This window comes from Paenibacillus lacisoli (assembly GCF_030580655.1).
GTDB lineage: Bacteria > Bacillota > Bacilli > Paenibacillales > Paenibacillaceae > Paenibacillus > Paenibacillus lacisoli.
In genome coordinates this window covers 1-57,671 of sequence record NZ_JAUQTB010000010.1, presented here as the reverse complement: position 1 = coordinate 57,671, position 57,671 = coordinate 1, and the positions used below count along the sequence as shown (strand labels likewise).

General features: G+C 50.9%; 56 protein-coding genes, 1 rRNA gene and 1 riboswitch (1 of these 58 running past the window's edge). Of the genes, 46 read left to right on the top strand and 11 right to left on the bottom strand.

Annotated features, from left to right (window positions below; genetic code table 11):
• The 5 genes from xylA to Q5741_RS15765 all read left to right on the top strand — a co-directional run.
• A protein-coding gene (xylA, locus tag Q5741_RS15785; protein ID WP_305025080.1) for a xylose isomerase crosses the window boundary here: on the top strand, window positions 1-423 show its final stretch. Its footprint begins 894 nt before the window's first position; only the last 423 of its 1,317 coding nucleotides appear in the window; its start codon lies beyond the left edge, outside the window; its stop codon occupies window positions 421-423.
• 109 nt (window positions 424-532) lie between these two features.
• Entirely contained in the window at window positions 533-2,026 is a 1,494-nt protein-coding gene (xylB, locus tag Q5741_RS15780) for a xylulokinase (RefSeq protein ID WP_305025079.1), read from the top strand.
• A 158-nt stretch (window positions 2,027-2,184) separates the two neighbouring features.
• Window positions 2,185-4,524 (top strand): YcdB/YcdC domain-containing protein, encoded by a 2,340-nt coding sequence (locus Q5741_RS15775; protein WP_305025078.1) that lies wholly within the window; start codon window positions 2,185-2,187, stop codon window positions 4,522-4,524.
• A 466-nt stretch (window positions 4,525-4,990) separates the two neighbouring features.
• Entirely contained in the window at window positions 4,991-6,118 is a 1,128-nt protein-coding gene (locus Q5741_RS15770) for a transglutaminase domain-containing protein (RefSeq protein ID WP_305025077.1), read from the top strand.
• Window positions 6,119-6,208: 90 nt separating this feature from the next.
• Window positions 6,209-7,537, top strand: coding sequence for an MFS transporter (locus Q5741_RS15765; protein ID WP_305025076.1), 1,329 nt, complete (start codon window positions 6,209-6,211; stop codon window positions 7,535-7,537).
• Between the two features lie 67 nt (window positions 7,538-7,604).
• Here the strand turns inward: Q5741_RS15765 and Q5741_RS15760 are convergent, their stop codons facing one another.
• Both Q5741_RS15760 and Q5741_RS15755 read right to left on the bottom strand, forming a co-directional pair.
• Window positions 7,605-9,065 carry an amino acid permease gene (locus Q5741_RS15760; RefSeq protein WP_305025075.1) on the bottom strand — a complete coding sequence of 487 codons (1,461 nt, stop codon included), beginning with the start codon at window positions 9,063-9,065 and terminating at the stop codon, window positions 7,605-7,607.
• Window positions 9,066-9,192: 127 nt separating this feature from the next.
• Window positions 9,193-9,406, bottom strand: a riboswitch (Lysine riboswitch).
• A gap of 136 nt (window positions 9,407-9,542) precedes the next feature.
• On the bottom strand, window positions 9,543-10,676 hold the full coding sequence (locus tag Q5741_RS15755) for a virulence factor (RefSeq protein ID WP_305025074.1): 1,134 nt from the start codon (window positions 10,674-10,676) through the stop codon (window positions 9,543-9,545).
• A gap of 344 nt (window positions 10,677-11,020) precedes the next feature.
• Here Q5741_RS15755 and Q5741_RS15750 point away from each other — a divergent pair, with 344 nt between their 5' ends.
• From Q5741_RS15750 to cydS, 3 genes are read left to right on the top strand one after another with little or no spacing between them, the layout of a single operon-like run.
• Complete coding sequence (locus tag Q5741_RS15750) at window positions 11,021-12,367, top strand: cytochrome ubiquinol oxidase subunit I (RefSeq protein WP_305025073.1); 1,347 nt, start codon at window positions 11,021-11,023, stop codon at window positions 12,365-12,367.
• Entirely contained in the window at window positions 12,364-13,395 is a 1,032-nt protein-coding gene (locus tag Q5741_RS15745) for a cytochrome d ubiquinol oxidase subunit II (RefSeq protein WP_305025072.1), read from the top strand. The genes Q5741_RS15750 and Q5741_RS15745 overlap by 4 nt, the downstream gene beginning before the upstream one ends.
• Entirely contained in the window at window positions 13,395-13,508 is a 114-nt protein-coding gene (cydS, locus tag Q5741_RS21680; protein WP_407074369.1) for a cytochrome bd oxidase small subunit CydS, read from the top strand. The genes Q5741_RS15745 and cydS overlap by 1 nt, the downstream gene beginning before the upstream one ends.
• A gap of 54 nt (window positions 13,509-13,562) precedes the next feature.
• Here cydS and Q5741_RS15740 read toward each other — a convergent pair whose 3' ends face one another.
• Window positions 13,563-14,885: a M14 family zinc carboxypeptidase gene (locus tag Q5741_RS15740; RefSeq protein WP_305025071.1), complete on the bottom strand. Its 1,323-nt coding sequence runs from the start codon at window positions 14,883-14,885 to the stop codon at window positions 13,563-13,565.
• Window positions 14,886-15,083: 198 nt separating this feature from the next.
• Here Q5741_RS15740 and Q5741_RS15735 point away from each other — a divergent pair, with 198 nt between their 5' ends.
• Window positions 15,084-16,100, top strand: coding sequence for an MBL fold metallo-hydrolase (locus Q5741_RS15735; RefSeq protein ID WP_305025070.1), 1,017 nt, complete (start codon window positions 15,084-15,086; stop codon window positions 16,098-16,100).
• Between the two features lie 121 nt (window positions 16,101-16,221).
• Window positions 16,222-17,850 carry an ABC-F family ATP-binding cassette domain-containing protein gene (locus Q5741_RS15730; RefSeq protein WP_305025069.1) on the top strand — a complete coding sequence of 543 codons (1,629 nt, stop codon included), beginning with the start codon at window positions 16,222-16,224 and terminating at the stop codon, window positions 17,848-17,850.
• A gap of 95 nt (window positions 17,851-17,945) precedes the next feature.
• Here the strand turns inward: Q5741_RS15730 and Q5741_RS15725 are convergent, their stop codons facing one another.
• Window positions 17,946-18,134 (bottom strand): hypothetical protein, encoded by a 189-nt coding sequence (locus tag Q5741_RS15725; protein WP_305025068.1) that lies wholly within the window; start codon window positions 18,132-18,134, stop codon window positions 17,946-17,948.
• A gap of 317 nt (window positions 18,135-18,451) precedes the next feature.
• On the opposite strand from Q5741_RS15725, the gene Q5741_RS15720 reads away from it, so the two are divergent.
• From Q5741_RS15720 to Q5741_RS15710, 3 genes are all read left to right on the top strand, one after another.
• Window positions 18,452-19,360: a cation diffusion facilitator family transporter gene (locus Q5741_RS15720; RefSeq protein WP_305025067.1), complete on the top strand. Its 909-nt coding sequence runs from the start codon at window positions 18,452-18,454 to the stop codon at window positions 19,358-19,360.
• A 27-nt stretch (window positions 19,361-19,387) separates the two neighbouring features.
• Window positions 19,388-19,537 carry a hypothetical protein gene (locus Q5741_RS15715; RefSeq protein WP_305025066.1) on the top strand — a complete coding sequence of 50 codons (150 nt, stop codon included), beginning with the start codon at window positions 19,388-19,390 and terminating at the stop codon, window positions 19,535-19,537.
• A gap of 90 nt (window positions 19,538-19,627) precedes the next feature.
• Entirely contained in the window at window positions 19,628-20,815 is a 1,188-nt protein-coding gene (locus tag Q5741_RS15710) for a C40 family peptidase (protein WP_305025065.1), read from the top strand.
• A gap of 144 nt (window positions 20,816-20,959) precedes the next feature.
• On the opposite strand, the gene Q5741_RS15705 is transcribed toward Q5741_RS15710, so the two are convergent.
• Entirely contained in the window at window positions 20,960-21,355 is a 396-nt protein-coding gene (locus Q5741_RS15705) for a hypothetical protein (RefSeq protein WP_305025064.1), read from the bottom strand.
• Between the two features lie 241 nt (window positions 21,356-21,596).
• Complete coding sequence (locus Q5741_RS15700) at window positions 21,597-21,764, bottom strand: DUF1328 domain-containing protein (RefSeq protein ID WP_305025151.1); 168 nt, start codon at window positions 21,762-21,764, stop codon at window positions 21,597-21,599.
• Window positions 21,765-22,015: 251 nt separating this feature from the next.
• Between Q5741_RS15700 and Q5741_RS15695 the strand changes: the two genes are divergently transcribed.
• The 11 genes from Q5741_RS15695 to Q5741_RS15645 all read left to right on the top strand — a co-directional run bounded on the left by Q5741_RS15695 (window position 22,016) and on the right by Q5741_RS15645 (window position 34,312).
• A complete protein-coding gene (locus tag Q5741_RS15695) occupies window positions 22,016-22,540 on the top strand; it encodes a DUF948 domain-containing protein (RefSeq protein WP_305025063.1) in 525 nt (174 codons plus the stop codon).
• Between the two features lie 86 nt (window positions 22,541-22,626).
• Entirely contained in the window at window positions 22,627-23,139 is a 513-nt protein-coding gene (locus Q5741_RS15690; protein ID WP_305025061.1) for a hypothetical protein, read from the top strand.
• A 96-nt stretch (window positions 23,140-23,235) separates the two neighbouring features.
• Window positions 23,236-23,577, top strand: coding sequence for a general stress protein (locus Q5741_RS15685; protein WP_305025060.1), 342 nt, complete (start codon window positions 23,236-23,238; stop codon window positions 23,575-23,577).
• 280 nt (window positions 23,578-23,857) lie between these two features.
• Window positions 23,858-25,030, top strand: coding sequence for a SpoIIE family protein phosphatase (locus Q5741_RS15680; RefSeq protein WP_305025059.1), 1,173 nt, complete (start codon window positions 23,858-23,860; stop codon window positions 25,028-25,030).
• A complete protein-coding gene (locus tag Q5741_RS15675) occupies window positions 25,027-28,749 on the top strand; it encodes a response regulator (RefSeq protein WP_305025058.1) in 3,723 nt (1,240 codons plus the stop codon). Before Q5741_RS15680 ends, Q5741_RS15675 begins: the two co-directional genes overlap by 4 nt.
• Window positions 28,750-28,852: 103 nt before the next feature.
• Window positions 28,853-29,725 carry a CheR family methyltransferase gene (locus Q5741_RS15670; RefSeq protein ID WP_305025057.1) on the top strand — a complete coding sequence of 291 codons (873 nt, stop codon included), beginning with the start codon at window positions 28,853-28,855 and terminating at the stop codon, window positions 29,723-29,725.
• Window positions 29,726-29,742: 17 nt separating this feature from the next.
• Window positions 29,743-31,425, top strand: coding sequence for a response regulator (locus tag Q5741_RS15665; RefSeq protein ID WP_305025056.1), 1,683 nt, complete (start codon window positions 29,743-29,745; stop codon window positions 31,423-31,425).
• A 210-nt stretch (window positions 31,426-31,635) separates the two neighbouring features.
• The gene (locus Q5741_RS15660; protein WP_305025055.1) at window positions 31,636-31,974 is read left to right on the top strand and encodes an STAS domain-containing protein; all 339 of its coding nucleotides are present in this window, start codon (window positions 31,636-31,638) and stop codon (window positions 31,972-31,974) included.
• A gap of 18 nt (window positions 31,975-31,992) precedes the next feature.
• Window positions 31,993-32,445, top strand: a complete 453-nt coding sequence (rsbW, locus tag Q5741_RS15655; protein ID WP_305025054.1) for an anti-sigma B factor RsbW — start codon at window positions 31,993-31,995, stop codon at window positions 32,443-32,445.
• Window positions 32,442-33,212 (top strand): sigma-70 family RNA polymerase sigma factor, encoded by a 771-nt coding sequence (locus Q5741_RS15650; RefSeq protein ID WP_305025053.1) that lies wholly within the window; start codon window positions 32,442-32,444, stop codon window positions 33,210-33,212. The genes rsbW and Q5741_RS15650 overlap by 4 nt, the downstream gene beginning before the upstream one ends.
• Before the next feature lie 125 nt (window positions 33,213-33,337).
• Entirely contained in the window at window positions 33,338-34,312 is a 975-nt protein-coding gene (locus tag Q5741_RS15645; protein ID WP_305025052.1) for a magnesium transporter CorA family protein, read from the top strand.
• 84 nt (window positions 34,313-34,396) lie between these two features.
• On the opposite strand, the gene Q5741_RS15640 is transcribed toward Q5741_RS15645, so the two are convergent.
• The 3 genes from Q5741_RS15640 to Q5741_RS15630 all read right to left on the bottom strand — a co-directional run bounded on the left by Q5741_RS15640 (window position 34,397) and on the right by Q5741_RS15630 (window position 35,710).
• Window positions 34,397-34,837 (bottom strand): DUF5665 domain-containing protein, encoded by a 441-nt coding sequence (locus Q5741_RS15640; RefSeq protein WP_305025049.1) that lies wholly within the window; start codon window positions 34,835-34,837, stop codon window positions 34,397-34,399.
• A 121-nt stretch (window positions 34,838-34,958) separates the two neighbouring features.
• Window positions 34,959-35,399, bottom strand: coding sequence for a YtxH domain-containing protein (locus tag Q5741_RS15635; protein ID WP_305025048.1), 441 nt, complete (start codon window positions 35,397-35,399; stop codon window positions 34,959-34,961).
• A gap of 53 nt (window positions 35,400-35,452) precedes the next feature.
• Complete coding sequence (locus Q5741_RS15630; RefSeq protein WP_305025047.1) at window positions 35,453-35,710, bottom strand: GlsB/YeaQ/YmgE family stress response membrane protein; 258 nt, start codon at window positions 35,708-35,710, stop codon at window positions 35,453-35,455.
• A 374-nt stretch (window positions 35,711-36,084) separates the two neighbouring features.
• Here Q5741_RS15630 and Q5741_RS15625 point away from each other — a divergent pair, with 374 nt between their 5' ends.
• Entirely contained in the window at window positions 36,085-36,819 is a 735-nt protein-coding gene (locus Q5741_RS15625; RefSeq protein WP_305025046.1) for a pirin family protein, read from the top strand.
• A gap of 99 nt (window positions 36,820-36,918) precedes the next feature.
• On the opposite strand, the gene Q5741_RS15620 is transcribed toward Q5741_RS15625, so the two are convergent.
• A complete protein-coding gene (locus Q5741_RS15620; protein WP_305025045.1) occupies window positions 36,919-37,143 on the bottom strand; it encodes a DUF1128 domain-containing protein in 225 nt (74 codons plus the stop codon).
• A 259-nt stretch (window positions 37,144-37,402) separates the two neighbouring features.
• Here Q5741_RS15620 and yyaC point away from each other — a divergent pair, with 259 nt between their 5' ends.
• The 5 genes from yyaC to Q5741_RS15595 all read left to right on the top strand — a co-directional run bounded on the left by yyaC (window position 37,403) and on the right by Q5741_RS15595 (window position 43,464).
• A complete protein-coding gene (gene yyaC, locus Q5741_RS15615) occupies window positions 37,403-37,951 on the top strand; it encodes a spore protease YyaC (RefSeq protein ID WP_305025044.1) in 549 nt (182 codons plus the stop codon).
• Window positions 37,952-38,033: 82 nt separating this feature from the next.
• Window positions 38,034-38,834 carry an alpha/beta fold hydrolase gene (locus Q5741_RS15610; RefSeq protein WP_305025043.1) on the top strand — a complete coding sequence of 267 codons (801 nt, stop codon included), beginning with the start codon at window positions 38,034-38,036 and terminating at the stop codon, window positions 38,832-38,834.
• 145 nt (window positions 38,835-38,979) lie between these two features.
• Complete coding sequence (locus tag Q5741_RS15605) at window positions 38,980-39,636, top strand: DUF6483 family protein (RefSeq protein ID WP_305025042.1); 657 nt, start codon at window positions 38,980-38,982, stop codon at window positions 39,634-39,636.
• A gap of 26 nt (window positions 39,637-39,662) precedes the next feature.
• Window positions 39,663-40,874: a class I SAM-dependent methyltransferase gene (locus tag Q5741_RS15600; protein ID WP_305025041.1), complete on the top strand. Its 1,212-nt coding sequence runs from the start codon at window positions 39,663-39,665 to the stop codon at window positions 40,872-40,874.
• 331 nt (window positions 40,875-41,205) lie between these two features.
• Window positions 41,206-43,464, top strand: a complete 2,259-nt coding sequence (locus Q5741_RS15595; RefSeq protein WP_305025040.1) for an O-antigen ligase family protein — start codon at window positions 41,206-41,208, stop codon at window positions 43,462-43,464.
• A 65-nt stretch (window positions 43,465-43,529) separates the two neighbouring features.
• On the opposite strand, the gene Q5741_RS15590 is transcribed toward Q5741_RS15595, so the two are convergent.
• Window positions 43,530-43,853, bottom strand: coding sequence for a dehydrogenase (locus Q5741_RS15590; RefSeq protein ID WP_305025039.1), 324 nt, complete (start codon window positions 43,851-43,853; stop codon window positions 43,530-43,532).
• Window positions 43,854-44,203: 350 nt separating this feature from the next.
• On the opposite strand from Q5741_RS15590, the gene Q5741_RS15585 reads away from it, so the two are divergent.
• The 16 genes from Q5741_RS15585 to Q5741_RS15510 all read left to right on the top strand — a co-directional run.
• The gene (locus Q5741_RS15585; RefSeq protein ID WP_305025150.1) at window positions 44,204-44,818 is read left to right on the top strand and encodes a DedA family protein; all 615 of its coding nucleotides are present in this window, start codon (window positions 44,204-44,206) and stop codon (window positions 44,816-44,818) included.
• Between the two features lies 1 nt (window position 44,819).
• On the top strand, window positions 44,820-45,392 hold the full coding sequence (locus Q5741_RS15580) for a thioredoxin family protein (protein ID WP_305025038.1): 573 nt from the start codon (window positions 44,820-44,822) through the stop codon (window positions 45,390-45,392).
• Window positions 45,393-46,025, top strand: a complete 633-nt coding sequence (locus Q5741_RS15575) for an MBL fold metallo-hydrolase (protein ID WP_305025037.1) — start codon at window positions 45,393-45,395, stop codon at window positions 46,023-46,025. It begins immediately after the preceding gene.
• Window positions 46,026-46,187: 162 nt separating this feature from the next.
• Window positions 46,188-46,379, top strand: a complete 192-nt coding sequence (locus Q5741_RS15570; RefSeq protein WP_305025036.1) for a hypothetical protein — start codon at window positions 46,188-46,190, stop codon at window positions 46,377-46,379.
• Between the two features lie 132 nt (window positions 46,380-46,511).
• On the top strand, window positions 46,512-46,895 hold the full coding sequence (locus tag Q5741_RS15565; protein WP_305025035.1) for an ATPase: 384 nt from the start codon (window positions 46,512-46,514) through the stop codon (window positions 46,893-46,895).
• Between the two features lie 265 nt (window positions 46,896-47,160).
• A complete protein-coding gene (gene gatC / locus Q5741_RS15560; RefSeq protein WP_305025034.1) occupies window positions 47,161-47,448 on the top strand; it encodes an Asp-tRNA(Asn)/Glu-tRNA(Gln) amidotransferase subunit GatC in 288 nt (95 codons plus the stop codon).
• A 26-nt stretch (window positions 47,449-47,474) separates the two neighbouring features.
• Entirely contained in the window at window positions 47,475-48,932 is a 1,458-nt protein-coding gene (gatA, locus tag Q5741_RS15555; RefSeq protein WP_305025033.1) for an Asp-tRNA(Asn)/Glu-tRNA(Gln) amidotransferase subunit GatA, read from the top strand.
• Between the two features lie 27 nt (window positions 48,933-48,959).
• On the top strand, window positions 48,960-50,402 hold the full coding sequence (gatB, locus tag Q5741_RS15550; protein WP_305025032.1) for an Asp-tRNA(Asn)/Glu-tRNA(Gln) amidotransferase subunit GatB: 1,443 nt from the start codon (window positions 48,960-48,962) through the stop codon (window positions 50,400-50,402).
• Window positions 50,403-50,502: 100 nt separating this feature from the next.
• On the top strand, window positions 50,503-50,994 hold the full coding sequence (locus Q5741_RS15545) for a GNAT family N-acetyltransferase (RefSeq protein WP_305025031.1): 492 nt from the start codon (window positions 50,503-50,505) through the stop codon (window positions 50,992-50,994).
• 48 nt (window positions 50,995-51,042) lie between these two features.
• The gene (locus tag Q5741_RS15540; RefSeq protein WP_305025030.1) at window positions 51,043-51,756 is read left to right on the top strand and encodes an MgtC/SapB family protein; all 714 of its coding nucleotides are present in this window, start codon (window positions 51,043-51,045) and stop codon (window positions 51,754-51,756) included.
• Window positions 51,757-51,860: 104 nt separating this feature from the next.
• Window positions 51,861-52,430 (top strand): hypothetical protein, encoded by a 570-nt coding sequence (locus Q5741_RS15535; RefSeq protein ID WP_305025029.1) that lies wholly within the window; start codon window positions 51,861-51,863, stop codon window positions 52,428-52,430.
• 18 nt (window positions 52,431-52,448) lie between these two features.
• The gene (locus Q5741_RS15530; protein WP_305025028.1) at window positions 52,449-53,774 is read left to right on the top strand and encodes a DUF4097 family beta strand repeat-containing protein; all 1,326 of its coding nucleotides are present in this window, start codon (window positions 52,449-52,451) and stop codon (window positions 53,772-53,774) included.
• A gap of 78 nt (window positions 53,775-53,852) precedes the next feature.
• Complete coding sequence (gene perR, locus Q5741_RS15525) at window positions 53,853-54,281, top strand: peroxide-responsive transcriptional repressor PerR (protein ID WP_305025027.1); 429 nt, start codon at window positions 53,853-53,855, stop codon at window positions 54,279-54,281.
• 168 nt (window positions 54,282-54,449) lie between these two features.
• A complete protein-coding gene (locus Q5741_RS15520; protein ID WP_305025026.1) occupies window positions 54,450-56,138 on the top strand; it encodes a glycosyl hydrolase family 18 protein in 1,689 nt (562 codons plus the stop codon).
• A 247-nt stretch (window positions 56,139-56,385) separates the two neighbouring features.
• Complete coding sequence (locus tag Q5741_RS15515) at window positions 56,386-57,255, top strand: nucleotidyltransferase-like protein (RefSeq protein WP_305025025.1); 870 nt, start codon at window positions 56,386-56,388, stop codon at window positions 57,253-57,255.
• Between the two features lie 342 nt (window positions 57,256-57,597).
• A 16S ribosomal RNA gene (locus tag Q5741_RS15510) occupies window positions 57,598-57,671 on the top strand; the annotation flags it as partial.

The following is a 57,671-nucleotide window of genomic DNA, read 5'->3' as shown; positions in this document are numbered from 1 at the left end:
GATATGCTGATCGGCTGGGATACGGATGAGTTCCCGGTTGATATCTATGACGCTACGCTGACGATGTACGAAGTATTGAAAGCTGGCGGTCTGGGTAAAGGCGGCGTCAACTTCGATGCCAAAGTACGCCGTGCTTCCTTCGAGCCGGAAGATCTGTTCCTGGCGCACATCGCAGGTATGGACACCTATGCCAAAGGTCTGAAGGTAGCTGCGAAGCTGATCGAAGATCGCGTATTCGATGACTTCATCGAGAAACGCTACAGCAGCTTCAAGGAAGGCATCGGTGCTGATGTCGTTTCCGGTAAAGCAACGCTGGCTTCCCTTGCAGAATACGCTCTGAATAACGAGACACCACGCAAGAACGAGTCCGGCCGTCAGGAATGGCTGAAAGCTACGTTGAACCAATACATCCTGGCTGACTAAACCGCAGAAGGATTATAATAGCAGGCATTACAAGGACCGCCGGGCCCGACCTCCCATGCCTGGGAGCGCGGGCGGCGGTCTTTGTCATGATAAAGAGGAGATGAATAACATGAGTTATGTTATTGGCGTGGATTTGGGAACCAGTGCAGTCAAAACCGTATTGGTGGACCGCAGCGGACGGGTTGCTTACGAAGTATCGGAGGCGTATCCGCTGATTCAGCCGAAGGCTGGCTACAGCGAGCAGAAGCCGGAGGATTGGGTGGATGCAACCATCGTATCCCTGAAGAAGCTGCTGGAAATTTCAGCTGTACAGCCGTCGGAGATTGAAGGCGTAAGCTTCTCCGGTCAGATGCATGGACTGGTTCTGGTCAATCAGGAAGGCAAGGTACTGCGTAACGCGATCCTCTGGAACGACACGCGCACAACACCGCAGTGCCGCCGAATCGAAGAGACTCTCGGCGGACAGCTGCTGAGTATCGCACGCAACCGTGCACTGGAAGGCTTTACACTGCCCAAAATCCTGTGGGTGCAGGAGCATGAGCCTGAGCTTTTGGATCAGGCTTCCCTGTTCCTGCTGCCAAAGGATTATGTCCGCTACCGGCTGACCGGCGACTATGCGATGGACTATTCCGATGCGGCGGGCACACTGCTGCTGGATGTGGCGGGCAAGACATGGAGCGAAGATATTCTGAATGCGTTCCAGCTGAAGTCCTCTCTGTGTCCGAAGCTGGTGGAATCATTCGATGAAGTGGGCACGCTGCTGCCTGAGATTGCTGACCAGACCGGTCTCCTGGCTTCTACCAAGGTGTTCGCGGGCGGAGCTGATAATGCGTGCGGCGCCATCGGTGCAGGTATTCTGAGTGAAGGACAGACGATGTGCAGTATTGGTACTTCCGGTGTTGTTCTTTCCTACGAAGAACGCAAAAATTTGGACTTTGAAGGTAAAGTGCATTTCTTCAACCATGGCGAGAAGGATGCCTTCTATATTATGGGAGTTACCCTGGCTGCAGGCTACAGCTTGACATGGTTCAAGGATACATTTGCACCGCAGCAGTCCTTCGATCATCTGCTGGCCGGCGTGGACCAGATCCCGCCAGGCAGCGGCGGTCTGCTGTTCACACCCTACATTGTAGGTGAACGTACACCACATCCGGATGCGAACATCCGCGGAAGCTTTATCGGCATGGATGCAGGGCATAAGCTGCCGCATTTTGCGCGTGCGGTTATGGAGGGGATTACCTTCTCCCTGCGGGAATCTATTGATATCCTGCGCGATGCAGGCAAAAAGGTCGACGAGGTCATCTCCATCGGCGGCGGTACCAAAAATGAGACCTGGCTGCAGATGCAGGCCGATATTTTTAATGCAGCCATTGTGAAGCTGGAGAGCGAACAGGGACCGGCGATGGGCGCTGCCATGCTGGCCGCCTATGGCTGCGGCTGGTTTGCTTCCCTGCAGGACTGTTCAGCCGCATTTATCCGTCCGGCGAAGCGTTATGAACCGAACGCGGAAGCTGCAGCAGCCTACGAGAAGCTGTTCAGCTTGTATCAGCAGGTTTATCCTCAGACGTCCCGGCTCAGCGAAGGTCTTGCTGAATTCCGTTAATCCGTTGATCTACACAAGCAGCCGCCTATTTCAAAAGTAGGCAGGCTGCTTTTTTTGTTGGAAATCTGTTTTATTAGAAAAAATACCCAACTGTCAGTTCCCTTCTGTTGTTCTATATAACGTAAGGCCGACAATCGGTTTGAGGGGAGAGGGAAGAATTGAATACAAGACGGCATTCCATGTATACAAAGGTAACAGCGGCTGCGTTGGTTGCGATGCTGCTGTATGCACAGGCGCCGCTGAACGGCACAGTTCAAGCAGCGTCAGGAGCAGGAGGACAGACGGAGGCGGGAGGAAGCCAGAGCCAATCCGGGGAGAGCCAGTCTGCTGTCCGAATGAGCCTGGCTCAGGTTAACGATAGTATCCCTAAGGGAGCCAAGCTGTCTTCCAGGCAGGCACTGCAAAAGATTCTGGATCTGATGCCGGCTTTGAGCAATGTTAAGGTGAATCAGGCGGAGTACGGCAATTCACACAGTTATCCGTCAGGATATGAAAAATACTGGGACATTTCTTTTGCGTATGAGGAGGTTAACTCCAGCTACGGTTTCGGAGCCAAGGTGGATGGAGTGACTGGTGACATCATCAATGTTTATCTGCCGGACCCGATTGCGGACAAGATTGTTCCGGCAGGTAACCAGAGAATCATGACCCGGGCTGAAGCAGCCGAGAAGGCACAGCAGTTTGCCCTTAAGGCTAACCCGGGTATGACCGGGGATCAGCTGCAGGAGAGCGAGGGCCAGATCCAACCTAACACGGCTCTGCTTGGCAAGTCGCAATATTATTTTAATTATGATGTGAAGATTAACGGGCTGCCGTCTTCGAATGAGACCATCAATATCATGGTGAGCAAGACAGGCAGTGTGACCAGCTACAGCCGATCGATGAGCCATGCGGCTTATCCGTCAGCAGAACCTGCTATCTCAGCCGATAAGGCCAAGGAATTGCTGGTTCATCGTCTGGAGCTTGTTCCTGCTTATCTGCCCGATCAGCTGTATGGCAGCACGAAGAAAACCTACTCGCTTAGTTATGTACCACGGCCGGAGACACTGGGACCGCTGGATGCCGTTACAGGTAAATGGATTGATACCGGGAGCGGGACAGCGCTGGCAGGCCCTCTCCATCGTGAAGTAAAAGGCAGCGGGCAGGCATTTGCCGCGAAGCGTATTCAAAGCGAACAGGATGCCGTGCAGCGGGTGAAGGCAGCCTTCGGCATTCCGCAAGGATGGTCACTGGAGCGGGCTTCCAGAGATGAGGACCGGCTGCAAGGGAGGACCGTGTGGAGCGTTAATTTTACGCAAGAGGGACAAAGCCGCTTTATAGGATTCCCTGACAGTATATGGGTCATGGTCGATGAGAGTAATGGTCAGATCATGAGCTATTCATGGAGTCAGCCCAGCCAGTCCGGCAGCCCAACCGGTAAGAAGGCGCTTCCTGCACAGCAGCTTGACCAGAAAGCCGTTCAGCTGGTCTATCAGACTGTGCCTAATGCCTCCAAAGAATGGAAGATGGAGGGGGTTGTGCCAACAGGTACCGACGGCGGATATCGTTACAACTTCCAGCGTTATGTGAATGAAATGCTGGTTGTGGGTGACACGGTTAGTCTAACCCTGGCCAAGGATGGTGCTGTTCAGAGCTTCTACAGCAGTGCAGGTGCTTCTGCAGCCGAATTTCCGGCCTCCAGCAAGCCGGTGCGCTCGGCCGCCGAAGCCAAGGACATACTCATTTCGAAATTGTCGATGCAGCTGTCTTACTCGCGCATAGGGGGATTTTCATCTGCATCAGGGGCAGATCTGCCTGAATCTAATAAATTGACCTATATCCCTCAATGGGACAAACAACCGCTGAGTTATTATACAGGGGTGCGCGACGCTGCAGGTAATATTGTCAATGCTATGGACAACCGTAAGGCCGCGGGCCAGGCCAAGGATATCCAGGGACATGCCGCAGAGAAAGCGCTGCAGACGCTTCTGGAATACAGGGTCATTACACCGGATCAGGACGGCAGCGTTCATCCGGACGATACGCTGACCCGCGGTGACTGGTACACGCTGGTAGCGAAGGCTTTGAACCCGGATATGGTGAACACCATCAGCTCGGCGAATCCGACCCTGTTTGCAGACGTTAAACAGGATAGCCCTTACTACAACAGCATTGCTTCCTTGGTCAGCTATCAATATCTGAAGATCGATCCGGCAGCCCAGCTGCATCCGGAAGCTGCGTTGACCCGGGATGAGCTTGCTCTGGAGCTTGCTCGTTACCTGCATTATGATAAGCTGACGGCTTTTTTTAATACCGATCAGGATGTAAAGGTAAATGATGCTGCCTCGATCAAGAATAAAGGCGCGGTCATGCTCTCCTTACGTTTAAATCTGCTGTCTGCAGAGGGCGGTAACTTTAAACCACTGGAGAAGATGACACTGGCTCAGGCGGCGGAGGTATTAACTCAACTTGTTGAGCTGGAAGGCCAAACAGATACTAGCCGAAATGAGAGATATTGATATAATGGAATTGTAGGAATCTGTGGGATATTCAGGAATAATGTTGGAATCTGCAGATTTCGAGCCTGCTTGGTAGATTTTATTGTTTTCATTCGTAGATGGTTCAGTTAGCAGCTTGTTCGATGCAGACTTATGATGTAGGAAGATCAAGGTTTCATCCAGGTGCGGCATTCACAGAGGGGAAGCAGGCACGGTAGCACAACAGTCAGAAGATTCAACCAGAAGTAATCGTAGAAAGAAAGAGACAGAAGCAATGCGAGAGAGAGGCAGCACAAGGAGTTAAAGTTAGCTTCAACGAGAACGAGCAGGAAAGAAGCAGGAGCAAGGGGCTTCCCGGGTACCGGGAGGCTCTTTGTGTTGAGGCTCGACAAAAGTAGAAGGTCTGAAAACGGAGGTTTTATGATACAATAACTGTGCCTTTAACTTCCAGACTCTAGAAGGCAGAACTAAGCAATAGGAGGGCGGGATGCAGGTGAACAAAGGGCGAACTCGGCTGATCAAGGTGCTCGTAACCTGCTCGCTGCTCATGGCATCCATACCGCAGGCTGTCCAGTTTGGCGAGGCGTATGCGGCGGGAACGTCGGCCTCCACCACAGTGTCGGTTACTGATTTGCAGCAGAAGCTGCTGAATGCCATGACTTCACGCAGTGAGCAATTGAATTTTACGTATAAAGGTCCGGTTGTCGGCCTGAAGGAAAAGCTGCAGCGTGCCATTGCCCAGGCAATGGAGAGCGATCCCTATATAAATTATACAATCAAGAGTTATGCGTTCAGTTATAAAGGAACCTCCACCTCGGCGAATGTAAGCGTGACGCTGCGATACCGTGAAACGAAGGCCGAGACAGCCTATGTCGACCAGATCGTTCATTCTGTGCTGAAGCAGATTGTCAAGCCGGGCATGTCGAGTGATGAGAAGGTCAAGGCCATCCATGACTGGATTGTAGCGCATTTGAAATATGATACGACACTGCAGAAATATACGGCCTATGACGGTCTCAAGACAGGCAGTACCGTATGTCAGGGTTATTCGCTGCTGGCATATAAAATGCTGAAGCAGGCAGGTATACCGAACCGGATTGTTGAGGGACGTGCGGGCGGGCAGCTGCATGCCTGGAATCTCGTACAGCTGAACGGGGTATGGTATCATCTCGACACGACCTGGGATGATCCTGTGCCGGATCAGGGCAAGCAGATCAGCCGGAATTATTATCTGCTGACGGATGCGGAAATCCGGCGGGATCACAGCTGGACCAAAAGTTATCCGCATGCGGTGACCCCTTACCGCCAGACCCTCGCGGGGCTGATTGCAAGTGACAAGGCCAAGGCCTCCATCTACAAAAAGATGTATGATGAGCTGGATTATCGTCTCTATGATGCTTCTGAAATTGTGAGCACGTCTGCAAAGCTGAAGACCAAGGCCCAGGCAGCGATGGCAGACGGACAGTCTTCCATGGTCATCCGCTTCCGGGGAAGCCAGTCTCAGCTGGCAGCACGTCTGCAGGATCTGTATCAATTGGGCCTTCATTCGATCTCTTACCATGTGATTCCATTCAAGAATACGTCCGATCTGCGGGTCAGTATTAAATGGACCTGACAGCATCGCCAGGTAACAGGGCTGCCAGTAGGCGGCCCTGTTTGTATGGGACTACATTAAATTCTGCTGACTGCATAGAAAGGAATTGAAATGTTACATAAACGCTCTTTTACATATCTGCTGGGAACCCAGACGATGTCCAATGCGGCTGATGTGATCTATATCATGGCACTCGTATCCCTGGTGCTCAAGGGAACGGACTCCATTATATCGGCCATTCTGGTTCCGCTGATCCGGGTAGGTGTTCAGATGGTCAGCGGATTTCTGGCCCCGCTGCTGATGGTCCGCTATCAGCTTCCTGCGATTCTGTTCATCTCCCAGCTTGGACAGCTGATCCTGTTTCTTGTCCTGGCTTCGTACCTGCTCCTGGTCGACGGTGATCCAAGCTGGCTGCTTGTCTTTGGGCTGGTTGCCGGTATGTCTTTCTTCGACGGCTGGACGACCCCCGCGCGCAATGCGCTTATCCCGCGGCTTGCTTCTGGCGATGCGCTGATGCGGGCGAACAGCCTGGTATCGATCAGCGATCAGATTGTTCAGTTCGCCGGCTGGGGGTTGAGCGGCGTCTTGGTAGCGATGCTCGGTGACCGGACGCTGCTGCTGGCGGGCCTGCTGTATCTGCTGGCCATGGTTTTTACCAGTCTGATTCGCGATCCGCATGAGGCTGAACATTATCTTGTATCACTACGGACCCGGGTTGCGGATTTGACCACACTTGAGGATGAAATTCCTCTACAACAGGACCATGGAGCCCGAGCCTCTGCTGAAGGGGAGGCGGCAGCCGACGGCAAAACCAAATGGCAGATCCTGCGGGAAGGCTGGGGCATTATCGGCTCCACGCCGAAGCTGGTTTCCCTGGTCTTTATGGATATGATTGATATGCTCGGCAGCTCGGTATGGGTCGGTGCCTTTACCCTGGCGTTTGCGGAGCAGGTACTGCACCGGGGCGAGGAATGGTGGGGATTCATCAATGCCGCCTATTTCGCAGGTGCCGTTGGCGGCGGCCTCATTGTCTATGCGATTGTGGATCGGGTTAAAGGGAGGCTGGCTTACGCCATGATCGGCGGTATGGCTGGTTACGGTATACTGACTGCGCTGTACGCTGTGAATGCACAACCGTTCCTGACGCTGGCCATTGTCCTCCTGATGGGACCGGCGGCGGAGCTGGCGGCGGTCTCGCGCCGTACTTTGGTGCAGCAGAGCGCATCCGCGCAGGATTTGCCCAAGGTGCTGGCTGCGCAGTCGACGTTAATCAATTTTGCTTTCTGCGTATCCCTTATCTTGATGGGCTGGATTGCCGACCGGTTTGGAATCGTGAATCTGTACCTGTTCGCGGCGGCCATGACCGGAGTTGCGGTGGTGGTGGGTTTGCTCTTCCGCAAATCTCTGGCTGCAGGCAGCCTGGAACAGGTTAATAGCTAAGATAGAGATGCAAAAAAGCAGGCTTCCCGGAAGGGAGCCTGCTTTTTTGTATACCTTTTATATTTGGTTATTCCGATTTGGATTCGAAGTCACACTGGTCAAGCGGGATAACTTTGGTTTTGTGAATAAACTTATATCCCAGCCAGATCACGAGAAACAGCGGAATGCTGATATAGGTAGCAGCTGCGCCAGCCCAGTCAATATCCCCGCTGGTGAAGGAGCCGTAATCCTGCCCGATCACAACGATGATACAGAGTACGAATGCAAACAGCGGGCCGAATGGGAACCAGCGGGCCTTGTAAGGCAGATCATTCAAGTCCCTGCCCTGCGCAACATATGCACGGCGGAAGCGGTAATGGCTGATGGCGATACCTAGCCAGGTAATAAAACCGCACATGCCTGAAGCATTCAGCAGCCAGGTGTAGACCACGCCGTCACCGAACAGGGAGGCGAAGAAGGCGAGCATCCCGACAGCCGCTGTCACGAGCAGTGCATTCATTGGAATGCCGCGTGCATTTAATCTTCCGAGGAAGCGCGGAGCCTTGCCTTCCTTGGCTAACGCGTACAGTACACGGGTCGAAGCGTACATGCCGGAGTTGCCGGCGGACAGTACGGACGTGAGAATGACGGCATTCATGACAGAAGCGGCCACCGCGAGACCGGCCTTTTCGAAAACGAGGGTGAACGGGCTTACGGCGATGTCGCTCAATTCACTCTTCAGCAGGTTCGGATTGGTGTACGGAATAATTAATCCAATGACCAGAATCGCAAGGATGTAGAAGATCAGAATCCGCCAGAATACCTGCCGGATGGCCCGCGGCACATTTCGCCGCGGATTTTCACTCTCGCCGGCAGCGACCCCGATCAGCTCTGTTCCCTGGAAGGAGAAGCCTGCGGCCATGAAGACACCGAGCAGACCCCAGAAGCCGCCATGAAATGGTGCATCACCGGCTGTAAAGTTGCTGAAGCCGTAGGCCTTCCCGCCAAGGATGCCGAAGATCATCAGCACACCGACAATCAGGAAGAGAATGACGGTAACCACCTTGATGATGGCAAACCAGTATTCGGACTCGCCATATCCTTTAACAGACAGAATGTTCAGTCCCAGAATCAGCAGCAGAAACAGAAGACTCCAAAGCGCCGAGTTGGTCTCCGGAAACCAGTATTTAATCAGAACCGTTGCGGCCGACAGCTCGGCTGCGATGGTAATCGCCCAGTTGTACCAGAAATTCCATCCCATGGCGAAACCAAGAGCAGGGTCTACGAAACGTCCGGCGTACGTACTGAAGGAGCCGGATTCCGGCATGAAGGTTGCCAGCTCGCCCAGACTGGTCATCAGGAAAAAGACCATGATGCCGATTGTAGCATAAGCGAGCAGGGCACCACCCGGTCCGGCACCTGCAATGGCACTGCCGCTGGCAAGGAATAGTCCGGTTCCGATCGAACCGCCGAGGGCGATCATCGTCATATGACGCGATTTCAAGCCCTTGCGCAGGGAAGCAGGGGGGGGTGAAGAAGTTTGCTGCATGAATGAACACTCCTATAGTTGTTTTTTAACGATCATGTAACAAAGGCAGCATTCAGGAAGGGCTGAGAACAACAAAAAGAGCCGCATAACGACAATGCGGCCCATCTATAATTCCGCACCATACCTTCCACAAGATAGCTCAACACAGCCGTCCGGCAGGACGGCAGTGACAGTTCTGCACCTTTCGATAGCAGCCCCAGCAGGCGGCATACACAGGACTAGATACATCCTGCAAGAGTCAGTCTCCGCAGCTTCGGCGGCTGTGCCTTTCAGACGGGATCATCAGCGGCTCTTACGCCTTCCCCGGCTTACTCATCACATCCGCGACCTCTACCTCATCTGGGATGATGAGGTTCATGACATGAATTGTTAAGTTGTAATACAGGCATCAGTATACTCAATTCTACTGCACAGGGCAATGGGAAAATCAGGGTTTCCCTTAACCTTCATTAAAAGTTAATCAGCACACGGAGCTTTTTATTGATTACGCTTCGCCATCTGCTGCCACACGGTACCCGCGGCCTGTTCACCGGATTCAATCCGTTCCAGAGCCATCTTTGCCTGCAGGCTGACTTCGAATTCAGGGTCTTCCGCTGCGATCTTCAAGGCTTCGCGCGCCTCTTCGGTACCGACCTCATACATGAATCGCGCAGCACGCCAACGAACCAGCTTGCTGCTGTCGGAGAGCGCCTTCAGCATCACCTCGGTACCTGCCGGATCCCCGATGTCAGAGAGGGTATCACCTGCGGTACGGCGCACGGCAGCTGACTTATCCTCCATCGCTTTGTAGAGGAGCTGCATCGCTTCCGGTGTCTTCAGATCGCCGAGGTACACAACAGCCAGACGGCGGATCTGCATTTTCTCGTCGTCCAGTGCTTTGCTGATCAACGGCAGACGCTCCGGCGACGGCTCCAGCCGGTCGAGAGCAGCATAACGGGTCCGCCAGTCGGGATTGTCGAGGGCAGCCTCAATTTGAGTATCTGTCAGCTCGCCGCGCTGTTCCACGAATTCCTCCTGATTGGCGCCGTGCGCGATCGCCTGTTGAATCAGGCCCTGCAGACGCTCCTGCGGAAATGCGGCTTCCAGCTCCTGCTCGACCTCACGTGCAATGTCCGGCAGCTCGCCGTAACGTACACCGTAATCCACCAGCTTGCGCTCCTTGATCAACGTAGCGCTCGCGACCTCTGTAACCGCTTTGACGAAGCGGTCGGAGAGGGAGATCCGTTCTTCCTTGGTGCCGGCTTTTACCCGAATCTGCATCGGTACGCCGCGGAAGAACTGGACGAATACCTCTGCCTCGCCAAAATGTTCGCCTGTCGGGTCTTCCGGCACGACCCAGCTCTGCTCCAGACCTTCCTGTCCCAGCTTGTGCTGGACCTCACCCAGAATGGCAGACCAGTCCGCATTGCCTTTACGGTCAAGGGCAACAAAATCCGCGGTGTGGAAAACACTCTTCACGCCCTCAATCTGCAGCATTTGACGAATGAACGGTGGTGCGGAACGCTCATTATCGAGCGCATATGTTTTACGAATTCCGGCCGGCAGGCTCTCATCCAGATGGAGCATCATCGTGTTCGGGCTTGGCGTCGGTTCAATGGATGTAATTTTCATACAAGTAACGTACCTCCTGAAATCAAAATCATTCAAATTCGTACTGTCTTCCTTCTATTGTACCTTATTTTGTCGCTCCTAACATGAAGCGGAGGTGAAGGGAGGGAGTACAGCCATTTGCAGACGCAAATGGATAAAATAGCATGCCGTGTTACAAACTAAGCGGAGCGATGTATTAAAGGAGGGACTTGCAATGTTCCGCAAGCAGGAGAGATGGCTGATTCTTGTCTGTGTGATCGTGGCTGCCATTATGCTCTGGGGACTGGTCGAGAGCATGATGCGTATGTCGTCCCGGCATTAAAGCCGTTTGCACACAGTCTACTATCACGAGGAGTGAACCTGAGATGTATTCCATGGATCCTGTCCTGTTAAGCCGTATGCTGACCGGACTGACACTGTTTGTACATATTGTATTTGCGTCGATTGGCGTGGGAGTGCCGATGCTGATCGCACTGGCGGAATGGCGGGGAGTCCGGACCGGTGATCCGCATTATACGCTGCTGGCACGCCGCTGGGCACGCGGATTTGTCATTTCTGTAGCCGTCGGTGTCGTTACCGGTACTTCGATTGGTCTTCAGCTCAGTCTGCTCTGGCCGACCTTCATGCGGGTGGCCGGGCAGGCGATTGCGCTGCCGCTGTTTATGGAGACCTTTGCTTTCTTCGTGGAAGCCATTTTCCTGGGCATGTACCTGTATACCTGGGATCGCTTCAAGCGCAAATATACCCATCTTCTCCTGCTTATCCCGGTAGCGCTGGGTTCTTCGGCATCCGCTATTTTTATTACGACGGTAAATGCGTTCATGAACCAGCCGCAGGGATTTACGCTGGAGAACGGGATCATGACCCATATCCATCCGATCGCAGCCATTCTGAATCCGGCGACACCGACAAAGGTATCCCATGTGTTGGCGTCCTCCTATACGATGAGTGCTGGAACGCTCGCCGGCATTGCGGCCTTTAGTCTGCTGCGCAAGAGGAACCACCCCTATTTCAAAAAAGCGCTGAAGCTGACGGCCGTTGCCACCTTTGTCTTTGCCATCAGCACCGTCATGATCGGCGATGCCTCCGGTAAATTTCTGGCCAAATACCAGCCGGAGAAGCTGGCGGCCGCCGAATGGCATTTTGAGACGATGAAGAAAGCACCGCTGGTTTATGGCGGCATCCTGGACGATAACAACGAAGTCCGCTACGCCATAAAAATCCCCTATGCGCTCAGTATTCTGGCGGGTAATTTTCCAAGTACGGAAGTCATCGGACTGAACGAATTCCCGGAGGATGAGCGGCCGCCGCTGTCCATTCATTATATGTTTGACCTCAAAGTAACTACCGGAGTGCTGATTCTCGTCATCCCGCTGGTATATATGCTGCGCAGATGGCTGCCCGGCAAAACGACGTACCCGAAATCGCTGCTGCTGGCTCTCGTACTGGTAGGCCCGATGGCTATGGTGGCCATTGAGCTGGGCTGGATGTTTGCTGAGGTCGGGCGGCAGCCGTGGATTCTGCGCGGTTACATGAAAGTATCGGAGGCGGCGACGACCTCACGGAATGTGGGGTACATGCTGATTCTGTTCCTCTGCCTGTATATCATACTGTCCCTGTCCTGCATCAAGGTGCTGAGCAAGCTGTTCCGTAACAAGGATGCAATTGAGGAGCTCCGCCAGCTGGGGCTGGAAGGAGGAGGGACGCAGTGAGCTACGAGGTTGTCGGTATCACCGTCCTCTGGACCTTTCTGTTCGGCTATCTGCTGGTGGCTTCCATTGATTTTGGAGCAGGCTTCTTCAGCTTTTACAGCGTGCTGACAGGGCATCAGAACAAAATCCATAACATCATTCAGCGGTACCTGTCGCCAGTTTGGGAAGTGACGAATGTGTTTCTGATTTTTTTCGTTGTCGGTCTGGTCGGCTTTTTCCCGGATGCTGCCTATTTTTACGGAACGTCTCTGCTGGTGCCCGGGAGTCTGGCCATCGTGCTGATTGCAATCCGGGGCGTCTACTACGCCTATAACACCTATGGCAACCTGGGCAAAAACAGTATCTTCTATATGGCTCTTTACGGCGCGACAGGTCTGCTGATCCCGGCCGCTTTGTCCACGATTCTGGCCATCTCGGAAGGTGGAGTGATTGCAGCTGACAGCAGCGGGGTGCATGTGCGGTGGAGCTATTTTTTCTCAAATGCCTACACATGGTCGGTTGTCCTGCTGGCACTGGTCAGTGTGCTGTACATCTCGGCGATGTTCCTGACGTATTATGCGAAAAAGGCAGGCGACTCCGCAGCCTTCGAAGTGGTGCGCGGCTATTCACTGCTCTGGAGTGCACCTACTATTGCGGTCAGCGTCTTAACCTTCTTCACCATTAACCGCCAGAACTCGGAGCATTTCCGTAACATGCTGGACATGGCCTGGATGTTTGTTGCTTCGTTTATATGCTTTCTGATCGCCGTTTTTCTCGTCTGGCGGCGGCGCAGGCTGGGCATCGCTTTTGTGATGGTTATCCTGCAGTTCGCTTTCGCCTGGTATGGATATGGACGTTCGCATCTGCCTTACATTCTCTATCCCTACATTAACATTCATGAGAACTTTACCAACAGTACGATGGCGGTTGCGCTGATCACTGCATTCGTGGCCGGGTTATTCGTCCTGGTTCCGTCTCTGATTTTGCTGATGAGACTATTTCTCTTTGATGCCGGATATGTACGCGGGAAAAAGGGAGGTGAACACTGATGGCTGCTGCGTTCGAGCATTTTACCATCATGTATGAATCGCCGCTGATTATAGTGGCTGCCGTAGTGTTTCTGTTCATCTATGCGGCGAGATACCGCAATCCGAAGGATTAATGCAGAAAGCCGGCGTCCAGGGGGACACCGGCTTTTGGCTGTCTGGCAGGGTATTCATTTGGTTGAACCGGTATCGCTTATGACAGGTGTGTTCTCGTTCTCCTGCATTAGCTCGACCTTGCCGGGGAGGTAAATCCATTTGGCGCCAAGCCAGGTGTTAATTTTGTACCATTGGCCGGACTGGGCAAGGACCTGAACGGTTTGAGCAGGTACGGAGGCCCCGCTGGCTGACCGGAAGTTATTCTCGTTATACATGGCTGCCGGCTGGTTAAGCTGAATCCGTCCGCTAAGAGCCTTAGCGCCGCGGGTATACCGGTGTTTATTCAGCCACAGCTGGTATCCTTCATCAGCTATCCGAAGCCCGAGGGTCCGATTGCGGCTCCATTCAGCCTGGAAGGCAGACAGCGGCAGAGAAGTTTCACCCTGCTTCACGCCGATCTCCGGTGTGAACGCCGGACGGCCGAATGTCGTGATAAACCAGTCCGTATACCCGCCTCCGGAAGGATTAGCCGTCGGCTTGACCTGTGTATAGCCGGTAATAGCACTTACAATATCAGCCAAACGCTTATCACGCATCAGATTCTGCGGCAGGGTGTGAAAATTCCAGAACAGAATACGTCCGGCTGAATGATAGGATAATGCGATTTCCGGATCGATCTGATACGTAAACTGAACCAGACTTTGATTCTCGGCGGTCTGAAGCGGCCTGTTGCCTTTGTAATTCATCCAGCTTGGAGAGCCCGGACTATTCCAGATATGGGCCCAGTCGGCAGGATACTGCCGGTTCGGATCAATTCCCTGGGCGTTGGCCTTCCAGCGCAGGAAGCTGCGGCTTCCGCCATTCATCTGTACGAGTGCTTTCCAGGCGGTCTGCGGGAAAGCCTTCAGGCCCGACTGCTGCAGGGTAACACCATCCGGATTGACCATCGGAACGAACCAGATCGACGTCTCGTTCAGAATCTGCCTGACGTTATATGTTCCAATCTTGCGGTTCTCCTGATAAGCGGCGGCATACTGCTCCAACATGTACATATTCAGTGTACTGGTCAGCCATTCCCGCGCATGATGAGAACCGTTAATAAAGACAGATGCTTCCCCGTAACCGAGTTTGACGGCCCAGATTTCACGGCCGTAAGCCGTTTTGCCGATGGAATGGTAAGTCACCAGTTCGGGATAACGCGCTGCGAGCTCCTGAATGTCACGCGTCATGGCGGTATAGGAATACACCGATGCTGTATTCACTACCGAAGTCGGGGCTGCATCGGCGCGTCCGGGCGGCTGGCATACGGTGACGGCGAGAGCGAGCACGATAATAAGCAGGATGAGCGTGGTGGTGCGGAATTTGGTGTTGATTGTCATGCTGAAATATACATTCAAAATGAATCCTCCTAAGCATACAGCTGCTGATATATATACTCTATCGGAGGAAACCGTCTTTCTATTAAACAAGAAGAGTGCAGCAATGAAATTTTATACGATGTATAAGGATCCTTCTCTGATTCTCTGAATTGATACGTTGTTTGTTGAAACGGGTAATTGGGGATAAGGCTGACACAGGAAGGAGGCGTCTGTCCCATGCCGAAACTCCGATACAACAATATCGATAATGTGAGCACGGACAAGACCCTGAAACAATTCAGACAGTGGCGGGAGGACCGCCGGCAGAAGCAGAAGGATTACTCCTTCGTCGTTCCCAGCCACCAGGCCGAGATTGAATATCTTCACGCCAACCGTGAGGATACGAATATTACGTGGGTGGGACATTCCACCTTCTTCATTCAGTATCTGGGTCTGAATATGGTAACAGATCCGGTATGGGCGGAGCGGATGGGCTTCGAGCGCCGTCTGGCACCGCCGGGCATTGCCATCCAGGATGTGCCGCCGCTGGACGTGATTCTGCTCTCGCATTCCCATTATGACCATATGCATCTGGGTTCCTTGCGCAAGCTGTACCGGGCAGGTACGCTGCTGGTTGTGCCGGAAGGACTCAAGAAGAAGATGGTGCGTAAAGGCTTTCATCGCTGCCACGAGATGAAATGGTGGGAGCATATCAGCATTGGCGGGGTTAAGATCACCTTCGTTCCGGCGCAGCACTGGACGCGCCGCACACCATTTGATACCAATACTTCACATTGGGGCGGATTTGTGCTCCAGTCGGAGCAGCTGGAGCTTGAGCCGGCAGAAGCGCCGAAGGCGGAGAATGGGGAGGCTTCCGGGGAAACGGAGCTTAAGCCGCCAACGCTATATTTTGTGGGGGATACCGGTTATTTCCGCGGTTTCAAGGACATCGGGGAACGGTTCGATATTCATCTTACGCTCATGCCGATTGGCGCTTACGAGCCGGAATGGTTCATGACCTCCCAGCACGTGAACCCCGAAGAGGCGCTGCAGGGATTTCTCGATACGAATTCGGAGACGATGATCCCTATGCATTATGGAACATTCCGGCTTGCGGATGATACGGCACGGGAAGCGCTTGACCGGCTGGAGGCTGAACGGGAAAGGCTGGGAATCGATGCGGAGCGGATCCAGGTGCTGGGGCACGGGGAGACGCTGATTGTACACAACCGGCCGCCGCGAAAAGTAAAATAATCATTCAGGACAAGGGCTGTTTTGCGAAACGGCCCTTTTTTTGTGCTATAATAGAGAGAATGACTTCAGTCAGTAACTCTTGGCCTGAGTGCCAAATTAAATAAAGGATGGTAATGCATATATGATCAGTACAAGCGGCGTAACGCTCCGCTATGGCAAGCGCGCTCTTTTCGAAGACGTCACAATCAAGTTCACACCAGGCAACTGCTACGGCCTTATTGGCGCTAACGGTGCAGGGAAGTCCACTTTTCTGAAAATCCTGTCCGGTGAGATTGAAGCAAACTCCGGCGAGGTTCATATGACTCCGGGCGAACGTATGGCCATTCTGAAACAGAACCATTTCGAATATGACGAGTATGCGGTCCTCGAAACGGTAATTATGGGCCATGAACGTCTGTATAAAATCATGAAGGAAAAAGATGCTCTCTATGCCAAAGCTGACTTCTCTGAAGAAGACGGTATGCGTGCGGGTGAGCTGGAAGGCGAATTTGCTGAGCTGAATGGCTGGGATGCCGAGCCGGATGCAGCAGCGCTCCTGATCGGTTTGGGTATTCCGCGTGATCTCCACGATAAGAAGATGGCGGAGCTGAGCGGTAACGAGAAGGTCCGTGTACTCCTGGCCCAGGCTCTGTTCGGCCGTCCGAACAACCTTCTGCTTGACGAACCTACCAACCACTTGGATCTCGAATCCATTCAATGGCTGGAGAACTTCCTGATGGACTATGAAGGCACAGTTATCGTGGTGTCTCACGACCGTCACTTCCTGAACAAAGTATGTACGCATATCGCGGACATCGACTTCGGCAAAATCCAGCTGTATGTCGGCAACTATGACTTCTGGTATGAATCCAGCCAGCTGGCACTTGCACTGCAGCGTGAATCGAATAAGAAAAAAGAAGAGAAGATCAAGGAACTGCAGGCCTTTATCCAGCGTTTCTCGGCCAATGCCTCCAAGTCCAAGCAGGCGACTTCCCGTAAGAAGCAGCTGGATAAAATTACGCTGGACGATCTTCGTCCTTCGAACCGTAAATACCCGTTTCTCAACTTCAAGCCGGAGCGTGAAGCTGGCAAGCAGCTGCTTACCGTTGACCGTCTCAGCAAGTCTGTGGAAGGTGAGAAGATGCTGGATGAGCTCAGCTTTGTCGTGAATAAGGGAGACAAGATTGCTTTTGTTGGACCTAACGGCATGCCGAAATCACTGCTCTTCCAGATCCTGATGGGTGAGGTTGAAGCTGACGGCGGTGAATACACTTGGGGTGTAACGACTTCCCAGGCCTATTTCCCGAAAGATAACTCCGAATACTTCGACGGGGTCGAGATGAACCTGGTTGAATGGCTGCGCCAGTATTCCAAAGATCAGGATGAGACATTCCTGCGCGGCTTCCTGGGCCGCATGCTCTTCTCCGGCGAAGAGGCCCTGAAGAAAGCAAGCGTATTGTCCGGGGGAGAGAAGGTGCGCTGTATGCTGGCCAAAATGATGTTGAATGGCGCGAACGTGCTGATCTTCGACGAGCCGACGAACCACTTGGATCTGGAATCTATTACAGCGCTGAATAACGGTCTGATTGATTTTGACGGCACGCTGCTGTTCACCTCACATGACCATCAGTTTATCCAGACGATTGCGAACCGGATTATCGAAATTACGCCTAATGGTGTGATCGACCGTTCCATGAGCTACGACGAGTATCTTGAGAGTGAAGAGATCAAGCAGCTGCGTGAGCGTATGTATCCGGTGGAAATCAACTAATAGCATTGAATAGAAAAGGGGTGTCCCATAGCCGTCAAACGGCTGTGGGATACCCCTTTTTTTGGATCTGCCTCGGCCAGGCGGCCGTTCGGATATTAGGATCCTCCGGTGCGGCGGCGCTGGTTGTTCGGCTTTTTATTGTTTTGTGTTCTAAGTGTCTTGGTGGCGTTGCTTTGGAAGCCGTTCTGCGGTCCGTTTGAAGCCTGCTGCTTCTTCTGTGCCAGCTTTTGTTTCATGGCATCTGCCAAGCTGATTTTGCGTTTTTCTTCTTGATTCTCGCTCATATACGATCCTCCCGTGAATCCGTGTGATGGTCCCATTTTATACGTTTTTAAGGCCTGGGACAAGGGCAACCGGAGGAGGCTGTGATGAAGCTGCTGCAGGTAGTAATTAAAATAGTAACTAGCTCTCTTTTGCAGCAGGGAAATTTTTTTTCTCAAAGCCTACAGCAGTGGAGGAGCTCAACTCTTTTTCACTGCCACTACAGCCCTGCCGGTTGGCAACTATGTTTCTCTAGACCCACACGAAACGGGTCTGGTACCATAATGAAATTGAAACAAGAAAAGCATACAAAAGATGGAACTGAAGGAGTGTAGCTGTTTTGGGAGATGTATACGGGGATATACGCAAAGGGGAGCGGGGGGCCTGGATCAGTATTGCCGCTTATATCGTGCTGTCCGCTTTTAAACTGATATGCGGGATCTGGTTCGCTTCCAGTGCACTGACCGCGGACGGATTTAACAACGTAACCGACATTGTCGCATCCATAGCGGTGCTGATTGGACTTAAAATTTCGCGCAAGCCGCCGGACTCCGATCATGCTTACGGTCATTTTCGTGCAGAGACGATTGCGGCTTTGATTGCCTCTTTTATTATGGCAGCCGTTGGACTGCAGGTGCTTGTCGAGGCTGTCCGCTCCTTGTTCACGGGAGAAACCGTCCAGCCCGATATCCGTTCCGCTTGGGTGGCGCTGATTAGTGCAGTTGTAATGGGCGGTGTCTACCTATTCAACAGCAGGCTGGCCAAACAGATCAAGAACCAGGCCTTGATGGCTGCGGCAAAGGACAACCTGTCGGATGCGATGGTCAGTATCGGTGCAGCAGTCGGTATCCTGGGTGCGCAGCTAGGACTTCCCTGGCTGGATAAAGCAGCGGCGATTCTCGTAGGTTTCTTGATCTGCTATACAGCTTGGGGGATCTTCCGGGAATCGACTCACAGTCTGACAGACGGTTTTGATGAAGAGCGGCTATACGATCTCCGTACGACGATCGCCAGAACACCAGGGGTGGAAGGGATCCGTGATGTCAAAGCGAGAGTGCACGGAAATCATGTGCTGGTAGATGTTATCATCGAGGTAGATCCCGGGCTGACACTGGTGGAAGGTCACCAGATTAGTGACAAGATTGAAGAACGGATGAAAAAGGTCCATAACATTATGCATGTCCATGTGCATGTGGAACCCAAAGGGGTAGACCCGACTCCGGGTTATCTTCCGCATCAGCCGTCTTAGGACAAAGCTTAATGAAGGAGCCCTATGATGGATGAGAGGCAGCACAGCGGTGCTGCCTTTTTTGTTGTGAATGGCTGTAATGAAAAGTTAGTTGAAGCAGACGAAGAAGCTTTACAAAAAGATGAAGATTTTGACGCATTTAGCCGATATAATGGAAACAAAGCTATATGTCTATGAAAAATCAGGTGTTTCAAAGCGGATAAAGCGGTTTATAAACTAGAATTGCTGATGAAAATCAGAGATATTTTGGCAGTCAGGAGGAACAGAATGAAGAGCAGCAGATGGGGATTTATATGTATGTCAGCCGTGATTAGCTCGACAATCTGGCTCACACCCGGAGAGCCTGCGATGGCAGCAGCGGCAAGCACGGTGCAGAAGGCAACCATTATATCGGCAGTTAAATTGAGGCAGCTTCCTTCGACTTCTGGTGAGGTTGTCGGTTACATGAAGAAAGGGGAGCAGGTCACCGTACTGGAGAAAACCAATGCAAGCTGGTATAAGGTACAGACGGCAAGCGGACTTAAGGGATATACCAGCACGTCAAATCAATACATACAGATCAGCAGCAGTACATCGACCCCGAAACCTGTGACGTCCGCTTCCGCCCCGAGTACAACGAATACAGCAACTAAGACGTCAGCTGCTGCGACCAAGCCAACGTCCGCTTCATCCTTAACCTCATCCTCAGGCTCATTAACGACGGGGACGATTGTGTCTGCAGTGCGTTTGCGGGATAAGCCTTCTAACGAAGGAGAGATCCTGGGCTATATGAATCCAGGTGACCAGGTGACGGTTCTGGAGTTAACCAACGCTTACTGGACCAAGGTATCTACGGCGAGCGGGGCAGTGGGCTATACCAGCGCTTCCGAGAAGTACTTGAAGCTGGGTTCTGCAGTACCGTCATCCAATGCTTCACCCGTGCAGCAGGTTCAGGCCAGTGCGCCTTCGAGCTATGGATTAACCAACTCGCTAACAGCCGCAGCTGATGCAGAAGAGACAGCTCCACCAAGTAATGTACAGGCCTTGATTGAACAGGTCATCAGCACAGGAATGACTTATATCGGCACCCCCTACGAATATGGTTCAGACCGTAACTCGACAGCTACCTTTGACTGTTCAGCCTTTACACGCCAGATTTTCAGGGAAGCAGCCAGTCTTACCCTGCCGGCAGACTCCCGCTCACAGGGGGAGTGGATCAAGAAGAATAGTACGCCGGTCTACGATATGGGCAGCCTGAAGCGTGGTGATCTGGTCTTTTTCATGAACTACCAGCCAAGTACAGAAGCCTACAAGACACTGGATAAGACCAAACAGACGATCGGGCATGTGGCCCTGTACCTGGGCGATAACAAGCTCCTGCACACCTATTCTGTTGCAGCAGGGGGAGTGAAAGTGACCGATTTCAGTCCTTCCTGGCAGCTACGGTTCATGTATGGCGGTACTGTTCTGAAGTAAAGTGGAATTTTCTATTATAAAATAAACAGCAAAAAACCTCCCGCTTTAGAGCGGGAGGTTTTTTGAGGTATCGTGCACATCTTCAGCTGTGCACCGATCGTCTGATTACAGCTGTTATTTCTCCATGGAGAACATCTAGCTGAATTACTGGATGCGGATCCAGGCAGTACCTTTCCAAGTGTAAACTTCAACCCATCTCTCACCTGTAGAAGGATCGCCCCACTCTTCGCCAGTGGTGTTCAGCTTCTGAGCAGCCAGAGCACCCAGCATCATGCCGTGCGGCTGGGAGTAGAACATGGTTGTTTTGGTCAGAACGACAGGGATCGTCGGGTTATTGACAACGTTATCAGGTTTAACGATCGGTTCAGAGACAGCAGGAGCATATACAGAATTCGTTACAGATGAGTCGGAGTAAGTAACATTACTTACAGAAGGGGAATTAGTAGTAGTTGAAGTCGTTGTTGCAGGGTCTGCTGCCACCGCAGTAGCCATCGCAGCCATCAGGCCGAATGCAGCTGTAATCGAAACGAATTTTTTCATAAAATAATGTCCTCCTCGGATTTGGATTATGTATGATTGCAATCATGTCATAAAAATAACCAATTGACCCTGCAGATGAATCACATTACGCACAAATATTTCTAGAATATGTCGACAGTTCCATGGGGAAAACTTCCTCACCATATAAATAGTAGAAGGAAACAAGCAGAAAAAAACGGCGTATCCATGAGGATACACCGTTTTTTGAAATGACGCAACTCTTCTGAATGATACTGCCGGGTTAACGTATTCGTGTACCGCGTCCGAAGAACAGCGAGATGACGAACAGGACCAGGAAGATAAAGAAGAGAACCTTAGCAATTGAGGCTGCTGCCTCTACGATCCCGAAGAATCCGAAGATCCCTGCGATGATCGCGATAATTAATAAGATAACGGACCATTTTAACATGATGTTCACCTTTCCTTTCCAGATTAATGTCATGTGGCGGGCCATGCCGGCATATGTAGAATAGAAAATCATGATGCTGGCAACCGGCTTGGCACCGTGATGTAGTGTCATTAAACCGGACCCCCAGGGCTTGAAACATCTGGCCCGCAGAAGTTGTTTTCCCTGATTCATCCTTTGTTTCGGCTCAGAAATGAGGGGGTAACTATGCTGTAACGAAGCTCAAATAGCGACATGAAAGAGAGGTTATGTTCATGATTTGGCAGATTAGTATTGCAGTTATTGCTATTGCATTTGCTGTGCTAGTATTTTTCCTGATTAAAACCCTGCAGTCCGCTTCCGGTTCCCTCGATAAGGTAACCCAGACACTTCAGGATGTTCAGAAGACAGTGGATGAACTCAGTTATGAAGTTAAGCAGATGCTGAGACATGCGAATGACATTACAGTAGATGTGGAGTACAAGATGAAAAAAATCGACCCGGTTATGGAGTCTGTTAAAAACCTGGGTGACGTACTAAATGAGGTAACATCGGCAGCTAAGCAGGTATCGACTACATTAATGAGCCGTTTTCAGAAATCAAGCCAGACCGCCAAGGCCGTAGAAGCCAGCAAGCCGGTACACATGCCGCCTGCTACACCAGCTGAACGCACAGTACAAAGTTATGACGCTGTATACAACAAGAGCAAAGCCGGTAAGGGATCGGCCAACTGGCTGGGATATGTCGATGTTGCTGTCGGTCTCTGGCAGAAATTCCGTCATACCAAGGAACGGGCTTAATTTTATGATGTAACCAATCTGTCTGCGCATGGTAGATGTTGAAGCTGACCGTAAAAGGAAACCAGAAATGAAAGGGTGAAGCGTTTATGATCCAATTACTATTACTGCTGGCAGGTATTCTTGCCCCCCTGACGGTGAATGATACGGCTTCAGCTTCAACGAACCAGCCTCCGGAACAGGCAGTGCTTGCTGTTCGGGAAGAAGCACAGGTATCACCTCAATTCTTCAGAACGGTTAATGGGATCAGCCTGGATGACCGTCCGGCTGATGTCATTACGAAGAAGGGCCAGCCGCTCTCGGTTACCAAGGACAAGCTGCTCGGTACCACCGAATACCATTATAAGGATACGACTGTCGGATTTCTTGAAGGAATCGTAGATTATGTCCATATCCCGGATTCAGCGGGTGGCATGAAGCTTAACGATACTTGGATTCCTTTTCACGATCAGAAAATTAAGCTGATGATGGGCCAGGAGGAATTTTTAGCAGATGATGGTTTCGGTTATGTCCGGGACTACCGTGCGATCAAAATTTATCAGAACCAGGCCAGCGGCCATATTACCGGAGCAGATTTCTTTTTGGAATTTGGTGATGAATAGCGTTTCAAATCCGGTTGAATAGGGTAAAAGACCTGAGACAGTGTGAAACACCCCTGGTTATCAGGTATCTACTTACAAAACAGGAGGATGATCACAATGGCGGCAAATACAAAAGCTTATGCTAAAGTAGTGGAGAACGGGGTACAAGCCGTAGAGGCGGTGAAGGAACTTCGTAATACCGGCTATAGCTATGAAGATGTGTATGTATTGGCACACAGTACAGACCGTACTGACAAAATTGCTGAAACAGCTGACGCCAAGGAGATTGGGCGCAAGGAAGAGGGCATGTTCGATTCTCTTGCTAATCTGTTCCGTTCACGGGGAGATGAGCTCCGCGCAAAGATTCAATCCATGGGCTTCACCGAAGCGGAAGCTGATTTCTATGAGAAGGAATTGGACCAGGGCAAAATTCTCGTGATTGCCAATAAACTGACCTAACTCGGACTATTGATATATCACATCATATAATTTGAGAGAGCTGGCTGAAACGTGCTCCGGTGCTGTTTCATCAGCCAAAACATAGATAAGGAATGGGAGGAACAGCTCCCATTCCTTATCTATGTTTTTTGGATGGGCTGGAGTGAATTAGCATAGCCTTATCTCTAGCAAAAGTTATATGATAAGTTAGAACGTATTTTTAACTAATCGTCTGCGATCCTGTTTTTTACATCACATTTACTTGTTTTATATGATAAATTCCTACACGAAGGAGAGAACAATGAGAATTCTCATAGTTGATGACAACCCGACGAACATCATTATTATTCGTGAAATTCTGAAAAAAGAGGATTACCGTGACGTCATTACGGTCAGCTCTGCCAAAGAAATGCTGGATTATTTGGGCATAGGGGACAAGATGGCTGAATTACGCGCCAGACCTTCGGATATTGATCTCATCCTGCTGGATATGATGATGCCTGAAATGGACGGGATTGAGGCGTGCAGCATTGTGCAGCGATATGAGCATTTGAAGGATATTCCTATTATTATGGTTACTGCGGTTGGTGACTCCAAGAAATTGGCAGAAGCCCTGGATGCAGGCGCGTCGGACTATGTAACAAAACCAATTAACAAGGTGGAGCTGATGGCCCGTATCCGGCTTGCACTGCGGTTGAAGCAGGAGAAGGACTGGCATAAAGAGAGAGATCAGCGCATTCAGGACGAATTGAAGCTCGCAGGTATGGTGCAGCAGGCTGTCCTTAGCCCTCCGATTGAAGATACGCTTCTGAATGTGAATGCATTGTATAAGCCATCTTTCGAGTTGGCCGGAGATTTATATTCCTGGTATCCGCTCGGAGATGGCCGTTACGGCGTTGTGCTGCTTGACATGATGGGGCATGGTATTTCGTCCTCGTTATTCTGCATGTTCATCGCTTCTGTACTGAAGGACACAGTGACCACTTATGTAGAGCCCGAGAAGGTGATCCAGGAGCTGAACCGGAGATTTAATCAGCTGGATCTGGGCAAACAGCTCGTGCAGTATTATTTTACTGCCATTTACCTTGTCATTGACACACGGCTGAAGCGAATAGATTATGTGAATGCAGGCCACCCGCCGGGCTTGGTGTTCACCGGAAACGGCCAGGTCACGAAGCTGGACCGGGTGTGCTTCCCGGTTGGTTTGTTCGACAAAATTGAAGCAGAGCCCCAGACACTGTATTACGAGGGGGATGCCCATATCGCGCTTTATACCGACGGTCTGCTGGAAGCTATTGAAAGTGAAGATCAGGACGGCCAGCTTGATTTGCTGATCGATTCTCTGCAGGGCAGCCATCAATGGGATGAAACAGCCATGCGTCAAGCCTTCTTCTCGGGGGAACCCCATCCGGAGCGGGATGATGACAAATGTCTTGTCTGGATCTCATTGAAAGAAGGGGAGCAGGGAGTATGAAAATCAGAAACAAACTGATCATCGGATTCAGCTCGCTTATGGCGATTTTGTTGGTTTTGACGATGATCAGCTATGACCGCATGAATAATCTGAATGATCAGCTTAATAGTGTATATCAAGACCGTTACTTGAAAGTAAGGCAGTCGACTGCTATCCGGGGTCAAGTCAACGATGTTGCTAAAGTCGTAGCCAACCTGCTGCTGAACCCGACATCGTCGGTTGGTGAAGGAAAGGCACAGATTGATCAGGTTGCTGCCAAGGCGGCCAAATCCTTGGAAGCGATCCAGAAAAGCGCTGATTCAGCAGTTGAAATGCAGATGACCGACCGGGTCGTTGAGAATTGGAACAGCTTCCTGGCCTATAGTCAGCGTCAGATTAATCTGCTCGCGCAAGGCCGGATAGAGGAAGGTAATGCATACCGTAACAGCACAGGGCTTTCCGCCCAGAATGGGGCCATTACCAGTATCAATGATCTGGCTGTCTATCAGGATCGTCAGGTTGATGCTGAAATCGAGAAAGGAAATACCGAATACCAGCAGGCTGTACAGATCACTGTTGCCATTATGGCCGCAGGTCTGCTGCTCGGATTGGGCATCATATTATGGGTGCTGCCTAGCATCACCCGCGGGCTGAATACCGTATCCATGATGATCAATGGCTTCGGCAATAGCAGGTTTGGCGCAATCCGCAGGGTTAAGGTTACATCCAAGGATGAGATTGGTGAAGTGGCCCGGGTATTCCAAAACATGGCCGAGGACCTGGAAGAGAAGCAAAAGCTCGAACAGGCTTTCCTGCAAACGCAGAAGGACCAGGGCTGGCTGAATTCCAATATGGCACGAGTTACCGATCTGCTGCGCGGTGTGAATTCACGCCGGCAGCTGTCGCAGATGTTTATTAGCGAATTCACACCCATTCTGGGTGCAAATTACGGTGCGGTATACCTGCAGGACGAAGAGCATGGGCCAGATCAGCTGACTTTGACAGGCTCTTATGCCATGGATGATATGTCAGCTCCGCGCAAACAGGTCATCCCTGTTGGTGAAGGGCTTCTGGGACAGGTGGCACTGGATCGTACACCGCTTATGATTACGGAGTCGCCGGACGGCTACCTGAACATTGGCTCCGCCCTGGGCAGTGCCAAACCTGCGAGCATTATGATATACCCGATCGTATTTGAGGACGAGCTTTTGGGTGTCGTTGAGGTAGCCTCTTTTGAGCGCTTCAACGATCTGCAGGAGCAGCTGTTTGAACAGCTGATCCGGAATCTGGGTGTCATCGTTAATAATATTAACCGCCGCCTGCGCGTGGAAGAATTACTGCGCGAATCCCAGGCGCTGACGGAAGAGCTGCAGTGCCAATCGGAAGAGCTGCAGACCCAGCAGGAGGAGCTGAGACGCTCCAACGAGAACCTGGAGGAGCAGACGGACGCTCTGAAACGGTCGGAAGAATTGCTGCAGCGCCAGCAGGAAGAACTGGAGCATTTTAATACCGAGCTGATGGCCAAAACGAGAGCGCTCGAAGAGCAAGTGCGTGAGGTTGAGGAGAAGAGTGATGAAATCGAACGGGCGCGTGCTCAGCTGGAACAGCAGGCCATGCAGCTTGCCGTAACCAGCAAGTACAAGTCCGAATTCCTGGCCAACATGTCGCATGAGCTGCGCACTCCATTGAACAGTCTGCTGATCCTGTCCCAGCTGCTGGCTGAGAATAAGGAAGGCAACCTGAAGCCGAAACAGCGGGAATATGCCCAGACGATCTATATGTCGGGTGCCGATCTGCTGAAAATGATTGATGAGATTCTTGATTTATCCAAAGTAGATGCAGGTAAAATGGAGATCAATCATGAAAAGATTTATCTGAAAGAGATCAAGAGCTTTGTACAGCAGAACTTTGCTGCCGTTGCTTCCAAAAAAGGATTAAAGCTGGTGAATCAGGTGGATGGCAAGCTGCCGCCGATGTTTATCAGCGATGCCCACCGGGTGAAGCAAATTTTACGGAATCTGCTGTCTAACGCTTTTAAATTCACCAATTCAGGCTCCATTTCATTCACGGCAGATCCGGCGGATCCGGCCAAATTACCTTCTTATCTTGATAAAGATAAGGCCTACGTGGCCTTCTCTGTTAAGGATACCGGAATCGGGATCGCTCCAGATAAGACAGATTTGATCTTCGAGGCTTTCCAGCAGGTGGACGGGACCACAAGCCGTAAATACGGAGGCACGGGTCTTGGACTGTCGATCAGCCGCGAGCTGTCTCGCCTGCTTGGCGGCGGCATAGAGCTGGAATCCGAAGAGGGAAAAGGAAGCACCTTTACTCTTTATCTCCCGCTTGCTGAATCTTCAGAGGATTTGCAGGGCCAGCAGATATCCAGCCTGAATGAGCTGCAGGATGCGCTGGTGGAAGCGGCCGCGGCAGCTGAGAAACAGCCTGCCCGCAAGCCGGTCAAGGAGAAGGAAGAACGTGAAGCGGCAACTGAGGAAAATCAGCAGGAATCCTCACTGCCTGATATCCAGTCCATTGCGGATGACAAAGACAATATCGCAACTGGTGATAAAGTCCTGCTGATCATCGAAGACGACGCCAAGTTTGCAGCCATTCTGCTTGAGATGTCCCGCAGCCGCGGTTTTAAGACATTGGTTGCCCTGCGCGGGGATACAGGGCTTGAGATGGCGAGAACATATTTACCCGATGCTATCATCCTGGATATTCAGCTGCCAGTGATAGATGGCTGGTCCATTCTGGGCGAACTGAAGAGCGATTCAGCAACCCGCCATATCCCGGTGCATGTCATATCCATGATCGATGATGTGAAGCAGGGCCTCATGATGGGGGCCATTGCGTATCTCAAGAAACCGTCCTCCAAGGAGTCGCTGGACCGTGCGTTCTCTCACATCGAGTCCTATACGGAAAATACGGTTAAACGTCTGCTTATTGTTGAGGATGATGATATTCAGCGAAGCTCCATTATTGAGCTGATTGATCATGATGATGTTGCAATTACAGCGGTTCCTACAGGGCGGGAGGCTCTGGAAGAGCTGAGGCAGCAGCGTTATGACTGCATGGTCCTTGATCTGATGCTGACGGATATGACCGGATTCGAACTGCTGGATACGATTCGGGATGACGAGAATCTGAACGATCTTCCGATCATTATCTATACAGGTAAAGAACTGGACAGTAAGGAAGAGATGGAGCTGCGCAAGTATGCGGAATCCATCATCATTAAGGATGTGCGCTCACCGGAACGGCTTCTGGATGAAACTACGCTGTTCCTGCACAGGGTAGAGGCGAATCTGCCGGAGGATAAGCGGCGGATCCTGCAGAATCTGTATAATAAAGAAATGCTGTTTGAAGGGAAGAAAATATTGCTGGTCGATGATGATATCCGCAATGTATTCGCTCTTTCCAGTGTACTAGAAGGCTACCGGATGGATGTTACCTTTGCCGAGAATGGCAGAGAGGCCATCGAACTGCTGGAGAAGCATGGTGATTTCGACCTTGTTCTCATGGATATGATGATGCCGGAGATGGATGGTTATGAGGCTATGACCCGAATCCGCCAGATGTCGCAGTTCGAGAAGCTGCCGATTATTGCACTTACAGCCAAAGCCATGAAGGATGACCGCTCGAAGTGCATCGAGGCGGGAGCTTCGGATTATGTGAAGAAGCCGATTCAAACGGATCAACTTTTATCGTTAATGAGAGTCTGGTTGTATTCGTAGGCCGCTAATAGGGGTAATGAATATTCAATAAAGGATTTTACTAATGTATACCAGTATTTTCAGATATTTTGACAGAATTTAATTATGGAATTGGAGAGTAACTATGACACCGAAAGACTGGGTGGAGGGCGATGGCAGCATCGTCCCTGCTGCTAATGATGACGAGCGGGAAACCATTGAGATTGAGCTGTTACTGGAAGGGATCCACCGGCTATACGGATATGATTTCAGAAATTATGCCCTTCCTTCCCTGAAACGGCGCATTTTTCACCACATTCATGCTGAAAATTTGCAAACAATCTCCGGCCTGCAGGAGAAAGTGCTGCATGATCGGGCCTGCTTTGACAGACTGGTCCTTAATCTCTCCATTCCCGTGACTGAAATGTTTCGCGATCCAAGCTTGTTCAAAATGTTTCGGGAAAAGGTAATTCCCATTCTCCGGACATACCCTTATATACGCATCTGGCATGCAGGATGCTCTACGGGTGAAGAAGTTTATTCCATGGCGATTATGCTGCACGAAGAGGGATTATATGATAAGGCGCGGATTTATGCGACGGATATGAATGATCGTTCCCTGCAGCAGGCCAAGGAAGGTGTATACGGCATCGAACGAATGCAGCTGTACACGAAGAACTATTTGGAGGCAGGGGGAACCCAATCCTTTTCGGAGTATTATACAGCCAGGTATAACTCGGTCATGTTCCATCCGTTCCTGCGCAAAAATATAATCTTCGCCGAACACAATCTGGCTACAGACCGTTCTTTTAATGAATTTAATGTGATCTTTTGCCGGAATGTTATGATTTATTTCAACGATGAACTTAGAAATCATGTGCATGGCCTGTTCCATGAGAGTCTGAGCCATTTTGGTGTTCTGGTGCTGGGCTCCAAGGAATCGATTCAGTTTACCGATTACAGTCACTGTTATGAACCGCTTGATCGAAATGAAAAAGTATACAGGAAGATTAAATAGCAATATAGGAGGACTCCATGGGGTTTCATGAACCGATTCATATACTTTTGGTAGATGACCGCCCCGAGAATCTGCTGGCACTGGAAGCAGTCTTGGAGAGCGAACAATATAATCTTGTCAAAGCAACCTCGGGCGAAGAAGCATTGAGATGCTTATTAAAAGACGAGTTTGCCGTGATTGTATTGGATGTACAAATGCCGGGAATGGACGGAATTGAGACCGCCAAGCTGATTAAAGCCAGAGATAAAACCAAAGATATTCCCATTATCTTTATTTCCGCTAACAGCAAGGAGGCGGAACATCTTTTTGCAGGTTATTCGGCCGGCGGCATTGATTACATGGTCAAACCGTTCATTCCCCAGATTTTGAAATCCAAAATCGAAGGTTTTGTGAATATGTACCTGACCAACAAGCGCTTGAAAACCCAGTCCATACTGCTGCATCACAAGACCCAGGAGCTGGAGAAAATGAATCAGGAGCTCATGATGGCAAAGGAGGCGGCAGAAATTGCTGCGAATGCGAAGACTGAGTTCCTGGCTATGATGAGTCATGAGATTCGTACACCGATGAATGGGGTCATTGGTATGACGGACCTGCTGATGGAAACAGATCTGCAAGGGGAGCAGCGGGATTATGCAGATATCATCCGCCGCAGTGCAGATGCGTTGGTGGCGGTCATTAATGACATTCTCGACTTCACCAAGATGGAATCCGGCAAAATGGAGCTGGAAGAACATCCGTTTGACCTGATTGATTGCATCAGGGAGGTGTTCAGCATCTTCACGGTGGAGGTGACCCGAAAAAATCTGGAGCTGAATTATACGGTGGAACCTCAGGTGCCTAGTCTGCTGTATGGGGATATGGCCCGCCTTCGGCAGGTTTTGATCAACCTGATCTCCAATGCAGTCAAATTTACGGACCAGGGGCAGGTGCTGCTGCACGTAGGCTTGAAGAATCACGGCAGCGGACGCATCCTGCTGGAGTTTACTGTAAAGGATACAGGAATCGGAATATCAGCGGAGAAGAAGGACAAGCTGTTCCAGCCGTTCTCACAGCTGGATTCATCCATGACGCGTAAATATGGAGGGACCGGTCTTGGTCTTGCCATCTGCAAGACGCTTGTTCAGATGATGGGCGGCGATATCGGTGTAAACTCGGTGGAGAATGAAGGCGCGAGTTTTACGTTTACCGTGTCTTTTGCCCAGCAAGCAGAGGAAGACTTGCTGATTACAGGTGCAGAGGAATGGAGCCCTGTTCAAATCGAGCAGCGGCTGCCTGAGCAGGTTCCGAATGTGCTGGTCGTTGACGATCATCCTATTAATCAGAAGCTGATGGTCAGCATGGTTAACAAACTGGGGTTTACAGCGGATTTTGCCGCCGATGGCCGCCAGGCTCTAAACCTGGTACTGGAACGCAAGAACTATGACTATATCTTCATGGATCTGCAGATGCCTGTCATGGACGGTCTGGAGTGTACGCGGCTGATACGCCAGCATGCTGAAGAAACCGGCAAGCAGCCTGTAATTATTGCCATGACAGCGAACGTGATGGAGGGAATACAGGCCCGGTGTCAGGATGCAGGGATGAACGATTATATTAGCAAGCCCGTCAAGATCGGCAATGTGAAGCAGGTGATACAGCGTCATGCTGAGAATGGGGAACTTTACGGACCGGACCGAAATCAGATGAATCATGCCTGAGGGTATAATAACCACAGCTCCTTGGCAGCCTGTAGAACGAGAAGATTTTGTTCGTCTGCAGGCTGCTTCTGCGGGAATTGATCCCGATGTAGTGAACCACAATATATTACTATAACAAACATTACCAACCTTAGTTTAATAGAATCTTGTTTCAGAGTGCCCTGAAACGGGTTATTAGGTAAGGAAACTATTGTTCAGGAGAGAATGTCTATGAATACAAATAAAAATGATAAGTTCAACGCTACAACACAGGCGCAGGATGGCGCTACCACTGTTTTCTTAAGCGGAGAGCTGGATTTGTCGGTCGCTCCTGATTTTCGTCTTGTTATGGAACCGCTGGTGGGGAATTCCGAGCAAGATCTTGTTATCAACATGAAAGATCTCAAGTATATCGATAGTACGGGAATTGGGATCCTATTGTCTATTCTGAAAGCTCGACACGGGATGGAATCCCGCTTTATCGTGCAGGACGTTCCGACGCATATTCAAAAACTGTTCGATATGACGGGGATTGCCAAGTTCTTTGCCCCCCAGGAGAATTCCCAATAGGAAAGGATCGAAGAAGGAATGAACGCTGAAATTCAAAAAGTAGTACTCAATTTGCCGGCGACCGCAGAATTTGTGGATATTGTAAGACTCAACTTGTACGGAATTGCTTCCAAAATGGGATTCTCTTACGAAGATATTGAAGATATGAAGGTAGCTGTGTCCGAAGCATGCAACAACTCGGTTTTGTACGCGTATGGACAGGAGCATGGCATGGTTGAAGTTTCTTTTGAATTTGACGAAGAAGCATTATCCATCATTGTTAAAGACGAAGGCGAAAGCTTTGACCGTGTGGAACATGCCGCAGATCGCACAACTCTGCATGACAAGGACATTCACGATGTTCAGATCGGCGGGTTGGGATTCTATCTCATGCAGGCGCTTATGGATGATGTCAGCGTAACAAATGAAGCTGGAAAGGGAACCAAAGTGGTACTCTACAAGCGTCTCACAAGAAGTGAGGAGAAAGTATGAATGAAAATGTGACTCCCCCTGAGTCCATGGACGAAGCTGTAGGGCTGATTTGGGAATACCAGCAGACGAAGGATAATGAAATTGCGACAGTCCTTATTCGTAAATATGAGCCTATGGTAAAGATGGCTGCGGGCAAAATCGCACGAAACCGTCCCGATCTGTACGAGGATTTATATCAGACCGGCCAAATGGCACTTATAAGACTTCTGCAGCAGTATGATGTTAATCTGGGTATTCCTTTTGAGCCCTATGCTATGAAATCCATGATCGGACATATGAAAAATTTCCTTCGGGATAAGTCATGGTACATACAGGTACCTCGGCGCATCAAGGAAAAGGGCGCACTGGTACAGCATGCTATCGATGAATTAACCGTGAAGCTGGAGCGGTCTCCGGATGTTAAGGAAATCGCTGAATATCTAGACCTTTCCGTGGAGGAAACGGTTGAAGTGTTGGCGGGACGTGAATGTTACCATTACGTATCCCTGGACTCACCGTTATCACAGGAAGAAAGTGCAGCGACGCTGGGAGAGCTGATCAGCGCAGATGTCAACGACTTTGATGCGGTTGAGAAGCGGATGGATTTGCAGCAGGCACTCAGCCAACTCAAGGAACAGGAACAGAAGGTATTGCTTCTGGCTTTCCAGGATGGGCAATCACAGCGAGCTATAGCACAAAAGCTTGGCGTATCGCAGATGAGTGTCTCGCGCATTCAGAAGCGCGCTACTGAGAAATTGAAGCAGATCATGTCAAACTCATCGTTCTAATGGGAAGTACTCATTTCTATAATCAATTCCATAGATTGTGAAAGGACACGCGATTATCCTGCGGGATGTATAGCGTGTCCTTTTTTGAAGCATATTCACATCAGCTACAGAAAGGAGAGCTACGAATGGTTGATCTGCAGCCGCATTACACAGTGTTATCTTTTGCCGGTTCATGGGAATGGGTAGATATTGCAGGGGAAGATATGCAGGCGGAGCAGATTCAGGAGCTGAAGTCCAAGCATCCGGAGACTGTAGAATGGTTGAAGCTAACCGAGCGCTATGAGACCAATTATATCTCTGTCCGCTTCCCGGATGGCATACATCCCGTTATTTTCGGAACCTTATTATACTCCGTCAAGGAACATATTGATTCACGGCGAAGCTGTAATGTATTCCACTTTTATGTCTCTCGTGATCGCTTGTTTACCGTCAATCTGGATGAGCATACCCGGGAAACAATGAAAAATAAAGACCGGACGGTTATGCTGCACCAGTGCGGGGATGCCGTAGACGGTATGTTTGTGCTGGCACGCACCGTCCTGCATTATTTCCAGCGGGGGATGGACCGGTTTGAGATTAATCTGCGTGAGCTGGAAGACGAAATGCATGACAGGAATACCCGTACCTTAATGGACCGAATTTTGGATGCACGCTTTGAACTCCTCTTCTGGAGCAATCTGTGTATCCCTTTTGCCGAATTTATTACTGCCTCCAAGGAGGCATTTACGGAGGAAGAGCTAAATAAAAGCCGTTTTTACTCCCACCTGTTTCATCGTGTTGAGCGCCTGCAGCAGCTGATTAACCATTACGAGAAGGAAATCAGCACGCTGATATCTATCGATGATGCCGTGTCTGCCTTTCGGGGCAACGAAATTATGAAGACACTGACCATCGTAACCTCGGTGTTTACTCCAGCTACCGTAGTAGGTGCCATCTGGGGGATGAACTTCGAGAATCTGCCATGGATAAAGACAGGCTGGGGATTTGCTTTTACAATTACGTTTACCTTATCCTGCATGGCGGGGATGTATGGCTGGATGAGAGCGAAAGGTTGGACAGGAGACCTCTTGAAGAACAACAGCAAACGTAAAAATCTCTAGAGACCAAAAGAACCCATGTCTGCGTATCGTTTGCTCCGCAGTTTGGGTTCTTGTACGTTGGTTCTTGTATAAGTATAAGCTTGTTTAAGAAGTGCTCCGTGAACTCTGAATCAAGTCCAGCAGATTGGCGATGTATTCGCCCACGATCGGCAGATTCAAATTGACGAGAAGCGTCAGAATCCAGACAAGCAGAGCTAAAATGACAACTGTGCCCAGGGAAAGTCCTAATCCTCTGGCTATACCTGCAGTGAGGTTACTGATAATCCGCTTTTTGGGACTCGTGTAATTTTGGAGCATATCCATGAAATCTGATTTCTCCAGGGTGTCCGCAATTTTATCCAGACGGGTATTCAGCCGTTTAACTTCATGGCGGAGTTCGAATGGATGTTCATCGACCTCATAGCTGTTAACTTTGGAAGCCTTCTTGTCATCGGTTTGCGCTGAGGCAGGGTCAGCCTTAAGGGTGCGGGTGTTCTGATCTGACGGCCGGGAGCCGCGCTGTGGGTAGGGACTGGCTTTACTCATGGTCTCACGCCTTTCTGGAACATAATAATAATTCAAAATTTCGTTACAATAACAATAGCCAGCTCCAAGCGAGCTGGCTATTTCACGGTCTCTTCCTGGTCACAAGAGAGTTTATATTGGATTAGTAGGAAGAACCGGATGTAGATTTAGAGCTGGAAGTTGTAGAGCTGCTGATCTCGTTTTTAGCTTCTTTAGCTGTTTCTGCGGCACTTTCCATGACTTCCTTATCCGCCTGAACCGCTTGATCTGCGACTTCAGCCGAAGCACCTTTCACGGAGGATAAAATGCTGCTGCTGCTGTCGGCTACCGTTTTGGCAAGATCAGAAGTCTTGGAAGAAACCGTTTTGGCCAGCTCGGATGCCTTGGTGCCTACAACGGACGCCACATCGCGGGTTTTGCCGCCTACGGTAACAGCTTTTTCGGACAAATCACTGCGCAATTCACGTCCTGGTTTAGGGGCGAATAAAAGTGCTGCTGCTGCACCGATCAGACCGCCAATAATCAGGCCTTTCGAGAACGTAGAACCGCTTTGTACAGGGTATTCTGTTTCTGCTTTATTCATAACTAATCACTCCTTAATTATAGTGTACAAATGATCAACCTGAACTCCGGTACTTAGGTGGTACGTCGGAACAATCTGGATACCAGACCCAGTAGGAAGACGAAAATGGCTGTACCGATAATGGCCGGGATAATCGCGAAACCGGCAATATCAGGACCCCAGTTTCCGAAGAGCCATGCACCAATCCAAGCGCCTACAAAACCGGCGACCATGGAACCGATGATACCTCCCGGCATATCGTGACCCACAAGGGCATCACCGATTAATCCAATTACGATAGCCATGATGACACTAATGATAATTCCCCACATATTCGACCGCCTCACTTTCTCCAATTTTTCGTTATTCGTTAGCTGTTCAGCTTTGCTTACTCGATATATAAACTTGGCTGTCTGGGGTTGAAACAAAAAAACACGGGATTACATGGATTTGGAAGTAAAGATGAGTATAGAAGAGTAAAAATGATTTTTTATTCAATAATTGCTGGAAATAAGAACTTTACAAATAATTTTAGAAGATAGGCAATATGATTGCTTTGACTAATACAAAGAAGAGAAGTCATAGGAGGGTAGATACTGCAGATAGGCCGCCAAAGTCATGATTAGGCACAGAAGCCTGCGGGTAAGGAGTCGTAAATCTTACGATTTACAATCAAAGGCCTAACTTTATACGGAGGTGGACCGCCATGATTAAAGTTATAACTTCGGAACAACGAAAGACCGACGAGCGCCGCGGGATGCACAGTGAACTCAGTTTCTCATATGGGAATCTGGATGATCCCCACAATGCACATTTTGGCTGCTGTCTGCTGCATAACGATAACATCATGAACCCTGGAGAAGAGCAGGAAGAGCAGCTTCATCACGATCTGGAACTGGTAAGCTATGTATATTCAGGAAGGCTGCAGCATTATGATTCGCTGGGTCATGTTCAGATTCTGGAGCCTGGAAGTGTACAGGTACTGACGGCAGGTTCAGGTATCAGGCATCGTGAATACAATGCTTCCCAGCAGGAAGATGTTCGCTATATTCAAATGTGGTTTTTGCCGAGAACGCGCGATACAGAGCCAGCGTACAATTATCGATCCTTTACTGAGGAAGAACGATTAAATGTTCTGCTGCCTGTCATCTTATCAGGAGGGGCGGGAGTACAGGAGGGGGGTCTTCGCATGGATCAGGAGGTAGATCTTTATGTGTCCCGTCTGGACGAAGATAAGCAGCTTGAGTATAGGTCCAGGCACAGCGGTCAGCGGCGCCTTCATCTGTTTGTGCTGGAAGGCAGTCTTGAAATATCCTGTGAGGAAGGTACCCTGCAGCTGAATACGGGCGACGCTGCCCGGATTCAGACAAGCAGTAAGCTAAAAATCCTTTCACAAGGACATCAAGGCCCGACCGAATGGATGCTGACCGATATGCCTTAATGATTAGGCTGCAATATAAGTATATTATAAAGCCACCCTCCGGCTGTTGGCACAGCAGAAGGGTGGCTTTGTTCGTTCGCATTGTCATTCACAGTGATATCAGGCCTTGCGAAGCCGTCCCAGCTCGGACACAATCGCTTCGACCTCAGAAATACTCAGATTCGGCTTGTTCATAACCATATCATAGACATCATGGATATCCTCATACTGTTCTACAGAGAATGCCGAAGCCTGCATGGCAGCACCGCTGGCCATCCGAAGCTTAGTCTTGATACCCTCAATCATGAATTCTATGTTTGCCTGTGTCGGTTGCGTTAAATCCATTCCAGTACTCATCCTTTCAACATAAACAGAGGTTGCCTGTATTGTAACATGACCGATAGCGGTCTACCATTTTTTTTGCCCATCCACAAGGCTTGAAGTACAATTAATACATCATTAAAGATTTTGGTTTCGTGTTAAAATGTATTGATATTACTGCAGTTAGCTGCAAAAGCAGGTTTGTCATTATGATTAAAAGGAGAGAGACAGCAGCGTGTCCATTTACACCCGTAAAGCGAGCAGCCGACGCCGAAAAACCGAAATGCATTCTCAGCCAGCCCGGCCCACGAAGGTAGAAGGCAGAGGACTGCAAGCTTTTTTTGCAGGGATTCACGCTCTTCATCCATTAGAAAACATAACATTCCTATGCATCGGAACGGACCGGTCAACCGGCGATGCATTAGGTCCATTAACAGGGACTATGCTGCTGGAGCAGGGCTTTCAGGATGTTATAGGAACGATGGTGAATCCCTGTGATGCGAGCAATCTGAGCCGGAGACTGCAGCAGGTCCCAAAACAACGAATCGTGATCGCCATTGATGCCTGCCTTGGCCAGCCTGGTGCGGTTGGAAGTTTCTTGACCGCTGACTCGCCCTTATATCCGGCTGCTTCCATCGGACTGGATCTGCCAGCGGTTGGGCATTACAGTATAGCTGCTGTTGTGAATGAACAGGGCCCCCGTCCTTATGCAACCCTGCAAATGACATCTTTGCACCACGTGCTTGGTATGGCATCCATCATTGCCAAGTCTGCAGCGGCAGGATTCGGACTCCATCCACAACATGGAACTGCTGAATATGGTTTCAGATAAGCCAGTTTTGCTTAATAATATACATTGGTTTGACCAAGCCGGCCTGCCGGCAAGTATACATATATAGAAAGAAGGTATTAGCATGGAAAAGATCTTGTGCGATGGACAGCATCTCTGTTACGTTGACCAGGGAAAAGGGGACGTCGTAGTCCTTCTTCATGGTTTTTGTGGAAGCTCCGCTTACTGGGAAGAAGTCGTACCTTATCTGAGCAAGCACTATCGGTGCATTGTACCGGATCTGCGCGGCCATGGGTTGTCTGATGCGCCAATGGGGGCTTATACCATTGAGCAGATGGCTGACGATGTCATCTCCCTGCTGAATGAATTGAAGATTGAGAAGGCGACGGTATTAGGTCATTCGCTGGGCGGCTATATTACGCTGTCGATAGCCCAGCGTCATGCGCATCGTCTGGAGCGTTTCGGACTGATCCATTCTACCGCCCATGACGATACCGAAGAGGGAAAGGAAAAGAGACTGAAGGCCGTATCCACCATTCAGTCCCAAGGCATTACCGACTTCATTGATGGTATGACGCCAGGCTTGTTTGCTCCCGAACATGTGGAGACGCATCCGGAGTGGCTGGCCAGAATCAGCGAGATTGGTTACCGTACACCGCCGCAGGGAGCTGTAGGTACAGCACTGGCTATGCGCGAGCGTCCGGACCGCCGGGACGTTCTCTCTGCGACAACCCTTCCTGTCCTGCTCGTGGCTGGTGAGAAGGATCAGATTGTACCTGCAGAACGTACCTTCACGGTCGATAAAAAAAATGTAACCCAGGCTGTCATTTCAGATGCGGGTCATATGAGCCTGATCGAAGCTCCGCAGAAGCTGGCAGAAATTATCGTTCAGTTCATCGGAGCAGCCAGCACTGCAGTCAAGTAAGAGTATTATACCTGATCATATGTTTACCATCTTTATCTGTATATTCAGGCCGGGCGGCAGTCCCGGCCTGTTTGCCGTATCCATTTGGCATTTGGGATGGAGTAGCGTACAATCAAGAGGATAAAGGGGAAAGGCGGCAAGAGGAATGCTGAGACGTGATTATCTGGTACGAATGATTGAAGAAATGACCGATGTGGTAGCAAGAGTGTTCACATTGAAGCAGGACAAGAAGCATACCGAAGCCCTGCTAGAGCTGGATGAGCTTCTCCGTAAACAGTTCCGTCTTAACTCGCGGCTGCTGAATTCCATGTCCGCTGAGGACATTATCGAATGGTTCCGCTTGCGGGACGGTGTAGAAGTGGATAAGGTACAGCAGGTTGCCCGTATTCTTGAAGAAGAAGGCCGGGTACTGCTGGATCAGGGGGAACAGGACGAAGGAATCGTACGTCTGATCAAATCCCTGCATTTATATATATACAGCGATCTGAACGGTGCGGCCCGTGAGCCGCAGCAGCTGGGTGATCGCATCAGGGATACCCTGGCGGCGGTCAAGGATTATAAGCTGCCTCAGCAGACCCGTATGCTGCTGGCCCGGTTCCATGAAGAACAGCAGAAGTTCGATGAAGCCGAGAACCTCTGGTACCGCCTGGTACGGGACACGCCGGAGCTTCGTTCTGAAGCGGTTGCTTTTTACGAGCGGCTGCTGACCCGTAACCCTGAAGAGCTGGAAGCGGGCGGTCTGCCGCTGGACGAAGTACAGGAGGGGCTTAACGGCCTGCTGCAGCGCGGGCCGGTCGAATAGCGCATGAAATCAACAGTGAAAGTGAGATGTACCCGTTGGATTCACTACGTAAACTAATCACACAACTTATCGAAGAGCAGACGATTATTACCGCTACGCTAAGTCAGCTGCGGCGAAGAGAAGGAGCGTCCTACACAAAGGTGCAGGTCAAACCGGTCGTTCTGAAGAAAAATTTGTATTATCAGTTCGCCTATTATCAGGCGAACAAAGTAACCCATGAGAACCTGACAGCCGATGAGGCGGAGGCACAGTTTATTGCCTTATTCGAGGATACCTTTCGCCAGGGTCTGATCTGTACGGTTGAGGCGGATTATCAAATCCTGGTCAGCAAGAAATATAAGGTGTCCATCCTGACCAAGACCCCTTCCAAGCAGGCAGCTGACCTGTCACACAACCGCAAGAAGCAGTATGTTCTGGAGGAAGGAGTACCCGTTCCTTTCCTGGTCGAACTTGGCATTATGAATGAGGATGGCAAGGTGCTGGCCAGAAAATATGACAAGTTCAAGCAGATTAACCGTTTCCTCGAAATGATCGAGGACATCATGCCGAATCTGCCGGAGGGCCGACCGATTACCATTGTAGATTTCGGCTGCGGCAAGTCGTATCTGACCTTTGCACTTTATCATTACCTTGCGGTTCAGCAGCGGCGCAAACTGCAGGTGGTTGGCCTGGATCTCAAGGCCGATGTCATTGAGCACTGCAGTAATCTTGCTTTAAAGCTGGACTACACCGATCTGCGATTCCTGGTTGGGGATATTGCCGACTACGATGAATTGAAGCAGGTGGATATGGTCGTGACACTGCATGCCTGCGATACCGCCACCGATGCGGCGCTGGAGAAAGCTGTCCGCTGGGGGGCCTCGGTCATCCTGTCGGTGCCGTGCTGTCAGCATGAGCTGTTCCCGCAGATTCAGAATCCGGTGCTGGATCCGCTGCTGTCCCATGGTATTCTCAAGGAACGATTCTCCGCGCTGGCGACGGATGGCATCCGGGCGAAGCTGCTGGATATTATGGGCTACCGGACCCAACTGCTGGAGTTTATTGATATGGAGCACACGCCGAAGAATATTCTTATTCGGGCGGTTAAAGGCCAAGCCGGCAGCCGTGAACAGCTGTGGGGAGAATATATCGCTTTTCGTGATTTTTTGCATGCTGATCCTTATCTGGAACGGGCCTGCCGTGATTTGCTGCCGGCACCGCATGGCGATGGGGAACAGGAAAGTCCGCAGATTCATTAGGTAAGACGCATTCAAATCCATGTTATCCGGAATACGGATGGGGACAGTACACAGCAGTGTGCTCCCCGCGCAAAAGGAATTCCCGGGATGTTATCGCTTCTTCATCAAGTGAAGAGAAGATAACATCCCTTTTTTTGATTTTTGGCTGAATCCGGCAGGGATCGACTGAAAGCAGACCGTCTCGGCAACCCTGAGAAGAAGAGCAACCGGGCAAGGTAGATAACCAATAAATTTATTCTCCTGCGGGGGTCAATACCGACAGCGGAGTCTACACCGGGTTGGCTCGGCAACAATTATGGGTAAGTACACTCAGGGCAAGGGGATGGAGTAATTGCTGCAGAAGGAAATCCACTGGATCGGTGCGCTCTGGCTGGTGAGCCTGGCGGGCGCCTGTCTAGGCTGCGGGTTGTTCTTTACGCATCATATTTATATTTCATCATTCTCGTGGAGTATATCCTGGTTGATGATTCTGCTGCTGCCGCTCTTGCGCTCATGGAGCAGAAGTAGGGCGGGACACTTGATGATTCCGTCTGCTGCCTATCGGTATACTGCTCCGTCACAGGACAAGATCCGCGGCGCGGTGCATATGCTGGAAGGAGGACCTCTGCTGCTGCTGCCCCTAGCTATGGCAGCATGTTATACTATCGGCTTCTTCTCTGTCAGCCGTAATCTTCAGGCCAGCCTGGATGAGCTGCTGCGCTGGCTGCTGTATACCGCTGCTGCCGGCATAGCCTGCGCTCTGGCCCGCACCGGCACCGGGCGGCGCTGGCTTCATGCCGGCTGGCAGGCCGCCGGCTGGCTGCTGGTCCTGTCCGCGCTGTTCGCGGCATACGGCATCGTTCCGCTGCCGTACGCCGTCCTGCGCAGCCAGGACCCGGAGCTCTCTGCAGCAGGGGCCCGGCTGGCCGGTCTGCTGCAGTACCCCAACGCCCTCGGCGCCGCCGCGGCGATGTTCGGGCTCGAGCGGCTGTTCGCCGCCGCTCGGGTGTGGGCGGCCCTGCCTGCAGCCGGGCCGCGCCTGCTGGGTGCGGTGCTGCCGCTCCCGCCAGCCTGCGCCGTGCTCCTCCTCAGCGAGTCGCGCGGCGCCCTGCTCGCGGCCGGCTTTGCCGCGGCCGCGGGCCTGGCCCTGCAGCGGCGCGGTCTGCGCGGGCCGCTGCTGCTGTGCGCCGCAGCGCCGCTGGCGGGCGGCGCGCTGATCTATCGACAGCTGGCAGAAGCCCAGCTGGCGTCATCGGGGCCCGGCCTGCTGGCGGCGGTCGGGCTGTGGGCAGCAGCCGTGCTCGGCGTACTGCTGCCGGCGCAGCGCCTGCGGCGGCGGGTAGGCCGAGCACGGCCGGCTGCGGCGCTGCTGATTGTGGCGGCGGCAGCGATTGTCGCCGCCGGGGCGATCCTGCCGGTGATGCAGGATCGGCTGGCCGGCCGCATATCGACAGCATCTGCACGGATGCTGATGTACCGGGATGCGGCCGAGCTGGTGCAGGCGTCGCCTTGGCTGGGCAGCGGCGGCGACACCTGGAGGACGGGATTTCATGCCGTCCAGTCCCAGCCCTACGCGGGCGCGGAGGTCCACAGCGGCTTCCTCGATATTCTGCTGGATACCGGTGCCGTTGGGCTGGTCCTGGTAGTGCTGTGCCTGATGGGACTCGCTGGTGTGATGTGGAGACATGCACAGGAGCTGCTGCCCCCGCTGCTGGTATGGGTACTGCATGGAGCAGTCGACTTCGATTGGAGCTATGGGCTGTTCTGGCTGCTGCTGCTGAATCTGGGCGCTATGGCCTATGGACGAAGGCAGGAGGAGAGGCAAGAGGTGAATGATTACGGGGTTACTTTTGCTGATGAGCACGCTCGGGCTTGTCCTTCGGCAGATGGGAGAGTGCCCCAGCGGGCAGGGGAGCGAAAATCTACCAGCGATGCCGGAGTATCTGTGATTCTGCCGGAGGCAGCGGATGAACGGCACGCAGAACAGGCGGCATCCCTTGTTCACTTCACAGGCATCTTCAATCTGCTGCTGGCCGGAACGGTCATGCTGCTCAGCCTGCACGGATTCATGTCCGAACGGCTGATGCATCTGGCTTCAGAGGAGGGCATAGGAGAAAACAGAACCGCACTGCTGCAGCAAGCGGCCCGCTGGAGCCCGTACCGTCTGGACCTGCGGATCGAGTGGAGCCGGCAGCTGCCTGCTCCTGCTGCGCTAGAGGTTTTGTCTGTATTCCGGCCGTATGTCCCTTCCCAGCGTACGTTGTTCATGGAACTGGGTCAGCTCGCGGTAAAGCTGGGGCATCATGAAGAGGCGGCCTCCTACTTTCAGCAGGCACTCAGCTTGGATCGCTATAATCAGCACAGTTACGATTCCCTGCTGCGTGCTTTGGCGGCATCTGCGGAGCATCAGCTGCGTCTGGGGCGAGAGGAAGCTGCGCGGAAGACAGCGCAAGCCGGCCTGAAGGTCTACGAGACCTACAGACAGCTGGCGGAAATGGCCGGGAAGAACAGCGTACGGAATGACCGCAGATTTAAGGTCAGTCAGGAGGGCAGGCAGCTGGGAGAACAGCTGGTTGTCATGGTAGAGAGTTTAACCAGGAACCATCCATAAGAACACGTTGGGGCTGCAGTCCAGCCTCCAGTTCACCGGCAGCCATCAAGCGCTGAGCAGCAGCACTAGCCGCCGAAAGAGCTTCGGAAAGCCGCTGCCAGCTCAGCTTCATCTACCTTCCACAGTGCGGCGAGCTCGCTGCAGACGTTCTCGTCCCACCAGTCGCACAGCAGCTTGCGGTTGCTGTGATGCTCATGGATCCACAGCAGGTTTTCTGCGACCTTGCGTACATACAGATGGTCACCTTGTTCTACCAGATCAGGTGATATATAAGTTTTCAGCTTCTTGCGCGTACGATACAGTTCCTTGCTGCAGGCTCGCCGGATGCCGCGGGCGGACGGGAGCTGCCGCTGGGGATTGCTGTGCTTGGGCGGTGGGGTATGGGGCATGGACTCATTCCTCCTTTATGCTGTATCCTATGCAAACAGCAGAAGGGGGTGCCTATCCGCAAAGTGCACGGAATCGCAGGCCATACACGAAGTGATATGTACCTATAGGTATACATCCTCAAGCCCCGTCATGCGGGCGATTGGACGAGTAGCACCGGGGGAATCGCCTATGCTAAAATAAGATGGAATTTTGTTCAGGCATCCTGCATGGGTTTGCACTCTCTGACAAGGGCGGGCGAATTATAAACCGGATCGATGTGGGCCTATGGACTCCACAGGTTTCTGGCTGGAAGCTGCTGCAGGGAGCAACTAGATGCTGGCACAAATACATATTAGGAAGAGGGTCGAGAGTGGATATTATTTCTGGTATCATTCAACATTTGTTCGAATGGCTTCGAAGCCTCGGTTATTTCGGGATTGTGCTTGGTTTGGCGGTAGAAGTCATACCAAGTGAGATCGTTCTCGCCTACGGCGGATTTCTTGTGCATCAAGGCGATCTGAATTTTTATCTCGCTGTTCTGTTCGGTACGGTAGGGGCACTGCTGCAGCAGTGGATTCTGTATTTTATCGGACGGTTCGGCGGACGCCCTTTTCTGAACAAGTTCGGCAAATATATCAAAATTAAGCCTCACCATATGGATATTGCTGAAAATTGGTTTAATAAATATGGATCGGGCATTGTCTTTACCGCCCGGTTTGTCCCTGTCATGAGACAGGTCATTTCGATTCCGGCCGGGATTGCCAAGATGTCACTCTGGCGCTTTTCCATCTTAACCCTGCTTGCTTCCATTCCATGGTCTTTTCTATTTGTTTATCTGGGAAGCGTGCTGGGCGATCAATGGGAAAATATTCATGAGAAGGCTGCACCTTATGCAACACCGGCTATCCTCGTAGCGATTGCCGTACTTGTGATCTACTTCCTGCTGAAGTGGAACTCCAACAAAAAGAAGAAGGGAAGTGCTTGAAATGAGCAGCAAACATAATGTATCTCATTATTTTGGCAAAGGTCTTTCCCCCCAGGAGTTTATAGACAGCATGGAGAAAAATCAGGAGGCTTTCCAGTCCTGGTATGACTCGTTTGAATGGCCGAATGAAGAAGAACGCGAGTTTTTCGAAAGTCTGAATCATCGGGATGATCTGCGCGTAGTCATTCTTGCAGCAGATTGGTGCGGTGATGTTGTTCGTAATGTTCCGGTCGTATTCCGGGCCATGCAGTACGGCGGTGTGCCGATGGATGTCCTGATTATGGAGAATCATCTGGCCCTGATGGATGACTTCCTGACAATGGGTGGACGCTCGATCCCTGTGGTGATTATTGCCGATACCGGTGGTCACGTGCTGGGCCGCTGGGGTCCTCGGCCGGAGCAGGTGCAGGAAGTCATGGTTTCGTTTAAGCAGGCCAATCCGGACCGTGAGGCAGCAGATTACCAGGATCGTCTGCTCGAGGCCCGCAAGGAAATGAAAGAACGTTACGGGGAGGGAACCGGGATTCATGCCGTCATTCTTCGCGAATTACGCGAACTGATCTCGGGATTATAAGTGATGCTGAACATAAGAAGTTTCAGTCTGGGGCCCTTGCAGACCAACGCCTATCTGCTGCAAGGGGAAGATCCCGGACGTGCGGTCATTATTGACCCGGGCATGAACCCCAAGCCGCTGGTGAAGGCCATTGAGCACTTGGAGATTGAGGCGATTCTGCTGACCCATGCCCATTTTGATCATATGGGCGGAGTCGAGGAAATCCGCCGCAGCAAAAACTGCCCGGTCTATCTGCATCCATTAGAACAGGATTGGCTGACAATACCGAAGCTGAACGGATCACTCAATTGGCCGCAGGTGACCGGTCCGCTGACCACAGAGCCGGCGGAATTCGATTTGGCTGAAGGCCAGAAGCTCGAGCTGATCGGGCATACGTTTACCGTATTCCATACGCCGGGACATTCCCCGGGTAGTGTCAGTTTTTTGAATGGTACCGATCTGTTCTCGGGAGATGTCCTGTTCCGTCAGGGTGTGGGACGTACGGATCTGACAGGCGGGCGGGAGCGCGATCTGATAGATTCCATTCGCAGCAAGCTGTATCGCCTGAACGATGAGGTCACAGTATATCCGGGACATGGTCCGAAGACAACGATCGGCTATGAGAAGGCGAATAACCCGTATGTGCCGGCATAATCACGGAAATTGTTAGATTTTGTCTGGACAAGGCTTCAATAGATTGCTAATATAACTTTAATGAATTTTTGAAGAGCATATGAAGTTTAACCATGCGAAGCACGCAGACTGTGGAATTAATCCCGGTTTGCGTTCTTTTTTTATACCTTGAGGGGGAGAAGTGTGAAGAAGGATATCGTCTACCGTATAGATTCCGGTGCATGCCCGGGGCGGGAACAGCAGGCTTCCGGAATGCCGCACAGAGGAAGGTCCAGGAATTTACGAATGCCAGGATGGCAGCATGTCGTGAAGCAGGGAGGCGTGCTTCCTCAGCCATGGTATCGGCGTCTGGGAGAATGGCGGGAACAGGAGTAGTCTTCATTTCGGTATGTATGGTCCCTGGAAAATTTCACATTCTCTTCATCTAACAGACTTAGATTAAGATAGACATCACTTTGATTTTTTAGTAGACTGAATAGATAAGGACAGACAGCTAGGAGGTAGACGATGCATCAATTAGGGGAGAAAATTATCATCGTTGCAGACGCCTTTGAGCAGCATCTTCCTGTGGGGGAATATGGTTACATCATTGCGTATGATCGCAACCCGGACAATGCGTTTGACTACGTCATCCGTGTACCACAAGCAAACCGTAACTTTTATGTGCCTTCTGGCGATGTTGAGCTCGAGGAAGATCTGCTGAGATGGGAAGCAGAGTTGGTGGAACGGGAAGCGTTGATTGATTTCGCACTCGCTACACATAACGAAGAGCTGTTTAAGCAGGTTATGAATGGTCCGTCGGGCAGTGAGGAACTTAAGGAAGAGCCCGCTGCAGAGTCGCTGTCACAGGCTGATTTTATCAAACAGGTCAATCTGCGAGCTTGGATATAAGGGTCGGCGTAAGCCGGCTCTTTTTGTTTACTGAAGATTGAATTGTCCAACTTTCTACAATATAATTAAACTCGTTATCTTGAAACTTTAGTCCTTTAAACGGCGAATCCATGGGTTCGCCCTTTATATACAAGCATTTTGGATAAAGCGCTGCGTTCTTGAATTAAAGAATGGTTGTCAATTTATGCGGAATGCTGATAGGGAATGCCTGTTCATCAAGTGAATACGGTATAGACTGATACTTTCCAGAGAGGAGCTGACCTTAATGAGTATTTCCAAGGATGATGTTCAGCACGTGGCCCGTTTGGCCCGTTTGAACCTGAGCGAAGAAGAAGAGCAGACCCTGACGGGACAGCTAAACGCCATATTGCAGTATGCGGAGAAGCTGAATGAGCTGGATACGACGAATGTAGAGCCGACAACCCATGTGCTTCATGTCAGCAATGTGATGCGTGACGACGTGGCCCATGACAGCCTGCCGATCGAGAAAGTGATGCTGAATGCACCTGACGAAGAAGACGGGCAATTTAAAGTGCCGGCTGTTCTGGAATAGACCTTATTGAAAGGAGGAGAAGCAACATGAGTTTGTTTGATTACACGTTGCCGGAAATACATAACAAGCTGCATGCCAAAGAGGTATCAGTGAGCGACCTGACGGAGGAAGCCTTCCGAAATATCGGAGCACGTGAAGAGCGCGTGAAGGCGTATCTGACGCTGGACGAAGAAGGGGCGCGTGAGACAGCACGCAAGCTGGATGACAAGCTGGCTTCCGGAGAAGCACGGGGACTGCTCTTTGGTCTGCCTATGGGGGTTAAGGACAACATTGTTACGGAGGGACTGCGCACCACGTGTGCGAGTCAGTTCCTGTCCAATTATGATCCAATCTATGACGCTACCGTCATGACCAAATTGCGGCAGGCAGACGCTGTTACGCTTGGCAAGATGAACATGGATGAATTTGCAATGGGCGGTTCCAATGAGAACTCCAGCTTCTATCCGGTTCGCAATCCATGGGATCTGGAGCGGGTGCCGGGCGGCTCCAGCGGTGGCTCTGCCGCAGCGGTTGCCGCTGGGGAAGCCTATTTTACCATTGGCTCTGATACTGGCGGCTCCATCCGTCAACCGGCATCCTATTGTGGTGTAGTAGGACTGAAGCCGACTTATGGGTTAGTATCCCGCTTCGGTCTCGTGGCCTTTGCTTCTTCCCTGGATCAGATTGGTCCAATTACGAAGAATGTTCAGGATTCCGCTTATGTTATGCAGGCTATTGCCGGGTATGATGCCAAAGACTCTACATCGGCGAAGGTCGATGTTCCGGATTACCTAAGCGCGTTAACCGGAGATATTAAAGGTCTGCGTATTGCCGTTCCTAAGGAATACCTCGGTGAAGGTGTGGATGCCCAGGTCAAAGACATTATCATGTCTGCCCTGAGTAAGCTGGAGAGCCTTGGTGCTGTATGGGAAGAAGTATCCCTGCCGCATACGGAATATGCCGTTGCCACCTATTATTTACTGGCTTCCTCTGAAGCATCTTCCAACCTGGCCCGGTTTGACGGCGTTCGTTATGGCGTTCGTGCAGACAATCCGGACAACCTGATTGATCTCTATCACCAATCCCGCAGCCAAGGTTTCGGCCCGGAAGTGAAACGCCGGATTATGCTGGGTACCTATGCACTCAGCTCCGGTTACTACGATGCTTATTATTTGAAGGCGCAGAAGGTACGTACTCTGATCAAACAGGACTTCGACCGTGTCTTTGAAAACTATGATGTCGTCATTGGACCGACGGCACCTACAACAGCGTTTAAGCTGGGCTCGCAGGTTGAGGACCCGCTGACGATGTACCTGAACGATATTCTGACCATTCCAGTGAGCCTCGCCGGTGTTCCTGCGATCAGTATCAATGCCGGATTCGCGGATGGTCTGCCGGTAGGACTGCAGATTATCGGCAGGGCCTTTGATGAGAGCACAGTGCTGCGCACGGCGCATGCCTTTGAACAGAATACCGATTTCCATAAACAGCGGCCCGAGCTGTAAGTTGACAGAGAAGGAGGGAAACCTGAAATGAGTACATCGAAATATGAAACGGTAATCGGTCTGGAAGTTCACGTTGAGCTTCATACCAATTCCAAAATTTTCTGCGGCTGCTCTACTGAATTCGGAGCACCGCCGAACACCCATACCTGCCCGGTCTGCCTTGGTCATCCAGGGGTACTGCCGGTCCTGAACCGGCAGGCAGTGGATTATGCGATGAAGGCTGCCATGGCCCTGAACTGCACGATCGGAGATGTCAGCAAGTTTGACCGCAAAAACTATTTTTACCCCGATTCACCCAAGGCCTACCAGATCTCGCAGTATGATCAGCCGATCGGTGAGAACGGTTGGATCGATATTGAAGTGAACGGAGAAACCAAACGAATTGGCATTACCCGTCTTCACCTGGAAGAAGATGCTGGTAAGCTGACACATATTGATGGCGGATATGCATCTCTGGTCGACTTTAACCGGGTCGGCACACCGCTGGTTGAGATTGTATCCGAGCCGGAGATTTCTTCAGCAGAAGAAGCAAAAGCCTATCTGGAGAAGCTGCGTGCCATTATGCAGTACTGTGAAGTATCCGATGTGAAAATGGAAGAAGGCTCGCTGCGCTGTGATGCCAATATCAGTCTTCGTCCCGTTGGACAGGCAGAGCTGGGAACCAAGGCTGAGCTCAAGAACATGAACTCCTTCCGCGGCATTCAGCGTGGGATTGAATATGAGCAGTTCCGTCAGGCTGAGATTCTGGATGAAGGCGGCCTGGTCGTACAGGAGACAAGACGCTGGGATGAAGCCCAGGGCAAAACACTGTCCATGCGCAGTAAGGAACAGGCACACGATTACCGTTACTTCCCTGATCCGGATCTCGTAACCCTGCATATCGACGAGGAATGGAAGGAACGCATTCGTGCGAGTATTCCCGAGCTTCCGGACCAGCGGAAAGCCCGGTATACGGCGGAGTACGGTCTGCCGAGCTATGACGCGGAAGTGATTACTTCCTCCAAGCCGCTTGCTGATCTGTTTGAAGACAGCCTGAACTACACCAAGGATGCCAAGTCGGTATCCAACTGGATCATGGGCGACCTGCTAGGTTATCTGAACACAGCAGGGCTGGAGCTGCCGCAGGTGCCTTTGACCGGCCAAGGACTCGGCGAGATGATTGGTCTCATCGAGAAGGGGACCATCAGCAGCAAGATTGCCAAAACCGTCTTCAAAGAGATGCTGGAGAGCGGCAAGCTGCCGCAGCAGATCGTGGAGGAGAAAGGTCTGGTCCAGATCAGTGATGAAGGTGCTATTCTTGCCATCGTGGAGCAGGTGGTTGCGGCCAATCCTCAATCGGTTGAGGATTACAAGGCAGGCAAGCAGAAAGCCATCGGCTTCCTGGTAGGTCAAGTCATGAAAGAGAGTAAGGGAAAAGCCAACCCAGGTCTCGCCAACAAATTGCTGGTTGAAGTGCTGGGCCGTTCATGAGATAGAACCACAACGGAATAGAACCAAAAGGGCTTGTCGCAGGTGGACAGGCCCTTTTGCATATGCTGATTCATAGACTATATAAGGGAGGCGCCATATCATGATCACCCGATTAGACCTGCAGGATGAAGATACCGTGCAGCAGCTGTGGCAGCTGCAGCACATCGCGTACCGGATTGAGGCCGAGCTGATTGGTTTCACCCAAATTCCGCCTCTACAGGATACCTTTCAGTCGCTGCAGCAATGCGAGGAGACTTTTTATGGTTGGATCAATGAAGAGGCTGGAGAGCTGATCGGCGCAGTAGCTGTGGAATCCGAGGAACCAGGTACGCTGACGGTTACCCGCATGATGGTTCACCCTGACCATTTCCGCGAAGGTATTGCCCATGCGCTGCTGTCTTATGTACTCCATGCGTATTCCGATGTACACCGTTTTATTGTCTCGACAGGCACGCGCAATATTCCTGCGTTTTCCCTGTATACGAAACATGGTTTTAAGCCTGTATCTGCTTTTGATGTGGCTCCCGGGGTGGAGCTGACGCTGTTTCATCTGGAGGGACCAAGGGAAGGATCCGTCAGCGGAAACCAATAGGAGAATGGAGTTAGAAGTAAGGATGCAAGGAGAGAGAGGGGTACATCATTGAACAATCCCTGGTTGATTGACAACACACACATTTTTCTAAGACTGCTGCTGGCGATGCTGCTGGGCGGTCTGGTAGGCTTCGAGCGTGAACGTTCGAACCATGCTGCGGGTCTTCGGACACATATTCTGGTCTGTCTGGGATCCGCGCTGATCATGATGTTATCCGTATACGGTTTTTCTGATTTCGTTAAGGAAGTTAATGTCCGAATTGATCCGGCCCGTCTGGCTACAGCAGTCATTACGGGTGTTGGTTTTCTCGGTGCGGGTACGATCCTGTTCACGGGAAAATCCATTACAGGACTGACGACAGCAGCCTCGATCTGGGTTGTAGCAGCGATTGGTCTGGGGGTAGGAGCGGGATTTTATTTTGCATCCATTGTCTCTACTGTGCTCGTACTGTTAAATCTGTGGGTTTTTAACAAGATTGAGTCACGTTATTTAAAAAGCCACAAAGCGCACGTTATCACGATTTATGCTTTCTCGTCACCGGAATTACTGGAGGAGATCTCGGATCTGCTCACACACCATAAGATTAAGATTCGCAAGGTTACGGTGAACGTTCACCATGATGCACCTTTTAAGGAGCTTTATCCTGCGCAGGATAGCCTGGAAATTTCCCTTCAAGTGCTGGCCTCCGGAGGGTTCAGTCCGATGGTTCTGATTTCTGAGCTGCGGAAGCGGAACGATGTCACTTCGGTTTCAGTTGAATAGGCGGAAGAATGATATCCAGATATTTTCCAGTTACTGCGTGATCAGAATAGGGTAGTATCTAACCATTGACCTTTAATGTTGTTCATGGTTGGGAGGTAAGTCGAATGAATGAGAATGGCAGAACGAACGCAGGTAAACGTCGGAACAAACAGCGATTTCAGGCCCGTAAGGGATTTGCTGTCCTACTGGCAGCTCTAATACCCGGTTTGGGTCACCTGTTTTTGGGCCTGTTTATCAAGGGGCTGACCTTTATGCTGCTGCTGCTTCTGGATCTGTCTGCCATGTTGTACGTATCATCGATTGGCATGCAGATCAACATACCACTGCTTATTTTGCTGGGTTTGTTTGTGCCCGGCTTGTATTTTTATAATATCTATGATGTGCTTCAATCCGCTGATTTAATTCTTTACCGCCGCAGACTGAAGGCCGAGGGGACAGATCCTGATATACCGTCTACACAGATGCGGCTGTTCCAGCGTGAACGGGGAGTATCATTTGGTATTCTGCTGGTACTCGGCGGGAGCCTGATGATCCTCTTTTATCAGAAGCCAAGGTGGCTGGCTGCCTTCTTCGCTAGTTATGGGACATATACGCTTGCAGTCCTGTTAGTAATCGCGGGATGTTTGTTTTTCCTGAGAGAGATCAGTTTCAGTCGGCGTCGTCGTCGTGGCTAGAGCAGGGAGGAGGATTTGATGACCAATCGTAAAATTAGAGTCGGACGTTATACGGCATCCCTCCTTCTTCTTGTAATGGGAGGTCTGCTGCTGTGGGACAAACTGCAGAATACGGACGTCATGTTTCGTTTGTTGAAATGGTGGCCGGCGATCTTCATCTGCTGGGGCGTGGAATATATCCTTTTTTTCCTGCTTCATATACGTCGCATGCGTGCAGCCAAGACAAAAATCCGGTTTCGTCCAGATTTCAAAGGAGTGTTTCTTTCCCTTCTGCTGTCGGCCTCGGTATTCATTGTGATTGAACAGAGTCATTATGCACATCTCTGGAACCGGGTAAGTATGAACCTGACTGCTTCCTCGATGGAGTTTAGCGAAGCCAAGGGAGAGTCCGTTGATAAAGGAGATCTGCTGATTCCAGTAGAGGAGGACACGGCCAAGCTGGTCGTTGAATCCGTTAATGGAGATATTGAGCTGCGGCGTGGACTATCGGATGATGTAGAGGTCCATACGGAGTTATGGGCAGACGAGGTTTCAGCTTCAGAAGCCGCCAAAATTGCGGAGGAATCCCAGCTGACAGCTTCCACGGGGAAGACGATGACCTTGACGCCCAAGGGGCAGACTTACGGCTTGTCCGGAAAGAGACAACCGCGTATGAACCTGACGATCTCTCTGCCTAAGTCCAAACGGCTGAACATCGAGGTGCGTACAACGAATGGCAGCATCGTGCTTAACCGTGTGGATGCGGCGGACAGTTTGCTGCTGGAGACAGGCAATGGCGGTTTGACAGTAACGGATACGATCGGGAAGCTTACGGCAACCACGCTTAACGGTAATGTGAAGGCTCACCGGGTGACCGGAGATATTGAGATGAAAACCAATCGCGGCAACATGGAGGTAGGTGACATACGGGGTAATGTGAGCTTGTCCACCATGGTCGGGAATATCGCTGTTGCGAGAAGCCTGTATGATATTCATGCCGACACGAAGAACGGTAATATTGGTATCCACGGCGCGGATGCGGCGCTGGATGCGCAATCATTGAATGGCGGAATCAGTATCTCGACAGCCTACGTAGGCGGTGATTGGAATGTCTACAGCGCGGTCGGGGAAATCAAGCTGGAGCTGCCGGGAACCAGTGATTTCAAAATGGATGGCAGCATCGGTTATGGTACCATTTCAACCAATCTGCCGTTGACCATTGAAGGTAAGACAATCACCGGAACGATCGGCACCGGAGAATATGACATCAGCGTTGAGGGCAACAGTGATCTTATCGTTAACAATTCAGGTTTTACCCCGGCTGTACCCGCGACGACGCCGCAAATCCTCCAGCCGGCTCGTTGACAATAAAGTTGCCGTAACCTTACAATGGACGTAGAGTTCAAAGACGATAAGTAATAAGGTTAAAGGTGGTGGACATAGATGGGAACTCGCGTCCAGCATGCATTGGAACAATTGAAGATGAATGGTGTACGCATTACACCCCAGCGACATGCCATCCTGGCTTACCTGCTGGAATCTATGGCACATCCTACAGCTGATGAAATCTACCGTGCTTTGGAGCCGCAATTTCCTAGCATGAGTGTTGCGACTGTATATAATAACCTGAAAATGCTGATGGAAGCGGGTATGGTAAGAGAACTGGCTTATGGAGATAACTCCAGCCGTTTTGATGCGAATATATCGGATCACTATCATATCATCTGCAAGCAGTGCGGCAAGATTGAGGATTTTTCCTATCCTTCCCTGCTTGAGGTGGAGCGCCAAGCCCAGCACAGTACCGGATTTCAGGTGCATGGGCACCGATTAGAACTGTATGGGGTTTGCAAATCTTGCAGTGCTGTTCATTAATCCCGTAAAATGGAACGTGTGAATTCATTCTGAATTCCACGTTTTTTTGTTTTTTGGCATACAGCATGAGCGCACAGATGAGAACAATAGATATCTGAGAGTTATACGGAGGTAAAGGTGAGCAGAAGAAAAGGCTATACATCAAGACGAAGAAGACGTAATTCCGGCATGAGCTTTAAGCGTTTATTAGGCATTATTATTATCCTCTGCGGAGCGGGTTGGCTGACTTATCAACTGACGGAGCATGCGTTTCATGAAGAGCCGGAGTGGCGCAAACTGAACAAGCCGATTTTTGTAGATGGGCAGGTCATGGATGCTGAGGCGTCCGGTTCAGGAGAAAATTTGAAGCTTCCGCTGCGTGTACTGCAGGAGGCCGTGGATCCCGGTATTCGATATGAGGAAGACAAGCAGACGATTATTATGGCATCCCCGGATCAGCTGCTCAAGATGAATGTAGACAGCAGTAAGAGCTCTTTGAACAACAAGGCGTATGCACTCAAGACTCCGCCCTCAAAGGAAGGAGATGTTGTCTACGTGCCTATTCAGCCGCTCAAAGAGGTCTACGGAATCACCGTCAGAGAGGATGAAACAACGGGTGCCGTCCTTTTACTTCGTGCGGGTGAGAAGGTTACATATGCTTATATAGCCAAAAAATCGGACCCGAAGGATACGATTGCTCTGCATAAGGAGCCATCCTCCGTATCCGCTATCTATGCAGAAGCTGTGCAGGGGGAACGGGTGCGGATCTGGAAAGATGAAGGTTCCTGGTACGAGGTCCAGCTGGACAATGGTTATACGGGTTATGTGAAGCATGGACAGCTGAGCGGGTTTAAGGATCGTCGGGTAGAGGACAAGGTATTCCTGGACACACCGGCACAGCAAAAATGGGCACAAAAACCTGTTAATCTAACCTGGGAAGCAGTATATGACCGCAAGCCGGACGTCAATCAGATCGGCAGACTTCCTGGTGTGAATGTTATCAGTCCTACCTGGTTCAGCATCGTCAATGGAGAAGGCCAGGTTGAGAGCAAGGTTGATCCGGCCTATGTGAACTGGGCGCACAGACAGGGAATAGAGATATGGGCGCTGCTCAGCAACAGCTTTGAACCTGAACTGACCTCCAAAGCGCTTGCCAGCTATGAAAGCCGTATGAGCATTATCAGTCAGATCATCGCTTATACGACCCGTTACCAGATTGATGGCATTAATATTGATTTCGAGAGCGTGAAGACGGAGGACGGGGATGAGGTTACCCAATTCGTTAGAGAGCTGAGGCCGTATGCGCGGCAGCATGGCTTGATATTATCTATAGATGTGACCCCCAAGTCGAACAGTGAGCTGTGGTCCAAATTTCTGGACCGCAAGACGCTGGGAGGGCTGGTTGACTATATGATGGTGATGGCCTATGACGAGCACTGGGCTTCAAGTCCGGAAGCCGGTTCGGTCTCCTCACTGCCTTGGGCTGAGAAAACGATGCGTCGTATCCTCGAAGAAGACAAGGTACCGGCCAGCAAGCTGGTGTTGGGAATCCCTTTGTACACGAGGGTATGGACCGAGGCGGCGAACACCGATGGGACGACCAAAGTAAGCTCCAAAGCAATCGGAATGGAATCCGCACAGAACATTTTGCAGGATCAAAAGCTTAAACCTCAATTCTTGAAGGATATAGGCCAAAACTATGTGGAGTACCAGGCTAAGGAGGGGCTTCGACGGATCTGGCTGGAGGATGAAGAATCCCTTAACCGGAGGGTAGAACTGGCCGAATCTTTGAAATTGGCTGGCATCGCTACGTGGACCCGCAGTCTGGCAAGCTCTGACGCATGGAATGTTCTCAAGACGTTCCAAAAACAAAACTGACAAATGTAACAGCCATCATTTTATTTATTTATCGACAAGAGGCAACACGTTCAGGTCTCCGCCATGTGCGGAGGCTTTTTTATTAAGACATTAGTAGCAGAAAAAATGGATTTTCTTTTATAAAATGCATCGTTGGTTGCAGGCGCTAAATGAATCTCATAGCAGGAATGAGTAGTGGTTTTGTAGAAATATGTTATAACTGCAATGGCGGTACACCGTTATGAATTGTATGGAGGGGAACGTGGAATTGACCAATCTATCTGTAATAGCCAAAGAGTCGATTGAGTTCAATGCTGTTGGTGCCGTTGCTTATCATCAGCCTGTTCAGGCATTTTATGGATCGCTGCTGCAGGATTTTGAGATGCTGGTGATTATCGTGTGTGAGCGTAAGGATGATTGGTGCGAAGTGCGGCATTCCATTTGTGGTGAACAGCGTTATCAGGTTATGTATGTATCGACCTCCTATATCGAGACTGGAATGATTCAGGGCGGTTGTCACTCTCTCTTTAGATATATTGCTGAAGGAGATATTTTGTGGCAGGCAGATCAACAGATCGAACGTATCCGGGAACGGGTTGCTGTGTTTACGGATCAGCAGAAGGAGAAGCGGCTTCTGAAGGAATTTGCATGCTTTCTATATTACTATGTAGAAGGGAAACGCTACCTGGCAGAAGGGGATGTAGTAGATGCTTACCACAATGTGCTTGAATCGCTGGGACACTGGGCCAAAATTGAACTGATTGAACGCGGCATCCGGCCAGAGGATGGGGTGTGGGCACAAGTGCGGGGGCTCAATCGCGGAGTCTACAAGCTTTATGAGGAACTAACGATCAGCACAGAAACTTTGTCACAGCGTGTGGAGCTTGTCCTTTTAGCCTGTGAGTTTTCGGTCATGTCCAAAATGGGAGAGTGCACAGCGCTTTTGCTCCGGATTTTGCGCAGTCGCCGTGAGCCTTGGAGTATTGAAGAGTTGACCATGCACCCAGAACTGCAGCATATAAGTGTAGGACTGCCGCTGGTTATAAGGAAACTGGTGTATCGTTCGCTGGTGAAGGAGCTGCCAAGGTGGAAGATGTCTTCATATGAGGGAAGAGAGTTATGCTATATCGTGGATTAATGCGACTAAAGCACAGAGTGCCTGGGGAGTTTAAGTAAAGGGTTGACTCAACCGGCAGCAGCATGATACATTAGAGCTCGCCCCTAGAAGGGGAGAAATGATGGAATCGAGCAAATGATGTCGAGAATTATTTGCGAAAAATAAAGCTTGACGAATCGCTCGGTTGCATGATATATTATAAGAGTTGCTGCTGAGTTAAAAAACTTAGTAACAATGCTAACTGAATGGCTTGATCTTTGAAAACTGAACAACGAGTGAGTATGGCTGTTGCGCAAGTAACAGCAAACCATGAGATTTATATCTCGTCAGATTCAAAATGAGCTTATCGCTCTTTTCAATACTTTATTGGAGAGTTTGATCCTGGCTCAGGACGAACGCTGGCGGCGTGCCTAATACATGCAAGTCGAGCGGGGTTT

Excerpts from the sequence above, each read along its gene's own strand:
- xylB (WP_305025079.1), top strand. The coding sequence starts at position 533 with ATGAGTTATGTTATTGGCGTGGATTTGGGAACCAGTGCAGTCAAAACC.
- Q5741_RS15770 (WP_305025077.1), top strand. The coding sequence starts at position 4,991 with ATGCAGGTGAACAAAGGGCGAACTCGGCTGATCAAGGTGCTCGTAACC.
- Q5741_RS15765 (WP_305025076.1), top strand. The coding sequence starts at position 6,209 with ATGTTACATAAACGCTCTTTTACATATCTGCTGGGAACCCAGACGATG.
- Q5741_RS15760 (WP_305025075.1), bottom strand. The coding sequence starts at position 9,065 with ATGCAGCAAACTTCTTCACCCCCCCCTGCTTCCCTGCGCAAGGGCTTG.
- Q5741_RS15755 (WP_305025074.1), bottom strand. The coding sequence starts at position 10,676 with ATGAAAATTACATCCATTGAACCGACGCCAAGCCCGAACACGATGATG.
- Q5741_RS15750 (WP_305025073.1), top strand. The coding sequence starts at position 11,021 with ATGTATTCCATGGATCCTGTCCTGTTAAGCCGTATGCTGACCGGACTG.
- cydS (WP_407074369.1), top strand. The coding sequence starts at position 13,395 with ATGGCTGCTGCGTTCGAGCATTTTACCATCATGTATGAATCGCCGCTG.
- Q5741_RS15735 (WP_305025070.1), top strand. The coding sequence starts at position 15,084 with ATGCCGAAACTCCGATACAACAATATCGATAATGTGAGCACGGACAAG.
- Q5741_RS15730 (WP_305025069.1), top strand. The coding sequence starts at position 16,222 with ATGATCAGTACAAGCGGCGTAACGCTCCGCTATGGCAAGCGCGCTCTT.
- Q5741_RS15725 (WP_305025068.1), bottom strand. The coding sequence starts at position 18,134 with ATGAGCGAGAATCAAGAAGAAAAACGCAAAATCAGCTTGGCAGATGCC.
- Q5741_RS15715 (WP_305025066.1), top strand. The coding sequence starts at position 19,388 with ATGGATGAGAGGCAGCACAGCGGTGCTGCCTTTTTTGTTGTGAATGGC.
- Q5741_RS15710 (WP_305025065.1), top strand. The coding sequence starts at position 19,628 with ATGAAGAGCAGCAGATGGGGATTTATATGTATGTCAGCCGTGATTAGC.
- Q5741_RS15705 (WP_305025064.1), bottom strand. The coding sequence starts at position 21,355 with ATGAAAAAATTCGTTTCGATTACAGCTGCATTCGGCCTGATGGCTGCG.
- Q5741_RS15700 (WP_305025151.1), bottom strand. The coding sequence starts at position 21,764 with ATGTTAAAATGGTCCGTTATCTTATTAATTATCGCGATCATCGCAGGG.
- Q5741_RS15695 (WP_305025063.1), top strand. The coding sequence starts at position 22,016 with ATGATTTGGCAGATTAGTATTGCAGTTATTGCTATTGCATTTGCTGTG.
- Q5741_RS15690 (WP_305025061.1), top strand. The coding sequence starts at position 22,627 with ATGATCCAATTACTATTACTGCTGGCAGGTATTCTTGCCCCCCTGACG.
- Q5741_RS15685 (WP_305025060.1), top strand. The coding sequence starts at position 23,236 with ATGGCGGCAAATACAAAAGCTTATGCTAAAGTAGTGGAGAACGGGGTA.
- Q5741_RS15680 (WP_305025059.1), top strand. The coding sequence starts at position 23,858 with ATGAGAATTCTCATAGTTGATGACAACCCGACGAACATCATTATTATT.
- Q5741_RS15675 (WP_305025058.1), top strand. The coding sequence starts at position 25,027 with ATGAAAATCAGAAACAAACTGATCATCGGATTCAGCTCGCTTATGGCG.
- Q5741_RS15670 (WP_305025057.1), top strand. The coding sequence starts at position 28,853 with ATGACACCGAAAGACTGGGTGGAGGGCGATGGCAGCATCGTCCCTGCT.
- Q5741_RS15665 (WP_305025056.1), top strand. The coding sequence starts at position 29,743 with ATGGGGTTTCATGAACCGATTCATATACTTTTGGTAGATGACCGCCCC.
- Q5741_RS15660 (WP_305025055.1), top strand. The coding sequence starts at position 31,636 with ATGAATACAAATAAAAATGATAAGTTCAACGCTACAACACAGGCGCAG.
- rsbW (WP_305025054.1), top strand. The coding sequence starts at position 31,993 with ATGAACGCTGAAATTCAAAAAGTAGTACTCAATTTGCCGGCGACCGCA.
- Q5741_RS15650 (WP_305025053.1), top strand. The coding sequence starts at position 32,442 with ATGAATGAAAATGTGACTCCCCCTGAGTCCATGGACGAAGCTGTAGGG.
- Q5741_RS15645 (WP_305025052.1), top strand. The coding sequence starts at position 33,338 with ATGGTTGATCTGCAGCCGCATTACACAGTGTTATCTTTTGCCGGTTCA.
- Q5741_RS15640 (WP_305025049.1), bottom strand. The coding sequence starts at position 34,837 with ATGAGTAAAGCCAGTCCCTACCCACAGCGCGGCTCCCGGCCGTCAGAT.
- Q5741_RS15635 (WP_305025048.1), bottom strand. The coding sequence starts at position 35,399 with ATGAATAAAGCAGAAACAGAATACCCTGTACAAAGCGGTTCTACGTTC.
- Q5741_RS15630 (WP_305025047.1), bottom strand. The coding sequence starts at position 35,710 with ATGTGGGGAATTATCATTAGTGTCATCATGGCTATCGTAATTGGATTA.
- Q5741_RS15625 (WP_305025046.1), top strand. The coding sequence starts at position 36,085 with ATGATTAAAGTTATAACTTCGGAACAACGAAAGACCGACGAGCGCCGC.
- Q5741_RS15620 (WP_305025045.1), bottom strand. The coding sequence starts at position 37,143 with ATGGATTTAACGCAACCGACACAGGCAAACATAGAATTCATGATTGAG.
- yyaC (WP_305025044.1), top strand. The coding sequence starts at position 37,403 with ATGCATTCTCAGCCAGCCCGGCCCACGAAGGTAGAAGGCAGAGGACTG.
- Q5741_RS15610 (WP_305025043.1), top strand. The coding sequence starts at position 38,034 with ATGGAAAAGATCTTGTGCGATGGACAGCATCTCTGTTACGTTGACCAG.
- Q5741_RS15605 (WP_305025042.1), top strand. The coding sequence starts at position 38,980 with ATGCTGAGACGTGATTATCTGGTACGAATGATTGAAGAAATGACCGAT.
- Q5741_RS15600 (WP_305025041.1), top strand. The coding sequence starts at position 39,663 with ATGTACCCGTTGGATTCACTACGTAAACTAATCACACAACTTATCGAA.
- Q5741_RS15590 (WP_305025039.1), bottom strand. The coding sequence starts at position 43,853 with ATGCCCCATACCCCACCGCCCAAGCACAGCAATCCCCAGCGGCAGCTC.
- Q5741_RS15580 (WP_305025038.1), top strand. The coding sequence starts at position 44,820 with ATGAGCAGCAAACATAATGTATCTCATTATTTTGGCAAAGGTCTTTCC.
- Q5741_RS15565 (WP_305025035.1), top strand. The coding sequence starts at position 46,512 with ATGCATCAATTAGGGGAGAAAATTATCATCGTTGCAGACGCCTTTGAG.
- gatC (WP_305025034.1), top strand. The coding sequence starts at position 47,161 with ATGAGTATTTCCAAGGATGATGTTCAGCACGTGGCCCGTTTGGCCCGT.
- gatA (WP_305025033.1), top strand. The coding sequence starts at position 47,475 with ATGAGTTTGTTTGATTACACGTTGCCGGAAATACATAACAAGCTGCAT.
- gatB (WP_305025032.1), top strand. The coding sequence starts at position 48,960 with ATGAGTACATCGAAATATGAAACGGTAATCGGTCTGGAAGTTCACGTT.
- Q5741_RS15545 (WP_305025031.1), top strand. The coding sequence starts at position 50,503 with ATGATCACCCGATTAGACCTGCAGGATGAAGATACCGTGCAGCAGCTG.
- Q5741_RS15535 (WP_305025029.1), top strand. The coding sequence starts at position 51,861 with ATGAATGAGAATGGCAGAACGAACGCAGGTAAACGTCGGAACAAACAG.
- Q5741_RS15530 (WP_305025028.1), top strand. The coding sequence starts at position 52,449 with ATGACCAATCGTAAAATTAGAGTCGGACGTTATACGGCATCCCTCCTT.
- perR (WP_305025027.1), top strand. The coding sequence starts at position 53,853 with ATGGGAACTCGCGTCCAGCATGCATTGGAACAATTGAAGATGAATGGT.
- Q5741_RS15520 (WP_305025026.1), top strand. The coding sequence starts at position 54,450 with ATGAGCTTTAAGCGTTTATTAGGCATTATTATTATCCTCTGCGGAGCG.